The organism is Streptococcus sanguinis (genome assembly GCF_026781265.1).
GTDB lineage: Bacteria > Bacillota > Bacilli > Lactobacillales > Streptococcaceae > Streptococcus > Streptococcus sanguinis_T.
In genome coordinates this window covers 920,716-970,378 of sequence record NZ_JAKUVC010000002.1, presented here as the reverse complement: position 1 = coordinate 970,378, position 49,663 = coordinate 920,716, and the positions used below count along the sequence as shown (strand labels likewise).

The window sequence follows — 49,663 nt, the reverse complement described above, 5'->3', positions numbered from 1 at the left end:
CCCCCTGTGAGATATGGAAGTCGCTTAGCAGTTATCCGCCATAGCTCAGTTGGTAGTAGCGCATGACTGTTAATCATGATGTCGTAGGTTCGAGTCCTACTGGCGGAGTTTCAAAGAGGTTTTTACCTCTTTTTATTTTTAGTGATGGAGTATACTGGAGACAAGGTATTCTATAGTCTTATTTTAGTGTATTCTAAAGTTTGACTTTGTATTCTTTATAGTTGAATCAAAAAAGCAGAAGTTAGTCAGTGACTAGTTTCTGCTTTTTTGATTAGATTTTGTTTGATAAAAATGGTTTCTAGGTCTGGTCTTACTCCAGAGTTTGGGGTTCAAAGAAAGCTCGGTAAAGTGCACGAATGGCAGCTTTTTCTTGATTTTTTTCAACAACAAACATGATGGATACTTCGCTTGAGCCTTGGGACATCATTTGAATGTTGATGTTATTTTCGGAAAGAGATTTGGTTGCAGTGGCTGTTACACCGATATGACTTTTCATTTTTTCGCCAACAATCATGATAATGGAAAGGTCGTGTTCAATTTCTGCATGATCAACCTCAGCTTTTTGGACAAGTTGCCGAAGGATCTCTTCCTCTTTGATAGGAGTTAATTCGCGTTCCCGCAAGATAATGGAGAGGTCATCAATTCCTGTAGGCATATGCTCCCAACCAATATTCAGATCTTCAAGAATTTGAAGGACGCGTTTACCAAAGCCGATTTCTCTGTTCATCAGGTATTTGGACATATTAATGCTGACAAAGCCTGCATCTCCTGCAATTCCAACGACCGGTAAGTGTTCCTCACTGTGTTTATGAACAATTTGAGTGCCTGGATGTTCTGGGTTGTTGGTATTTTTAATAACCAGTGGAATTTTGCCGCGGTATGCTGGAAGCAGAGCTTCATCATGGAGAACAGTAAAGCCTGCGTAGGCTAATTCACGCATTTCACGATAGGTTAGCTCGGGAATGGAATGTGGTTTGTGGACAATTCCGGGATGGGCAGCAAAGATGCCATCAACATCGGTAAAGTTTTCATAAACATCTGCTTTGACTCCCGCGGCAATGATAGAACCTGTAATATCAGAACCACCACGGGAGAAAGTACAGATTTGGCCATCTTGAGTAACACCAAAGAAACCAGGGATAACAAGCACTTCGTCTGAATTATTGAGTTCTTCAATCTTATCATAGCTGGAAGGAAGAATTCTTGCATTGCCCGGTTCACTAGAAACAACGAGTCCCGCTTCTCTCGGATGTACATAGCTAGCTGGAACTCCATTTTGACTGAAATATGCTGCAATCAGTTTGGCATTGTTATTTTCTCCTGCAGCAAGAAAAGTATCATAAAGAAATGCGTTATCTTCAATTGGCAAAGTTGCAAGGCTTGTGATGCTTTTGGAAATTTTCTCCAGAACTTTTGGTTTCAAGCCTAGTTCTGCCACCATATCTGCATAGCGGTTGATAATCCACTGTTGGTTTGGTGTGACATCATTTCCTGCTATATACTCTCGGTAATATTTAATCAGGGCATCGGTTACTTTGATATCGTCGTCGTGGCGTTTTCCTGGCGCTGATACTACAACAAACCGACGTTCAGGATCAGATTTGACAATGTTCAAAACTTTTTCTAATTGAGTCGCAGAAGCCAGTGAACTTCCACCAAATTTTACAACTTTCATTGGTTCTCCTATCTTATTTTAAAAATTATAACAAAATTCTGAAAATTATTCAAACGCTGTTTTTATACTATTTTTATCCAAATTATTACTTTTACACTTCAAATTTGAAGAGCATCTAATTTTTCCCATTTTTTATTTCCTTTCTTTTATATTTTATGATAAAATATAAGTTGTGTATAATTTGAATATCAAATTATTTAAGAATAAAATAAAACGGCTGATTTGAGATCAGGTCGGGAATGGAGCTGAAATGACATTTAATGGAATTCTCTATCATGTAGCAGATGAGGTAGCAACGATTACTTTCAATCGTCCTGAAGTTTCAAATGGCTTTAATATTCCTATGTGTGAGGAAATTTTAGAGGCTATTGAACTTGCTGCTAAGGATGAGTCCGTCAAATTTTTAGTTATCAATGCGAATGGAAAGGTTTTTTCAGTGGGTGGAGACTTGGCTGAGATGCAGAGAGCAGTCAGTGATGATGATGTCCAATCCTTGGTGAAAATCGCTGAATTGGTCAATAATATTTCTTTTGCTATGAAACGTCTTCCTAAGCCTGTCATCATGAGCGTTGATGGTCCTGTTGCTGGTGCGGCTGCCAATATGGTCGTTGCAGCGGATTTCTGTATTGCGACTGAAAAATCCCGTTTCATTCAAGCATTTGTCGGAGTTGGTCTGGCGCCAGATGCTGGCGGTCTTTACTTACTGACTCGTGCTATTGGGGTGACTCGGGCGACACATCTGGTTATGACTGGGGAAGCTCTGACTGCAGAGAAAGCTCTGGATTATGGCTTGCTTTATAAAGTCTGTGAAGCAGAGAAATTAGAAAAAACAACGGAACAGTTGCTCAAGAAGCTGAAACGTGGCTCTCTGAATTCTTACAGAGCCATGAAAGAAATGGTCTGGAAGAGTTTGTTCAGCGGCTGGTCTGAGTATGCAGAACTAGAGTTGGAACTGCAGAAATCGCTCGCTTTCACAGAAGATTTCAAAGAGGGTGTTCGGGCTTATTCTGAGAAACGTCGTCCAAACTTCACTGGTAAATAATGTATTGGTTCAAGGTTGCTTATTTTGCAAGTTGTTTACAAAAATATTTGAAAATCAAATTAATTTTCAAAAAAGCTTGCAAATTACTTTTCTATCTGATAAAATTTGATTGTCAAAGTATTTTCTTAAGGAGGTCTGGTTTTGAATTTTCAGTTAGTAAATGATTACTTAACGTCTATTTTCAATAATGTCTTGGTTATTGAAGAATCGAGCCTAAGAAGCAGTCGCTTCAAAGACGTCTCCATTAAGGAAATGCATACGATAGATGTCATCGGCACAACCCCAAATGCTACTCCAAGTGATATATCACGAGAATTGATGGTTACTTTGGGAACTGTTACAACTAGTTTGAATAATCTGGAGCGTAAGGGTTATATTGAGAGGCGTCGGTCGGAAGTTGACCGTCGTGTGGTGCATCTAAATTTGACAAAGAATGGGCGGCTTTTGTATCGTCTTCACAAGCGATTCCACAACCGCATGGTCATGCAGGTAGTGGATGGGATGAGTCCAGAAGAGAGACAAGTGATGCAAAAGGGCCTGCAAAATTTATATAGTTTCCTAGAGGATTTGAAATAATGAACTATGCTAAGATTAGCCAGGTGGCTCATTATGCTCCCCGTCAGGTTGTCAGCAATGATGATCTAGCCGAGATTATGGATACCAGTGATGAGTGGATTTCAAGTCGAACTGGGATTAAAAACCGCCATTTATCGTCAGATGAAACGACCAGTGATTTAGCTACAAAAGTAGCAGAGAATTTGCTGCAAAAGTCAGGAATTTCTGCTCAAGATCTAGATTTTATCATTGTTGCCACCATTACGCCGGATTCTTTAATGCCTTCAACAGCTGCTAGAGTACAGGCAAATATCGGTGCTAAGAATGCATTTGCCTTTGATCTGACGGCGGCCTGCAGTGGCTTTATCTTCGCAATATCTACTGGGGAAAAATTTATTTCTTCAGGCCGTTATCAAAAAGGTCTAGTCATAGGAAGTGAGACGCTCTCTAAGACTGTAGATTGGTTGGATCGTTCAACAGCGGTTCTCTTTGGAGATGGTGCTGGCGGTGTCCTGTTGGAAAGTGCTTCAGAACAGCATTTTTTGGCAGAAAGTCAGTTTACTGACGGATCTCGCGGAGAGAGTTTGACCTGTGGAAAAATCGGTTTGTCTTCACCTTTTTCTAAAAAAGGTGAGAATCAGCCTTATCTGACAATGGACGGTAGAGCTATTTTTGATTTTGCTATTCGTGATGTTGCTCGTTCTATTAAGGAAACCATTGAAAGCAGTCAGCTTTCAGCAGAAGATTTGGATTTTCTGTTGCTGCATCAGGCCAATATCCGCATTTTGGATAAAATGGCTAAGAAGCTTGGTGTTGCTCAGGAGAAACTTCCGGCCAACATGATGGAATATGGCAATACTAGTGCAGCTAGCATCCCGATTTTATTATCTGAGTGTGTCGAGCAAGGACTGATCAAACTGAACGGAAATCAGATAATTTTGATGTCAGGTTTCGGTGGAGGTTTGACATGGGGCACGCTTATTGTTACAATTTAGTTAATCAAGTGGAAACACATGATAAAAAATATTTTATTTTTAAAGGAGTCTATCCATGGCAGTATTTGAAAAAGTACAAGAAATTATCGTTGAAGAACTTGGCAAAGAGCCATCAGAAGTTACTCTTGAGTCAACTTTCGATGATCTTGAAGCAGATTCATTGGACTTGTTCCAAGTGATTTCAGAAATTGAAGATGCATTTGACATCCAAATCGAAACTGAAGAAGGTTTGAACACAGTTGGTGATTTGGTTGCTTATGTAGAAGAAAAAACTAAATAAGCAAGTAACTGAGAGTATCGAAAGATATTCTCTCTTGTTTAGGTAATAGTTTGACTGTCAAAGTAAAGAAAATACATCCAGTATGTGATAGTTTGAGATCAAGCTATTACTTAAGCAATGATAAAAGGAAGGTATTATGCAAACACGTATTACAGAATTATTGAATATTGATTATCCTATTTTCCAAGGCGGGATGGCCTGGGTTGCTGACGGTGACTTGGCTGGCGCGGTTTCAAAAGCTGGCGGTCTTGGTATCATCGGTGGCGGAAATGCACCCAAGGAAGTGGTAAAGGCTAATATTGACAAGATTAAGTCTTTGACGGACCGTCCTTTTGGAGTTAACATCATGCTCCTTTCTCCTTTTGCAGACGACATTGTGGATCTCGTCATTGAAGAGGGAGTAAAAGTAGTAACAACTGGTGCGGGTAATCCAAGCAAGCACATGGCTCGTTTCCATGAAGCGGGGATTACAGTTATCCCTGTTGTGCCAAGTGTGGCTTTGGCTAAGCGAATGGAAAAAATCGGTGCGGATGCAGTCATCGCAGAAGGTATGGAAGCCGGTGGTCACATCGGAAAATTGACTACCATGTCCTTGGTTCGTCAGGTTGCAGAAGCAGTCAGCATTCCGGTTATTGCTGCAGGTGGTATTGCGGACGGTTCTGGGGCTGCGGCTGGCTTTATGCTGGGAGCGGAGGCTGTTCAGGTCGGAACTCGCTTTGTTGTTGCTAAGGAATCCAATGCCCATCAAAACTATAAGAACATGATTTTGAAGGCTCGCGATATTGATACAACTATCTCTGCCCAGCATTTTGGTCATGCGGTTCGTGCTATTAAGAATAAGCTGACGCGTGATTTCGAAAAGGCAGAAAAAGAAGCCTTCAAGCAAGAAAATCCAGATTTGACTGTTTTTGAAAATCTGGGTGCTGGTGCTTTGGCTAATGCGGTTGTTCGCGGAGATGTGGAAAATGGTTCCGTCATGTCTGGTCAAATTGCTGGTTTAATCAGTAAGGAAGAAACAGTCGAAGAAATTCTCAAAGATATCTACTATGGTGCTGCTGAGAAGATTCAGCAGGAAGCAAAACGTTGGGCAGGAGTAACTAGAAATGACTAAAAGAGCCTTTCTCTTTGCCGGTCAGGGAGCGCAGTACCTAGGAATGGGGCGCGAGCTTTATGATCAGTATGAGCTTGTGAGGTTAACTTTTGATGAGGCTAGCCAAGTTCTAGGCTATGATGTCCGAGCTTTGATTGATCAAGATGAAGAAAAGCTCAATCAAACTCGCTACACGCAACCGGCTATTTTAACGACTTCAGTAGCTATTTATCGGATCTTGGCTGATAAGGGAATAGAACCTGATATGGTAGCTGGTCTCTCGCTTGGAGAATATTCTGCTTTGGTAGCTGCTGGCGCTCTTGATTTTAAGACGGTGGTGGCCTTGGTTGCTAAGCGGGGTAGCTTCATGGAAGAGGCAGCTCCAGCTGGCTCTGGGAAAATGGTCGCAGTTTTAAATGCTGAGGTTTCTCTCATTGAAGAGGTCTGTCAAGAAGCAAGCGCTATTGGTGTAGTCTCACCAGCTAACTATAATACGCCTAGTCAGATTGTTATTGGTGGAGAAGTCGCAGCGGTAGATAAAGCTGTGGAGCTTTTGAAAGATGCCGGTGTCAAGCGCTTAATCCCGCTCAATGTATCCGGACCTTTCCATACGGCGCTTTTAAAGCCAGCCAGCCAACGATTGGCAGAAGTCTTGGAAACAGTTGAGTTTTCAGATTTTGTACGGCCATTAGTCGGAAATACAGAAGCAACTGTGATGGAAAAAGAGAGAGTCAGAGAGCTTTTGACTCGTCAGGTAATGGAGCCAGTGCGCTTTTATGACAGCATTGCTAAAATGCAGGAAGCTGGTGTGACTGAGTTTGTCGAAATTGGTCCTGGCAAAGTTCTGTCTGGTTTTATTAGGAAAATTGATAAATCTGCGGATGTACGCCAAGTTGAAGATGTAGAAAGTTTGAATTCTCTTCTAGAAAAATAATGAGGAATCATCATGGAATTACAAAACAAGAATGTGTTAATTACAGGGTCCGCTCGTGGGATTGGGCTGGCAATTGCGCATAAATTTGCCAGTGTCGGAGCCAATGTTATCTTAAACGGACTAAGCGGGATTTCTGATGATATTTTGGCTGAATTTGCCGGCTATTCTGGTAAAGTCGTAGCTGTTATTGGGGATGTGTCTAAAGCTGCGGATGCTCAGCGGATAGTGGAAGAAGCTGTTGTGGCTCTGGGGTCTGTGGATGTATTGGTCAATAACGCTGGTATTACACGTGATAAGCTGATGCTGAAAATGACGGAAGAAGATTTTGAGCAGGTGCTGAAAGTGAACTTGACTGGAACATTCAATATGACACAATCAGTCCTGAAACCGATGACAAAAGCTCGTCAGGGTGCTATTATCAACCTATCGAGTGTCGTTGGTTTGGCTGGAAATATCGGTCAGGCAAACTATGCAGCTTCCAAGTCCGGTCTGATTGGTTTTTCTAAGTCAGTAGCCCGTGAAGTGGCAGCGCGTAATATCCGTGTCAACTGTATTGCCCCTGGCTTTATCGCATCTGATATGACAGATGTACTTCCAGAAAAAGTAAAGGCGGCGTCTCTGGCACTCATTCCAATGAAGCGTTTTGGCACTCCAGAAGAAGTTGCGGATGTTGCTCTCTTCTTGGCAGGTCAAGAATATCTGACGGGTCAAGTCATCACGATTGATGGCGGCTTTACTATGCAGTAAGTCACAATTTTTGAATATTAACGAGTAGAAAATCAGTTGATTCATCTAAATAAAGGAGCTCAATATGAAACTTAATCGAGTTGTTGTAACAGGATATGGTTTAACTTCACCTATCGGGAATACTCCAGAAGAATTCTGGAATAATTTAAAAGAAGGCAATATTGGAATCGGTCCAATTACTAAATTTGATCATAGTGAATACAGTGTTCACAATGCGGCGGAAATTCAGGATTTTCCATTTGATAAATATTTTGTCAAAAAGGATACCAACCGTTATGATAATTACACTCTTTATGCGCTTTATGCCTCTCAAGAAGCGGTGAATAATGCTCACTTAGATGTAGATACGCTGGATAAGGATCGCTTTGGTGTTATTGTTGCTTCAGGTATCGGTGGGATTCAGGAAATCGAAGAGCAGGTTGTCCGCTTGCATGAAAAAGGTCCTAAACGTATCAAACCTTTGACCTTGCCAAAAGCCCTGCCAAATATGGGGGCAGGAAATGTGGCTATGCGCTTTGGAGCCAATGGTATCTGTAAGTCTGTCAATACGGCCTGTGCCTCAGCAAACGATGCGATTGGTGAAGCTTTCCGCTCAATTAAGTTCGGTTATCAAGATGTGATGCTGGTTGGTGGTTCAGAAGCTTCTATTACACCATTTGCGATTGCTGGTTTCCAAGCCCTGACTGCTCTTTCTACCACAGAAGATCCTAAGCGCGCTTCTATTCCTTTTGACAAGGACCGCAATGGTTTTGTCATGGGTGAAGGTTCTGGTATGCTGGTTCTGGAAAGTTTGGAACATGCTGAGAAACGCGGAGCTACTATCTTGGCTGAGGTAGTAGGATACGGTCATACTTGTGACGCTTACCATATGACTTCTCCGCATCCAGAAGGTTTGGGCGCTATCAAGGCGATCAAACAAGCGGTTGAAGAAGCTGAAATTGAGCCAAAAGATGTGGCTTATGTCAATGCTCACGGTACATCAACCCCTGCTAACGAAAAAGGCGAAAGCGGAGCCATTGTTTCTGTCTTTGGTAAAGATGTAGCGGTGTCTTCAACTAAATCCTTTACAGGACACCTGCTCGGAGCGGCGGGCGCAGTTGAGGCTATTGCGACGATTGAAGCAATGCGTCATAGCTATGTGCCAAAAACAGCTGGTACAACAGAGCTGCCAGACTATATTGAGGCCAACGTTATTTACGGTCAAGGTAAGGAACAGGAAATCCCCTATGCGATTTCCAATACATTTGGCTTTGGTGGCCACAATGCCGTTCTTGCCTTTAAACGCTGGGAGGCTTAAAAACCTATGAATATCAACGAAATTAAAGATTTAATGGCGCAGTTTGACCAGTCTAGTCTGCGTGAGTTTTCTTACAAAAATCAGAGCGATGAGCTGACTTTTAGTAAGAATGAAGGTCAGGCTGCAGTTCCAACAGCAAGTTCAGCTCCAATTGCTGCACCTTTGCAGGCTGCGAGTGCACCTGCTGCTGAAGGTGATGTTGTGGAAAGTCCTTTGGTTGGTGTGGCTTACTTAGCAGCTGGTCCAGACAAGCCGCCGTTTGTATCTGTTGGAGACCAAGTTAAAAAAGGTCAAACCCTGATGATTATTGAAGCGATGAAGGTCATGAATGAAGTTCCAGCACCTAAAGATGGTCTGGTTACAGAAATTCTGGTTCAGAATGAAGAAATGGTTGAATTTGGGAAAGGGCTGGTACGCATCAAATGATTGATATTAATGCAATAAAAGAAGCACTTCCGCACCGCTACCCAATGCTTTTGGTAGATCGCGTTTTGGAAGTTAGTAAAGATGAGATTGTCGCTTTGAAAAATGTTACAGTCAATGAGCCATTCTTTAAAGGACATTTCCCTCAATACCCTGTCATGCCAGGTGTTTTGATTATGGAAGCTCTGGCTCAAACAGCCGGCGTACTGGAATTGTCTAAAGAAGAAAATAAGGGCAAACTGGTCTTCTATGCTGGCATGGACAAGGTTAAGTTCAAGAAGCAAGTTGTACCAGGTGATCAACTGATTATGACAGCTAAGTTTGTCAAGCGCCGTGGAACGATTGCGGTTGTAGAGGCGAAAGCGGAAGTTGATGGAAAACTTGCAGCCAGCGGTACTCTGACCTTTGCGATTGGCCAGTAGATAAAAGGAGCTTTCACCATGTTTCGTAAAATTTTAATTGCTAACCGTGGGGAAATTGCGGTCAGAATTATCCGTGCAGCCCGCGAATTGGGAATTGATACGGTAGCTGTTTATTCAACGGCTGACAAGGAAGCACTCCATACCTTACTGGCTGATGAGGCCGTCTGCATCGGTCCAGCCAAGTCTACAGATTCTTATCTGAATATGAACGCAGTCCTGTCTGCCGCTGTTCTGACAGGTGCAGAAGCCATTCATCCTGGTTTTGGTTTTTTGAGTGAAAACTCCAAATTTGCGACCATGTGCGAAGAAGTCGGCATTAAGTTTATTGGTCCTTCTGGTGCTGTCATGGACCTGATGGGGGACAAGATTAATGCCCGAGCTCAGATGATTAAGGCTGAAGTGCCAGTTATCCCAGGCTCTGATGGAGAAGTTCATACCTCTGAAGAAGCCTTGGAAGTCGCCGAAAAGATAGGCTATCCAGTCATGCTTAAAGCTTCGGCTGGCGGCGGCGGCAAGGGCATTCGTAAGGTTGAAAAGGCTGAGGATTTAGTAGCGGCCTTTGAGTCTGCTTCTAGCGAAGCAAAAGCAGCCTTTGGTAATGGTGCTATGTATATGGAGCGAGTAATCTATCCAGCGCGCCATATTGAAGTGCAGATTCTGGCAGATCAGCAGGGGCATGTGATCCACTTGGGCGAGCGGGATTGCTCTTTGCAGCGTAATAATCAGAAAGTGCTGGAAGAAAGTCCATCTGTGGCGATTGGGAAAACCCTGCGTCAGAAGATTGGTGAAGCAGCTGTTCGGGCTGCTCAGTCTGTCGGCTATGAAAATGCCGGAACGATTGAGTTTCTGCTTGATGAAGCCAAGGGTGAATTCTACTTTATGGAGATGAACACTCGGGTGCAGGTTGAGCATCCAGTCACCGAGTTTGTTACTGGTGTGGATATTGTAAAAGAGCAAATCAAGATTGCAAACGGTCAAGAGCTGTCCTTCAGTCAGGATGATGTTGAAATCCGAGGGCATGCGATTGAGTGTCGAATCAATGCTGAAAATCCAGCCTTTAACTTTGCGCCGAGTCCTGGTAAGATTTCAAATGTTTATCTACCAAGCGGTGGAGTGGGGCTGCGCGTGGATTCAGCCGTCTATCCTGGCTATACCATCCCCCCTTACTACGATAGCATGATTGCGAAGATAATTGTTCATGGGGAAAATCGCTTCGATGCTCTGATGAAGATGCAACGTGCACTCTATGAATTAGAAATTGACGGTGTTGTGACCAACAGCGGCTTCCAACTGGACCTAATCTCAGATCCTAATGTAATTGCTGGTGATTATGACACAGCCTTTCTCATGGAGAAGTTCCTTCCGGCTTATCAAGAGAAACAATAGATGAGACATGTAAGAGCTGCTCTGTAAACTCGAAAGACAGTGGCTCTTGCTGTTTGATGTGCATGAGTATAAAATCTTGAAAAGGAGAAGACGTAAACGATGGCTTTGTTTTCAAAGAAGGATAAATATATCCGTATCAATCCTAATCGAGCGAGTCGGGAAAAGCCTCAAGCAAAGCCTGAGGTACCAGACGAACTCTTTTCGAAATGCCCAGGTTGTAAGCATACCATTTACCAAAAGGATCTTGGAAATGACAGTGTGTGCCCTAACTGTGGCTATAATTTCCGTATTTCTGCTCATGAGCGCTTAAACCTAACCGTAGATGAGAATAGTTTTGAGGAGATGTTCATTGGAATTGAAACCAAGGATCCTCTAAACTTCCCTAATTATCAAGAAAAATTGGCTCTTACCCGAGAGAAGACAGGCTTAGATGAGGCGGTTCTGACTGGGACGGCTAGCATCAAGGGGCATAAAACGGCTCTTGGAATCATGGATTCAAACTTTATCATGGCTTCTATGGGGACAGTTGTGGGTGAAAAGATTACCCGTCTCTTTGAGTATGCGACAGAGCATAAATTGCCAGTAGTGCTGTTTACGGCTTCTGGCGGTGCTCGCATGCAGGAGGGCATTATGAGCTTGATGCAGATGGCTAAGGTCTCTGCGGCTGTTCAGCGGCACTCTGCTGCAGGCCTCTTCTATTTGACTGTCTTGACAGATCCGACAACTGGTGGTGTCACAGCCTCTTTTGCTATGGAGGGCGATATTATTCTGGCTGAAACTCAGGCTCTTGTTGGGTTTGCCGGGCGTCGGGTTATTGAGTCCACAGTTCGTGAGAAGCTGCCAGATGATTTTCAAAAGGCTGAATTTCTCATGGAGCATGGTTTTGTGGATGCTATCGTCAAGCGTGGTGACATGAGAGATACACTTGCTACCTTATTAGCATTCCATGGAGGTCAAGCATGACAAAAATCACTCGGATTATTAAAGAAGCGCGTGATCAGGCTCGTTTGACTGCGCTGGATTTTGCACAAGGAATTTTTGATAACTTCGTCGAGCTGCATGGAGATCGCTCTTTTCGAGATGACGGTGCAGTGATAGGCGGTATTGGGACGCTAAACGGTCAGCCTGTAACGGTGGTCGGTATTCAAAAAGGCCGCAATTTGCAGGACAATCTGCGCCGAAACTTTGGACAGCCACATCCGGAAGGCTACCGTAAGGCCCTGCGCTTCATGAAGCAGGCGGAAAAATTTGGCCGTCCTGTGGTAACTTTCATCAATACGGCTGGTGCCTACCCTGGTGTCGGTGCTGAGGAGCGCGGTCAAGGGGAAGCCATTGCCCGTAACTTGATGGAAATGAGCAATCTCAAAGTACCGATTATTGCCATCATCATTGGTGAAGGTGGCTCTGGTGGGGCTTTGGCTTTAGCTGTAGCAGACAAGGTCTGGATGCTGGAAAACTCTATGTATGCAGTTCTCAGTCCAGAAGGCTTTGCTTCTATCCTCTGGAAAGACGGCAGCCGCGCTATGGAAGCGGCAGAGCTGATGAAAATTACTTCACACGAGCTCTTGCAGATGGAAGTGGTGGATAAGGTTATTCCTGAAAGAGGCTTTAACAACCATGAATTACTGGCTGAAGTAAAAGAAGAAATCGCAACTGAGTTGAATAGTCTGTCTCAGCTACCCTTGGAGCAGTTACTGGAAAATCGCTACCAGAGATTCAGGAAATATTAAAAAATCGAAGCCCAAAGGCTTCTTTTTCTCGTTTCGGATTCTTGTTTGAAATTGATGTGGAGCTACCTTACGAGGGAAACATATTTTAGTTTGAAAAATCGCATTATATTCTCTTTATAGGACTTATATAAAATATATATTATACAAGCTATTGGTCCTATGTTAAGATAGTTTCTAATTAAAAGAAATGAGGTTTCATATGTCAGAATTTACTATCCACACGATTGAGTCCGCACCAGCTGAGGTAAAAGAAGTCCTGGAAACTGTTCAAAAAGATAACGGTGGCTACATTCCTAATCTTATTGGTCTTTTGGCCAATGCACCAACAGCATTGGAAACTTATCGGACGGTTGGAGCTATCAATCGCCGTAACAGCCTGACACCGACTGAGCGTGAAGTAGTGCAGATAACGGCCGCAGTTACCAACGGCTGTGCTTTCTGTGTAGCGGGTCATACAGCCTTTTCAATCAAGCAGATTCAAATGAATGATGATCTTTTGAAGGCTCTGCGCAATCGTACTCCGATTGATACAGATCCGAAGTTAGATACGCTTGCTAAATTTACCATTGCAGTCATCAATACTAAGGGACGGGTCGGAGATGAGGCGTTAGCGGACTTCCTAGAAGCGGGCTATACACATGAGAATGCTCTGGATGTAGTTCTGGGTGTTAGCCTTGCGACTCTTTGCAATTATGCTAATAATCTGGCCAACACGCCAATTAATCCGGAATTGCAGCCTTATGCCTAGTCTTTGAGGAGGTGGCAAATGACATTTTTTTCAGAAGAGTTTATCAACTGGTTGGATGACCACGCCGATCAAATTGACAAAGAATCCTGTGCAGCGGGTAACCAACTGATTGAGCGTATCGCCGCTGAAGGAGCCTTTAGGGTTGGCGTTCCAGAAGAGCTGGGAGGCCGAGGTGGCAATGATACGGATGTTATTGAAGTGCTCAAGGAGCTAGCTCACCATTCCTTGACCGCTTCCTTTATCTCTTGGGGACAAAGGACCTTCATTGATAACGTCTTAAAGTCTGCTAATTCCTACTTTAGAGACCACTATTTGGAAGGTCTCTTGTCAGGGGAATATGCAGGTGCGACAGCCCTGTCCAATGCTGTCAAATTCCTGTCGGACTTAGAAGAGTTAAATGTCTCTATTGTGGAAGAAGATGGGCAGCTTTATCTGAAAGGGCGTCTGCCTTGGGTAACCAATGCTCGCGCGGATCGCTTCCTCAGCATATTTGTTGCCGGTTTCGAAGACGGGAGTCACCAGCCGCTGGTTCTGGCTGTGCCGTCTGACGCGCAGAATTTCTCCCGTTCGGCGGATTTAGCGTTTGTATCCTTGCAAGGGGGAAATACAGCTGCCCTGACCTTTAATTATGTGCCTTTGCAAGAGGAATGGATTCTTGCACAAGATGCCCAGGCCTTTTTGGCAGAAAATCGCCCAGCTTTTCTAGGTTATCAGTTTGGTCTAGCTCTTGGCCTAGCAGAGAAGTCTTTGGCAGAGGTCGAAGCTAATCTGTCAGTCCGCTCTATTTTGAGAGAGGAGTGGGAGGAGCAAGTGGCTGTTCTGACTGAAATCCAGGAACAGCTCTATAGAGGTCTTCTCCAGTCTGGCTATTTTGTTGAGCGTCCTAAGGAGCTCTTCCAGCTGCGAATTGATATAGTTGATGTGGTAGCTCAAAGTCTGCTCTTGGAGCTGCAGGCTAGTGGAGGCAGAGGATATTTGAGTAATTCGACTTCTGGCTTTATCCGCCGTTGGAACGAAGGAGCTTTTCTTCCCATTGTCTCACCGAGTGCAGTCCAGCTGCGGCATATTTTAGAAGTTTCATAGAAATGATGGCAAACAAACATCTGATTGTCATTGAAGAGGGACTTCAAGACATTACTATAAAGGAGTTGCTTCGTGAACAGCAAACGACCGCCCATTCTTTTATCTGGGTTGATTCTTGGCCTATTTGGCTTAGCTAATCTTTTACTGAACTACTATTCTATCTTTTTCTACTTCTTGAATGGTCTAGCTTTGATACTTTGGCTTTATCTGACACTGGCTTTAGTGCTGTCATTTTCGGACTATCGGCAAGATTTGCAAAAGGCTCCTTTCTTATCGAGCTTTGCGACTTATCCTATGGCCAGTATGCTCTTAGCTTCTTACCTAAGTAAGCTTGGCTTATTTTGGGTGAGCCAGCTGCTTTGGTACATGGCCTTGCTGCTGCATATTTTTCTAATAGTTAACTTTACTTGGAAGTATGTGCTTAAGGCCGAGGGATTATATTTGACCCCGAGCTGGACGGTCCTATATGTTGGCTTGGCCATGGCAAGCTTGACTCAGGGTGTAGTTCATCAGCCGTTTTTGGGATATTTGGCTTGGTTTTTTGCTCTGCTACTGAGTTTGATTCTTTATCCCTTGTTTTACAAGGTTAGGCGGTCACAAAGGCTGCCTGATGCTTTAAGGCCACAGTGGGCCATTTACTGTGCGCCTTTCTCGCTCCTGCTGGGAAGCTATATCCGTCTGGCTGGTTCTGATGCTGAAGGTTGGTTTGTTGCCTTGCTGATCCTCTTATCGCAAGCCTTTTATCTCTTGGTCCTATTCCTTTTACCTCGCATTTTCCGACTGGGACCTCAGCTTAGCTGGTCAGCCTTGACCTTTCCTCTTGTCAATACAGCTTTTGCCCTGAAACTGGGACTTGATTTTCTAGGTTGGACCTGGCTTGTTTGGCTAAGTCATGCAGAAGCTCTGCTAGCTTTCGTAATTGTCCTCTATGTTTGTTTTTACTATACAGTCTCATTGCGAGCCAGAAAGATAACAAAAAATCCGAGATGACACTCTTTGAAAATCTGTTTTTGATTTTCTCTGAGTTGATCTCGGATTTTTTTATTTTGGTTATAGCCTGCATACAAGTCATCCATTTTCAAGTGTGCTCCTGACTGTCAAAGTTTGATTAAATCAGAAATAGTTCACTCTAATCATCAAAATCCACACAGAGAGCATGAAATATCTGAGTGAAAAAACTCTTCTTAAAAGCCTTTACAAGTTAAAAAAGAATCGGTATAATAAATACAGAAAACGTTTGCACAGATGTTCTCTATAAGAAAAAATAAAGGAGTTTTCTGTTTATGAAAAATAACTATCACCTACAGTCTCGGATGGGCGAAAAGCGTCATTATTTCGGCATCCGTCGCTTAAAAGTAGGAGTAGCCTCTGTTGTCATTGCCTCAGGTTTCCTACTGGGAAATGCCCAATTAGTCCAAGCGGATGAGGCGAGCACATCGGGCAGCCCAGCAACAGAAGCAGTCTCTGATGTAAATGCGGCAGCCCAATCTAAGTCAGCTGATGAAGAAAAAACTGGAGAGGCAGATAGTTCAGGAGCGGGGGCTTCAGAGCAGGCGGCTCCAACTGGTGTAGTGGCAGATCAAGCTCCAGCTAGTGCAGGTTCAGAAGCAGCTGGTCAAGATGCTGCAAATCCAAGTGAAAAAGACAAGCAAGAACCAGTTAGTCAGCCGCAGGCTCCGGCGAAAGATGCTATTGAAGAAGGCAATATTCGCTTTCATTTCAAAACCCTACCTTCACAAAATCTAGATAGCTTGGGCTTGTGGACTTGGGATGATGTCGAGACGCCTTCTAGCCAAAAGGGTGGTTGGCCAACTGGAGCGACTAGTTTTGCGACTGCTAAAGAAGATGACTACGGCTATTATCTTGATGTTAAAATGGCTGAGAAAAGAAGCAAAATCAGCCTTCTAATCAATAATACCGCAGGGCAAAATATTACAGGTGACAAGACAGTTGAACTGCTCAGTCCTCAGATGAATGAGGTTTGGTTTGACACGGACTATCAACCTCATACTTATGAGCCTTTCAAAAAAGGCATGGTACGAATCAACTACTATCGTACAGATGGCCAGTATGATAAGAATTCGCTCTGGCTCTGGGGAGATGTCCAAAACCCGAGCAAGAATTGGCCTGACGGAGTGGATTTTGAAAATACTGGGAAATACGGTCGCTATGTAGATGTCCCCTTGAAAGATGCTGCTAAGATGATTGGCTTTTTGCTTCTAGACGAAAGCAAATCAGGAGATGATGTGAAGATTCAAAATCAGGATTATAATTTCGCTAATTTGGAGAAAAATAGCCAGATTTTCTTGCGTGATGCGGATCCGACAGTTTATACCAACCCTTATTTTGTCAATGATATTCGTATGACGGGTGCCCAGCATATAGGCTTGACCGAGATTGAAGCCAGCTTTTCTACCTTAGAAAGTGCTAAAAAAGAGGACATTTTAAAGAACTTAAAGATTACAGACAAAGATGGCAATGAAGTCGCTGTTAAAGATGTGGTTCTGGATCCTAAGACTAAAAGCGCCAAATTCATCGGTGATTTTAACCAAGCTCAGTCACCTTACCTTATCAAATATGGCAATGACCAATTCAAAACCAGCATGAACTGGCAACTGAAGGATGGTATTTATAAGTATGATGGTGAATTGGGAGCGCGTGTTTCTCAAGCGGGCAAACAAGTGGACCTAACTTTCTGGTCACCAAGTGCGGACCAAGTCGATTTGGTAGTCTATGACAAAGAAGATCAGAACAAGGTCATTGGACGCCTGGCTATGCAAAAAGGCGAAGCTGGCACATGGATCAGTAGCTTGACACCTGAGAGCGGTCTAGGAATTTCTGATTATCAAGGGTATTTCTATCATTATGAAATTACTCGCGGCGGCAAAAAAGTTCTTGTGCTGGACCCCTATGCCAAGTCTTTAGCTGCTTGGAACAGTGAAGATGCGGACAAGGGGGATGCCTACAAGATTGCCAAGGCAGCTTTTGTAGATCCAAGTGAATATGGACCGAAAGACCTGACCTATGCTACTATACCGAACTTTAAGAAGCGGGAAGATGCCTTGATTTATGAGGTGCATGTTCGTGATTTCACATCTGATCCAGCTATCTCAAAGGATTTGAAATCTCAATTTGGAACCTTCTCAGCTTTCATTGAGAAATTAGATTATTTGAAAGACTTGGGAGTGACCCACGTTCAGCTCTTGCCAGTTCTAAGTTATTACTTTGTAAATGAGCTGAAAAATGCTGAGCGCATGGACAAGTACGCTTCCAGCAACAGCAACTATAACTGGGGCTATGACCCGCAAAACTACTTCTCACTGACAGGTATGTACTCCAGTGCGCCGACAGATCCAGCCAAGCGCATTGAGGAATTCAAAAACCTTGTCAACGAAATTCATAAGCGTGGAATGGGCGTTATACTGGATGTGGTCTATAATCATACGGCTAAGACCTCTATCTTTGAAGATTTGGAGCCCAATTACTACCACTTTATGGATGCGGATGGTACACCGAGATCCAGCTTTGGCGGCGGCCGCTTGGGTACTACTCACTATATGAGCAGACGGGTCTTGGTAGATTCGATCAAGTACCTGGCAGAGCAGTACAAGGTAGATGGTTTCCGCTTTGATATGATGGGGGATCACGATGCTGAGTCCATCCAAAAAGCCTACGAAGATGCCAAGAAGCTCAACCCAAATCTCATTATGCTGGGTGAGGGCTGGAAGACTTATGCAGGTGATGAAAATAAAGCTGTCCAGCCTGCTGATCAATCTTGGATGAAGTCAACAGATACGATAGCGGTCTTCTCAGATGATATTCGCAACACCTTGAAATCGGGTTATCCAAATGAGGGAACACCAGCCTTTATCACTGGTGGCAAGCGTAGTGTGGAAAATGTCTTCAAAAACATCAAAGCGCAGCCAACTAATTTCGAGGCGGATAGCCCGGGGGATGTAATCCAATACATCGCTGCTCATGATAATCTGACACTTTTTGATATCATTGCTCAGTCAATCAAGAAAGATCCGGCACTAGCTGCCAATTATCAGGAGATTCATCGCCGCCTGCGTCTGGGAAATCTGATGATTCTGACTTCACAAGGGACACCATTTATCCACTCTGGTCAAGAATACGGCCGGACCAAGCAATTCCGTGATCCTGCCTATAAATATCCTGTCTCAGAAGACAAGGTTCCAAACAAAGCGCATTTGTTGACCAATGAAGATGGCACGCCGTTTGACTATCCGTACTTCATTCATGATTCTTATGATTCGAGCGACGCGGTCAACCACTTTGACTGGACCAAGGCGACTGATTCGGAGAAGTTCCCTGAAAATGCCAAGAGTCGTGCCTATATGAAAGGCTTGATTGCCTTGCGGAAGTCAACGGATGCCTTTACCCGCAGCTCCAAAGATGAAGTGGAGCAAAATGTAAGCCTCATCACCCAGCCTGGCAAAGATGGTGTTGAGAAAGAAGATCTTGTTCTCGGTTACCAAGTGGTTGCGTCAAATGGCGATATTTATGCAGTCTTTGTCAATGCGGACACCAAGGAACGACAATTCAACTTTGGCGAAGCCTACAAGCATCTAGCAGGTGCAGAGGTTGTGGCAGATGGCAATACCGCAGGAGTGACAGCCATTTCTGATCCAGCAGGTGTCACCAGAAACAGCAATGGTTTAGCCCTAGCTCCGCTGACAGCGACTATTTTGCGACTTCGAAAAGTTACCCCAGCTCAGGAAGAAAAATCCCAAGCTCCAGTAGCTCAAGAAGAGCAGCTGTCTGCCGCTTCTGTAGCCAAGGCTCAGCCTCAGGCTTTATCCTTGGATGCGCAAAAACCTCAGGATTCAGCAGTAAAAGAAGCGGCTAGCCAAACAGAAAAAGCCTTGCCAAAAACTGGAACAAGCACTTCTCTACTGGCACTTTTAGGTGCCTTCCTTGCTTTCCTGGCAGGTCTGTTAACCTTTAGAAAGAAAGAGTAATAATTTGATGAATGCCCTGTGAGAAATTTTTTAGACTATGGCTAAATAAAGACGACTTCTAATAATGGAGGTCAGCTGAGATTTTTATCTCGGCTTTTTTGGTGTAAGGAATCTAAAAAGAATGCAGATGAAGCTAGGAGTGAAGTAAGACAAAAGGCCGAGAGCCTTAAGGAAGTTAATCCTTCAAAAAAATAGCGGATTATTAGATGCTCAGATAAGGGTTTTTCTTGACAATCATTATGAAAGCGTTATAATTTAATTAGAATAATATTAGGAGGATGTTTTTTTTATGAAAGCAACGAAAGCTACCGTAACTATTTTTTCTGCATTGGCATCAGTTATTATTCTGACGAGCTGTGCTTCGAAACCAACAGAAAATAAGACAACAGAGAGCAGTACATCGGATAATAAGATTTCGATGACCTATGATCAGCTTCGTTCAAGAGAAAATACCATGTCTACTCTTTGGTATCAAAAGGCGGCTGAAACCAAGGCTTTGTATTTCCAAGGTTATAACGTTGCAACGAATCGTCTGAAAGAATTATTAAAAACACCGACAGAAAAACCTTATTCCATCGTATTAGACTTGGATGAGACTGTACTGGATAACAGCCCCTATCAAGTGAAAAATGTAAAGGATGGCACAGCATTTACACCTGAAAATTGGAATGTTTGGGTCCAAAAGGCGGAGGCTAAAGCCGTTCCAGGAGCAAAAGAATTCCTCCAGTTTGCCAATGAAAATGGTGTACAAATTTACTATATTTCTGACCGTGCGGCTAGTCAGGTAGATGCAACCATTAAGAACCTAGAAAAAGAAGGCATTCCTGTTCAGGGACGTGACCATTTGATGCTCTTGGAAGAAGGCGTCAATTCAAAAGAAGGACGTCGTCAAAAAGTTCAAGAAACGACAAATCTAGTTATGCTTTTTGGGGATAATTTAGTTGACTTTGCAGACTTCTCTAAAAAGTCTTCCGAAGAGCGTGACAAGAAATTGGACGAACTTCAAGAAGAATTTGGTGAAAAATTCATCATCTTCCCTAATCCAATGTATGGATCATGGGAATCCACAGTTTACAAGGGCGAAAAATTAGACGCCAAGGGCCAAGTTGAAGAACGTGAAAAAGCTTTAGAAAGCTTTGATAAATAGTATGAGAGCTTTTGAAAGATTAGACATAAAAAGAGGCTAGGACAAAAAGATTTTGATTTTAGGAATTCTTTATTATAAATTTTTAAAATCTATAGATTAGACAAAAAAGCGAACAAGACAGAATTCTGAGTGTCAGATAACTCGTTTTGTTCGCTTTTTATATTTAAGGCCGGACTTTTGTTCCAGACTCTTTTTGGGATAAAAATTAGATGCTTTTACCAGGCAAGAGACTGACTGGCAGGAAATAGCCAGTCGTTTGGACTTCTTGGCCGGCTATTTTTTTGAGGAGCAGGTCCACAGAGAGGCAGGCAATATCTTTTAGCGGCTGCTTGATAGTTGCCAGTTGTGGGTAGTAGTTCTCCACAAAGTAAGTGCCATCGTAGCCGATGATTTTCAAATCTTTGGGAATCTGAATGTCTAGCTCCTGAGCGACTTTCATAATTAAGATGGCTGTCAAATCATCTGAAGCAAAAATAGCATCGGGCTTAGTTTGACTCAGGATTTGCTTGATTTCCATTTCCTTTCGGACTGGAGAAAAATCACTGGACACATTGATAATCGGTGCGTCCGGCAGGACGGAAGCAAAGCCAGCATGGCGCAGGCCGGTCGGTGAGTTGGAATTGTCATTGCCAGTAATCATGATGATGTTTTGCGCTCCAGCCTTGACCAAGGTCTGAGCCGCCAGCACCCCGCCTCCGTAGTTGTCTGAGGAGACAACAGGGATATCCGGCGAAAGATTGCGGTCAAAGGCAATGATTGGTGCAGTCACACGATTGTAGTCCTCGATGCCTAGATTGTGGCTGCCAGAAATGATGCCGTCCACCTGATTGGCTTCCAACATCTCAAGGTATTCGCGCTCCTTGTCTGAATCATGCTCACTATTGCAGATGATGGTTTTATAGCCTTGTTTAAAGAGCTCATGCTCCAGCTTGTCAATCAATTCTGCATAAAAGACATTGCTGATATTAGGGAAAATGAGTCCAATTAGCTTGGCTGATTTTCCTTGGAGACTGCGTGCCAGATTGTTAGGCTTGTAGGCCAATTCTCGCATGGCTGCCTCAACCTTCGAAATCGTTTTTTCGGATAAGTATCCTTTTCTGTTGATGACACGGGAAACAGTTGTGGGGCTGACTCCTGCAAGTTTTGCTACATCAGTTAGCTTTGCGACCATAATCTAATTCATAGTAAGTACCGGTTGGATTGCCCTTGGTAATGGCAATGCCTGTCTGGTCTTCTCTCGGGAAGACACGGCCGGAAAATACTTTCTCTCCTTTATTTATGAAAATTTCAAAAATTGATTTATCGATGAAGATAGTAGCATTTGTAGCTTCTTTGTCAATATTGCAGTTTCGTCTGGTTCCAAAGTCCAGAGCGAATGGCTCACCCGCTTGGCTGCGATCAACTGTCACTTGCCCTTCCTTAAGATCAAAATTGATGCGTAACCCTTTGCCATCCTTGTCTGCGAAGAGGACGATTTCATGCTCGGTGTCCGCAGCAAGCTTCAGTTCTAGTTCGTAGCTGTTCTTGCTTTCTGACAAAGCAGCGAAAGGTTGTTCTTCTGCTCGCAAATTCTTGATAGCAGGCACTGGATACTGGTAGAGCTTGCCGTCTTTCAGGGTCAATTCCTTGACAAGAGAGAGGGTTCCCTGGTGGTCGAAGCGGTCAGATGGATATTCCACATCAGGCAAGCCTAGCCAGCTGACAGCCAGTGCGCGACCGTCAGGTGCATTAAAGGCTTGGGTGGCGTAGCAGTCGAAACCGTAGTCCAGATTTTGGATAGGGCTAGGATTAATCAAAGCAGCTTTGTTTGTGTCAAACGATTGACCTATTTTATACATGTTTGGATAAATGTTACCATAGTCTTGTACATCTTTAGACAAACCTTGAGGGCAATAGAGCAGGACTGGCTGGTCATTGATAAAGACTAGATTAGGACACTCCATCATATAGGCTGTCTTATCATTGGCGAAGTCCAAATCGCCAATGACTTCCCAGTTGGTATAGTCGTTATCAAGAGCCTTATAAAGCTTAACATAGCCTTGCTTGTCTAGATTTTGTCCACCGACAATGGCATAGAATTGTCCTTTGTAGTTGAAAATCTGTGGATCGCGGAAGTGGTCGGTCGCTTCCGCAGGCTGTTCAATCAAGACCTTGTCAATTTTTTCCAGCTTACCTGATTTATCTAACAAGGCACCAATCTGATAGGGGTGACGCACCCAATTCTCATCACGAACATTGCCAGTATAGAAGAGAAAGAGCTTGTCGTCAAACTGCATGGCAGAGCCAGAGTAGGCGCCGTGGCTGTCCAGAGAAGTATCTGGCAGCACCCGAAGACCAGTTTCCGTGAAGTGGACTAGGTCATCGCTTTCCAACTGTACCCAGCACTTGAGCCCGTGAGCTGCTCCGAAAGGAAAGTTTTGATAGAAAACGACCCACTTGCCGTCAAAATAAGAAAAGCCATTAGGGTCATTGAGGAGACCTGTCTGAGGCTCCACATGGTAGTTAGCCCGCCAAGGAGATTTAGCGATGTTTTCTTTGATCTGCTGTACCTCTTCCTGAGTCCAGTCTTCATAGTGTTTGTAGCGTTTTTCAGTCGTCCAAGCCAATCTTTTGTCCTCCGAATCATATTATTTCTTATTACTATAGTAAACGTTTTCTGCCGAAAAATCAACATTTAACAGTGAAAAAATATTTTTTCTGCAAAACGCTTGACATATTTTTGAATCATGGTAAAATAATATTCGTAAAGGTGATAAAATCGCTTTCAAAAAGTTAAAAATATTTATAAGGAGATTTTTGCAAATGAATAATACTGAAATTGCAAAAAAAGTCATCGAAGCCCTTGGCGGACGTGAGAATGTCAACAGTGTGGCTCACTGTGCGACTCGCTTGCGCGTCATGGTAAAAGATGAAGGTAAAATCGACAAAAATACTGTCGAAAATCTGGAAAAAGTTCAGGGTGCCTTCTTTAACTCAGGCCAGTACCAGATTATCTTTGGTACCGGTACGGTTAATAAAATCTATGACGAAGTTGTAGCCTTAGGATTGCCAACTTCATCAAAAGATGACATGAAAGCAGAAGCTGCTAAGCAAGGGAATTGGTTCCAACGTGCTATCCGTACATTTGGTGACGTATTTGTGCCAATTATCCCAGTTATCGTAGCGACTGGTCTCTTCATGGGTGTCCGTGGACTCTTGACAGCCCTTGGTATGACACTTCCAGAAGATGTGACTACCTATACTCAAATCTTAACAGATACTGCCTTCATTATCCTACCAGGTCTGGTAGTTTGGTCAACCTTCCGTGTATTCGGTGGAAATCCAGCCGTTGGTATCGTTCTTGGTATGATGCTTGTTTCAGGCTCACTTCCAAACGCTTGGGCTGTTGCGTCTGGTGGCGAAGTGACTGCTATGAAATTCTTTGGTTTTATCCCAGTTGTTGGCTTGCAAGGTTCCGTTCTTCCAGCCTTCATTATCGGGCTTGTCGGAGCTAAGTTTGAAAAAGCTCTCCGCAAGGTTGTGCCAGATGTCTTGGATCTCTTGGTGACACCATTCGTTACACTTTTTGTAATGTCTATCCTTGGACTTTTCGTCATCGGACCAGTCTTCCACGTTGTTGAGAACTACATCCTTTTTGGTACAAAGGCTATCCTTGGTTTGCCATTTGGTCTAGGTGGTTTGTTGATTGGTGGGGTTCACCAAGTTATTGTCGTATCAGGTGTACACCATGTCTTCAACTTGCTTGAAGTACAATTGCTCGCAGCTGACCATGCTAACCCATTCAACGCTATCATCACAGCTGCCATGACTGCTCAAGGTGCTGCGACTGTTGCTGTTGGTGTCAAAACTAAAAATCCAAAACTTAAAGCTTTGTCATTCTCAGCTGCCCTTTCTGCCTTTCTTGGTATTACAGAACCTGCTATCTTCGGGGTTAATTTGCGCTACCGCAAACCATTCTTCCTTTCATTGATTGGTGGTGCCATCGGTGGTGGACTAGCTTCACTTATTGGTTTAGCTGGTACAGGTAATGGTATCACGATTATTCCTGGTACACTCCTTTACATTGGTAATGGTCAATTGCTTCAATACATATTTATGGTAGCTGTATCATTTGCGATTGGTTTTGCTTTGACTTATATGTTCGGTTTTGAAGATGAAACAGATGAATGGCAAGATGAAATGACAGATGTCCTATCTAAGGCTTCAATTCCAAGTGCTGCTTTACGAGTTGCTCTTGATAAACAAAATGACACAACTGAAACTGAAAAATTAGTCGAAGAAGAAACAACTGGTAATGTGCCAGCTGCCCTCCAAGACGAAACGATTATTTCTCCAATTGTTGGTCAGGCAGTAGCTTTGAGCGATGTGAATGATCCTGTTTTCTCTAGCGGAGCGATGGGACGAGGAATTGCTATCAAGCCTAGCCAAGGTGTGGTTTATGCCCCGGCTGATGCTGAAGTGACGATTGCATTCGCGACTGGTCATGCATATGGTCTCAAAACTTCTAATGGTGCTGAAATTCTGATTCACGTCGGAATTGATACAGTATCTATGGGCGGTGAAGGTTTTGACCAAAAGGTTGCTCAAGGCGATAAGGTTAAAGCTGGTGATGTTCTGGGAACATTTGAAGCTGAGAAAATTGCAGCCGCTGGTCTGGATGATACGACTATGGTTATCGTTACCAACACAGCTGACTACGCTTCTGTGACTCCAGTAGCAGAAGGAGCTCTTGCTAAAGGCGACGCAGTAATCGAAGTCAAGGCTTAATGAAATGTAGAAAACGAACAAAAATTGATTTGTTCGTTTTTCTCATAAAATAGCTCTGTCTGTAAGAGTTTCAAGAGGATGGTTTTTAACAAAAGTCTACCAGAGATATGCTATAATGAATAGAGTAGAAATCAAATTTTAAAAGAGGATTTATAATGACAAAATTGTATGGAAGTTTGGAAGCTGGTGGCACTAAGTTTGTCTGTGCTGTAGGCGATGAACGGTTTGAAGTTGTTGAAAAGACACAGTTTCCAACGACCACGCCTATTGAAACGCTGGATAAGACGATTGAGTTCTTTTCTCGTTTTGACAATCTAGCTGGTCTAGCTGTTGGTTCTTTCGGGCCAATTGATATTGACCCTAATTCAAAGACTTACGGCTTTATCACGACGACGCCTAAGCCGCATTGGGCTAATGTGGATATTGTCGGTGCTCTGCGCCGTGCTCTCAATGTGCCTATTTACTTCACAACGGATGTTAATAGCTCAGCTTATGGTGAAGTAGTAGCCCGTAACAATGCTGGCGGCCGCATTGAAAATCTGGTCTATTATACGATTGGGACAGGAATCGGTGCTGGTGCTATCCAGCGAGGCGAATTTGTAGGGGGGACAGGTCACCCAGAGATGGGGCATTATTATGTAGCTAAGCACCCTATGGATGTGGAAAAAGAGTTCAATGGTGTTTGTCCTTTCCACAATGGCTGTTTGGAAGGATTGGCGGCTGGACCAAGCTTAGAGGCGCGGACCGGAGTTCGTGGGGAAAATATTAAACTTAATAGTTCCGTCTGGGATATTCAAGCTTATTATATCGCTCAGGCGGCTATTCAGGCGACAGTGACTTTCCGTCCAGATGTCATCGTCTTTGGTGGCGGGGTTATGGCTCAGCAGCACATGCTGGATCGGGTTCGTGAGAAATTCGCAGTTCTTCTGAATGGCTATTTGCCAGTTCCTGATGTTCGTGACTATATCGTGACACCGGCTGTGGCTGGGAATGGCTCCGCAACGCTGGGGAACTTTGTACTGGCTAAAGAAGTTAGTGAGCGCCACGCAAAATAAGTTTATAGGGTCTGATTTATCAGGCCCTTCTCTATGAGGAAAAGTAATGGAAAAAGCAATTGTCAAAGATATTTTCTTCCTGCAGCAACCATCAGAGCAAGCAAGTAGAGAAGACCTTTATCTGGCTCAAGACTTGCAGGATACTCTGCAGGCCAATCGAGAAAACTGTATAGGGCTCGCAGCCAATATGATTGGCGTCCGTAAGCGGGTCATTATCTTTCTATATGGCTTGGTGCCAGTAGTTATGTTTAATCCGGTGCTGCTCTCTAAGTCAGACTCTTATCAAACAGAAGAGGGCTGCCTGTCTTTGACTGGAAGCCGTCCCACCCAACGTTATCAGGAAATCACAGTCGATTATCTGGACAAAAATTGGCAGCAGCAGACCATGACTTTGAAAGGATTGCCTGCCCAAATCTGCCAGCATGAATTGGACCATTTGGAAGGAATCTTAATTTGATGAAGTAATTCAGCCTGAGAAGGGCTGAATTTTTTGATCAAAAAAATAGTTCTCATAGAAACTTTTTTCTTGACATCTTTCTTCTATGTGCTAAAATGGTCCTCATGAAAACTAATTGGTTCTCACGAGAACCAATCTAGGAAGGAAGTTTTGATGGAAAAGCCTTTATTAGAAATGAAGCGTTTTGGACGAAAGATTCACCTCATAGTGGAAAAGCTTGCCAAGGAGCAAGGGATTGAGTCCATGGCTGGGCCGCAGGGGCAGGTCTTGCATATTGTTGCCTGTCGTACGGAAGAGGGGAAGGACACTCTTATCAAGGATATTGAGCAGGCGTTGGATATTTCCAAATCGGTGGCCTCTAACTTAATGAAAAGGATGGAGAAGAATGGATTTATCCAGCTGGAAACGAGCAAGACAGACAAGCGGGCTAAATATATCCGTCTCACTCCGCAGTCGCGGGAAAGAATGAAAAAAATCCGTGACTTTTTTGATGAAATGAACCGTTCTATTTTGAATGGTGTTTCTGAGCAGGAACTGCTGATTTTTTCTCAAGTCATGACCAAGTTTTATCAGAATATTGAAAGTTTAGAAAATGGAGGAAAAGATGTTTAAGTTATTTAAACGCCTGACAGCAAGGGAAGTGAGCATGATTGTTCTCAGTGTGCTCTTCACCTTCCTAACGGTATATCTGGAATTAGAAGTTCCAACCTATATTTCGACGATTACAGAGCTATTGCAAACGCCGGGGACTGGTTTGGCGGATCTGTGGGAGCCAGGTCTGAAAATGATCGGCCTATCTTTTGCTAGCTTGCTGTCAGCTATTGTGGTTGGCTTTTTTGCCGCTCGTATAGCAGCTAGCTTTACTCAGAGTTTGCGGAGCGATATTTTCAACCGTGTGCTAGACTATTCACAGACGGAGATTAAGAAATTTTCAATCCCTAGTCTGCTGACTCGGACAACAAATGACATTACCCAGGTACAGACCTTAATTACCATGGGGCTTCAGGTAGTGACCAGGGGACCGATTATGGCGATTTGGGCCATGACCAAGATTATTGGCAAGTCCGAGAACTGGCTAACTGCAGTTCTTATTGCTGTTATAGTCAATATCCTGCTGACAGTAGTTTTGGTTACATTGGCCTTTCCCAAGCAGTCGGTTGCGCAGCGCTTGGTCGATAAGCTAAACAGTGTCACTAGAGAGAGTCTGACTGGGATTCGCGTGGTCCGGGCTTACAATGCTGAGGACTATCAGGATGAGAAGTTTGCGGCGGCCAATGATGAAGTAACCCGACTCAATCTTTTCATCGGTCGTCTGATGGCTATGATGAATCCAGTTATGATGGGGATTTCCAGCGGTTTGACGCTGGCTATTTACTGGATTGGTGCTTATTTGATTCAGGAGGCTGGACTGCAGGAGCGTCTCCCGCTCTTCAGTGATATGGTCGTCTTTATGTCCTATGCTATGCAGATTGTGATTGGGTTCTTGCTCATGGGTGCTCTCTTCATTGTCCTGCCTCGAACCATTGTATCGGCTGGCCGGATTAATGAAGTTCTGGACCTGCATTCTTCTATCACCAGTCCGGAACAGCCTAAGGCAGCAGCGGACAGCAAGGGAGAAGTGGTCTTTCGAGATGTGTCCTTCCACTATTCCAAGAATTCAGAAGCGGTCATTGAGCATGTGAGCTTTACAGCGCAGGCTGGTGATACCGTAGCCTTTATCGGTTCAACTGGCTCAGGGAAATCCACGCTGGTCAATCTCATTCCTCGTTTTTATGATGTGACTGAAGGAGAGATTCTGGTAGATGGTGTCAATGTTCAGGATTACCAGCTAGAAGACCTGCATAATAAGGTCGGCTACATCCCGCAAAAGGCTGTGCTTTTCTCTGGCGATATCGAGAGCAATCTGGACTTCGGTCAAAGCCAAGAAAGCCCGCTGGATGAGCAGAAAATGTGGGAGGCTCTTGACCTGGCACAAGCCAAGCCCTTTGTCCAAGAGAAGGAAAAGGGGCTGAAAGTAGAAGTGGCTCAAAGCGGAACCAACTTCTCTGGTGGCCAGCGTCAGCGCTTGGCCATTGCCAGAGCCTTGGCTCGTAAGCCAGAAATCCTCATCTTTGACGACTCCTTCTCGGCGCTAGACTATAAGACAGACCGCATTTTGCGCAAGGAACTGGCTGAGCGGACGCAGGATATGACCAAGCTAATCGTGGCGCAGCGGATTTCTACTATCATGGATGCGGATCAAATCTTGGTCTTGGATGCTGGTAAGGTGGTCGGTCAAGGTACCCACCGAGAGCTTTTGGCCAGCAACGAAGTCTATCAAGAAATTGCCTACTCACAACTATCCAAGGAGGAATTAGAAAATGGAAAATAAGAAGCCTTCATTATTTAGCCAGATACGGCCTTATCTCAAAGGCTTCCAGCTTCCTCTTGCTTTGGCATTTGTGGGAGCTGTCTTGTCAAACATTATCACGGTCTATGGGCCAAATAAACTAAAAGAAATTACCAATCTTATCTCTGAAGGTCTGGCTACCAGTATTGATTTAAAAGCTGTGTCTGAGATTGCCCTTCTACTGACCGTGCTCTATGCAGTCGGAGCTCTGCTCAACTACGGCCAGTCCTTTATCATCAGTACGGTTATCCAGTATTTCTCCAAGCGGCTGCGGACGGCCATTGCAGAGAAAATTAACAAGCTGCCGCTGGGCTATTTCGATGGTCATTCTCAGGGGGATACTCTGTCGCGCGTGACCAATGACGTAGATACGGTCGGCCAATCCCTCAACCAGAGTCTGGGGAATGTTATCTCTGCCAGCTTGCTCTTGGTGGCTGTGGTTCTGACCATGTTCTTCATGAACTGGATCTTGGCCTTGGTAACCATCTTGGCTACTATAGTCGGTTTTGTCTTTGTCGGCCTCATCATGGGCAAGTCTCAGGGCTATTTCACCGCCCAACAAAACGATCTGGCTGCGGTAAACGGTTATGTGGAGGAGATGTACTCTGGTCATAATGTTGTTACCAGCTATAATGCCATTGAGCAGTCTAAGGAGCGCTTTGCAGTTCTCAATCACAATCTCTATAACAGTATTTGGAAATCGCAATTTATCTCTGGTATGATGATGCCGCTCATGTTCTTTACTGGGAATTTTGCCTATGTGCTGGTTATTTTGGTCGGTGCTGCTCTGGCGATTAATGGCTCTATTAGTATCGGAATTATCGTCGCCTTTATGGTTTATGTGCGGACCTTCTCTCAGTCTTTGTCACAGATTGCGCAAGGAATCACTGTCTTGCAGCAGGCTGGTGCAGCACTGGTTCGTGTCCTTGAATTTCTGGCTGAGCCTGAGATAGAAGACGACCGGCATAAAGAGCAGCAGCTTACTGCTGTCAAGGGAGATGTTGCCTTTGAAGATGTCTTCTTCGGTTACAAGCCGGACCAGACCATCATTCATGATTTCTCAGCTCAGGCCAAAGCCGGACAGAAGATTGCCATTGTCGGTCCGACGGGTGCTGGTAAGACGACCATCGTTAATCTCCTTATGAAGTTCTATGAAATTGATAAGGGACGTATCAGCATTGATGGTATAGATATTAAGGATATGAAACGCTCCGAGGTTCACGATGCCTTTTCAATGGTCTTGCAGGATACCTGGCTCTTTGAGGGAACGATTCGAGAAAACTTGATTTACAATCAAGAGCATGTGACGGATGAAGCAGTTGTTGCTGCAGCGAAGGCGGTCGGTGTTCATCACTTTATCATGACTCTGCCGCAGGGCTATGATACAGTGCTTGATGACACGGTCAACTTATCGGTCGGTCAGAAGCAGCTGTTGACCATCGCTCGTGCTCTGCTGAAAGATGCGCCGCTCTTGATCTTGGATGAGGCAACTTCATCAGTGGATACGCGGACGGAGGAGCTGATTCAAAAGGCTATGGACAAACTAATGGAGGGTCGGACTTCCTTTGTTATTGCTCACCGTCTGTCCACTATCCGCAATGCGGATCTCATCTTGGTTATGCGCGATGGAAATATCATCGAGCAGGGCAACCATGATGAACTTATGAATCAGAATGGCTTCTATGCGGACCTCTATAATAGTCAATTTGTAGAGGAAGATGCAGGTTGATGCTCAAATAAAACATCAGGAATGTTCGTTTTTCTGATGTTTTTTTAAATTTAACAGAATTGTAAAAAATGCTCAATTTCCAGTGGAGACGCTCTAAAATCCTGACTTTTTTCGCAGATGCTCTAGGAAAAACTTGACAGCTTTTATGCTTTATATTAAAATAAATTTAATATAAGAACTGAAAGCGAACACAACGGGGTGTTTGCTCTACATATTAAGTGAGCAACGGTGCTACAAAAAAATAAAAATTCCTTATTTTTTTTGTAGTACTTTTTTTATCAGCAAATCTGGAGTAAAGTAATGAAGCAATTTATGCTGGCTGGTGTTTCCAGCGGTGTCGGAAAGACAACAGTTACCCTAGGGATTTTGAAAGCTCTGGTAGACAGAGGTTATCAGGTCCAGCCTTATAAGGTAGGACCTGATTATATTGATACAGCTTATCATGGTCGGATTACCAGGCGGCCTTCACGGAATGTGGACAGCTTTATGATACCGGACGATCAGAGTTTGGCTTGGTCCTACTACAAATGGCATGGAGACGCTGATGTGGCAGTGGTCGAAGGCGTCATGGGGCTCTTTGATGGTCTGGGAACGGACAAGGACTGTGCATCTTCTGCTTCTGTTGCTAAGAAGTTGGGCATTCCGGTTGTCTTGATTATCGATGGGAAGGCGACATCTACCTCGGCAGCTGCTATGGTCCATGGCTTTGCGACCTTTGATTCAGATTTGGATATTGCTGGGGTCATTATCAATCGGGTGGCTTCACAGAACCACTATGAACTCATCAAAGGTGCCATTGAGCGTTATACGGATGTTGAAGTGCTAGGCTATCTGCCTAAGAATGCGACAGCAGAACTGCCATCGCGCCATCTGGGTCTAATCCCTGATGTAGAAATGGATGATTTGGACCGTCGATTTGAGGACTTGGGAGCGGCAGCAGCCAAGCATATAAATCTAGACAGGCTGCTGGAAAAGGCAGAACTTCCCGATAAGCGGATGACCAATCCTTTTCATATCCGCAATGACCAGCCCTTAACTTTGGCTTATGCTTTGGATGATGCTTTCCACTTTTACTATGAAGACAATCTAGACTTTTTAAGAGAGCTCAATGTCCAGCTGGTGCCTTTCAGCCCCCTGAAAGATAAGGAACTGCCAGCTGCAGATGCTTATTATTTTGGCGGTGGTTTTCCAGAAGTCTACGCTCAGGAGCTGATGGCAAATGCTGACTTTCGGGCTTCGGTTAAGAAAGCTCACGAGCAGGGCCGGCCAATCTACGCAGAATGCGGTGGCCTCATGTATCTGGGAGAGCTGCTGGAAGTAGAGGGTCAGGTCTATGAAATGGTCGGCATTTTCAAGGGCAAGAGCCTGATGACCCCCGGCCTGAAAAGCTTTGGTTATTGCCAAGCAGAAACGCAGATAGACAGTCTTTTTGGTCCTAAAGGTACAGCTGTCAGGGGACATGAGTTTCACCATTCAGTCTTTGAAACGGAGGAAGATACGGTTCTCAAGCTAGAGAAGGTCAGAGACGGTCAGGTCGTAGCTGCCTGGACAGGCGGTTACCAAAAGGGTAGGACCTTCGCCAGCTACTTGCATGTTCATTTTTATCAGGACGAGCAGCTGCTAGCCAACTGGCTGGACTATATCAAAGAGGCGAACTGATATGACACTCATTGCAATTTTTCTAGCCGTCTTACTGGACTGGCTGATTGGCGACCCCTATAGCTGGCCTCATCCAGTCAAGTGGATAGGTTCCTATATTTATCTATGCATGCGCTTGCAGGAGAAAAGGCAGTTTTCGCCCTATCTATTTGGCTTTTTCCTCTGGCTGACAACAGTTGGACTGGCACTGGGAGTTGGCTACGGGCTACTCTGGCTGGCTGGTCTGGTTCATCCTGTCCTCTACTGGATCGTCTGGATCTATCTGGCCTATGCCAGTCTGGCGACTAAGAGTCTAGCTTTTGAGGCCCAAAAAGTTTACCATACGCTCAAGTTTGGTACTTTGGAAGAAGCTAGAAAGCAAGTTGGCATGATTGTCGGCCGTGAAACGTCCCAGCTGACACCAGAGGAAATCAGTAAGGCGACGATTGAGACGGTGGCTGAAAATACCAGTGACGGGGTTATCGGTCCTCTGCTCTGCCTCTTTCTAGGCGGCCCCATCTTAGCCGTGACGTATAAAGCCATCAACACCTTGGACTCTATGGTGGGCTATAAGACGGAGAAATACCGCAAAATCGGTCTCATATCTGCCAAGATGGATGATCTGGCCAATCTGATTCCTGCGCGTTTGACTTGGCTTTTCTTGATTCTCAGCAGTCAGATTTTACTGCTGGATGTCAAAGGAGCCCTGCGGATTGGCTGGCGGGATCGCTACCAGCATGCTAGTCCCAACAGTGCTTTTTCAGAGGCAGTTGTGGCTGGAGCTTTGGGCATTCAGCTGGGCGGACCGCATGTCTATCACGGAGAGCTGATTGAGAAGCCGACCATTGGAGAAGCTTCCAGACCGGTTGAGGCAGATGATATTCAGACGGCTATCTCTCTGCTTTATACAAGTACCATGACAGGTTTAATCTTGTTCACTCTTTTTTATTTAGTAAAGCAAGCATATTTCTAGGAGTATACTATGACATATATCCAAAATCCTTCCTCTATCGAGGAAAAGAGTTTTCAAATTATTCAGACTACGATTACTGAAAAAGACCCTGATTATGTCTTCCATTCGGAAATGGAAGAATCCATTATTAAGAGGGCTATCCATACGACGGGAGATTTCGATTATCTCTATACTATGCGATTTGAGCATAATGTCCTTGAAAAAATAGAAGAGGTCATTAGAGCTAAGGGGACTATTCTCTTGGACTCTAATATCTCTCTCAATGGGATTAATAAACGCGTGCTTGACCAGCTGGGTGTAAGCTACCGCTGTTTAATCAGTGATGAAGAAGTGGTTGCGCTGGCTAAGGAAAAGCAGATTACCAGAGCTATGGCAGCTGTTGAGATAGCAGCTAAGATTGAAGGTCCTAAAGTATTTGCCTTCGGTGGTGCTCCTACGGCTTTATCTTATCTGATTGAGCTGGCAGATCAGGGATTGGTAGAAGCGGATGCAGTGATTGGGGTTCCAGTCGGCTTTATCAATGTCGAAGAGTCAAAAGAAGAACTGCTTCAGTCAGGTCTTCCGGCCCTTGTCAATCTCGGCAGAAAAGGCGGCAGCACGATTGTAGTAGCCATTATCAATGCCATTATCTACCAGCTGAGAGAAGTGGTGACGGATGACTATGTCCGCTACTCTACGCCAAGCAGTAAAGAAGGAGGAAAGAACTAGATGTCCTATCTAAAAGCAGCGCACAAGATTGAAGAAGCTAGTTTCAGTAAGATTCAGGAAATTATTGACCAAGAGCATCTGGATATTCATTTTTCAGATCCTTTTGAAGAGGCAGTGCTCAAGCGGGTTGTCTTTACCAGTGCAGACTTTGACTACCTCTACAATATAAAGTTTTCCAATCAGGTTATTGAAAAAATCCTCTACGTCCTCCGAAACAAGGGTACTATTTTTACAGATACGACCATGGTCTTGGGTGGTTTTAATAAAAAACTGCTGGATGACTTAGGTGTTTCCTATCGCTGTCTGGTCAATGAGCCAGCAATCTTTAAGGAAGCTAAGGAAAAAGGAATTACTCGCTCCATGGCTGCTGTAGAATATGCAGCTAAAGTGGATGGTCCAAAACTCTTTGTCTTCGGGAATGCTCCAACGTCCATCTTTAAGGTTTTGGATATGGTCGAAGAGGGAAGCTTGCAGCCGGATGCGGTTGTCGGGGTTCCAGTTGGCTTTGTCGGAGCGGCAGAATCCAAGCTCAAACTGCATGAAAGTTCGGTGCCTTCTATCGCGGCACTGGGGCAAAAAGGCGGCAGTACCATTGCGGCGGCGGTCATCAATGCCATCCTCTACCAGCTCAAGCTAGGCACTACGGACTATGAGCGTTACAGTGTTTCAGATAGAAAGCAGACTCCGGAGAAAGGAGAGAGCTAATGATGGATGAATACGCTTATGTCAATGGAAAGAAATTAAGAAAAGGTTTTACAACTGGTACTTGTGCGACGGCGGCGACCGTTGCAGCCTTGACTATGATCTTAAATCAGGAAAGAGAAGAAAAGGTCACTGTGCATACGGCTTCAGGTGTGGAAGTGACCATGGATGTTCATAATCCATCCTTTGGACCAGAAGAGGCGACAGCTGCCATTGAAAAAGACGGAGGAGATGATGCGGATGCGACGCACGGCCTCTTGATTTATTCGACTGTGACCCTTCTGCCAGATCAGACAGAAATCGAGATTGACGGCGGTCAGGGCGTCGGGCGTGTGACCGAGAAAGGACTGGCCTGCGATGTTGGCATGGCAGCCATCAATCCGACTCCTAGACGGATGATTGAGCAGCATGTCCGTAAGATTATCGGTCCCAACTGTGGGGCGCGGGTCATCATTTCTGTTCCCGGAGGAGAAGAAACAGCCAAGTTGACCTACAATTCTAGACTAGGTATTATCGGCGGTATTTCAATCTTGGGGACGACAGGGATTGTCAATCCTATGTCTGAGGAAAGCTGGAAAGCAGCTATCACAATCGAGCTGACCATGCTCTACAATCAAGGGCACCGCTCAGTCGTCTTGGTGCCAGGGAATTACGGTGAAGATTTTGCTACTAATACTGTGGGGATTTCAGCTGGGCGCATTGTCAATATGAGTAACTTTGTTGGCCATGTCCTCAAAGAAGTGCAGCGGATCGGATTTACCAAGGTTTTGATGATCGGTCACATGGGCAAGTTTGTCAAAGTGGCGGCTGGGATTTTCTCTACCCACAGCAAGGACTCGGATGCCCGTATGGAAACTCTGGTGGCTAATCTAGCCCTGATGGGGGCGCCCATGGAGTTGCTGGAAAAGGTTGATAAGTGCTTGACGACCGAGGCAGCTGGGACAGCCATTAAAGAATTTTCTTATGAGGGTGTCTATCAGGTCTTGGCGGATAAGATTAAGGCTAGAAGTGAGCGCCTGCTTCGCTATCGTAAGCCAGAAGTCAGCATTGAAGTGGTCGTCTTTGGGACTGAGGAAGGCTATCTGGCATCAACTCAGCCTTTAGAGCAGATAAAGGAGGAATGGACATGATTTATGTTATCGGAATTGGTCCGGGAGATCCCAGCTATGGTCTCCTGGGACAGGAAGCCTATTTTGAGAAGGCAGACCGCATTTTGGGCAGCGAGCGGCATTTGGAAATTTTGCCACCAGCTTATCGGGATAAGGGCCTGGTTCCTCCTAAAAAATTAGCTGCGTTGGCAGAATTGCTGGGGAGCTTTGGTGAGGATGAAGAAATTCTATATCTGGCCTCAGGCGACCCGCTGATTTACGGCTTGGGCAAATGGCTGTCAGAGAAGTTCAAGGGGCGCGTGGTCATCTCCCCAGGTATCAGCGCCATGCAGTATCTGGCCAGCAGAATTGCCCTGCCCATGAACGATGCTTATCTGACGAGCAGCCATGCTAAGGAGCCTAACTTTGACTTGATTATGAGTTTGTCAAAAGTCTTTATGGTGACTGATCAGAAAGTTGGCCCCTACGAGATTGCTCAAGAGGCTGTTAAAAGAGGCTTAGATAAGGTGCTGGTCATCGGTGAGCAGCTGAGTTATGAAGATGAGCGCATTACTATTCTGCCTGCGAATGAGGTAGAAGATAGAGAGTATGAAATGAATGTGGTGGTGGTGTTAGATGAGGGATTCGGAATTTATCAGGGCTAAAGTCCCTATGACCAAGGAAGAAGTCAGAGCCATCAGTTTGGATAAGTTGGAGCTGCATCGGGCCAAGCGCATGTTGGATGTCGGATCTGGAACTGGCAGTGTCACGATTCAGGCAGCCCGAACCTATCCAGAACTGGAAGTGGTGGCAGTGGAACGCAATGAAGACGCGGTGGCCTTGACGCAGGAGAATATCCAGCACTTTGGCTGCCACAATGTCCGTCTCCATCAAGGCCTGGCTCCGATTGAGCTGGAAGGTAGCTTTGATGCCATTTTTGTTGGAGGAACCGGGGGCAATATGCAGGAGATTTTTGACTGGTGTGCCCAGCTCATGGAGCCGGGCGGACGGCTGGTCTTGAACTTTATCCTGCTGGAGAACGCTCTGGAAGCGGCTCAAATAGCGGAGCAGATGGACTGGGAGGATTTAGAGATTGTCTCGGTTCAGGCTAGCCGCTGGACAGCTATAGGCAAGGGGCACTATTTTAAGCCTCAGAATCCGACCATTATCGTTTCCTGTAAGAAAAAAGAAAGAGAGGCTAATTGATGTCCAAAGTACATTTTGTTGGAGCTGGCCCAGGTGATGTGGAGCTGATTACGCTCAAAGGTTACAAGCAGCTGTCTGAGGCTGATGTGGTCATTTATGCGGGCTCCTTGGTCAATCCAGACCTGCTGAACTACTGTAAGGAAGGAGCTGAGATTCATGACAGCGCCAGCATGCACTTGATGGAAATCATCGATGTCATGGAGGCTGGCGTCAAGGCTGGTAAAGATGTGGTCCGCCTGCAGACGGGAGATTTCTCCATCTACGGCTCCATTCGAGAGCAGATCGAAGAGATGAAGAAGCGGGGCATAGAGTTTGACTGTACGCCGGGCGTCAGCTCTTTTCTGGGAGCTGCTTCCAGTATTGGGGCAGAGTATACTGTACCAGAGGTTTCTCAAAGCCTCATCATCACTCGGATGGCTGGCCGGACGCCTGTGCCAGATCGGGAATCCCTGAAAAGCTATGCTCAGCACCGGACATCTATGGCTATCTTCCTGTCCGTTCAAGGCATCGAAAAGGTCGTCAGCGAGCTGATTGAGGGTGGCTATCCTCCAGAAACGCCTGTGGCTGTCATTTACAAGGCTACTTGGCCGGATGAAAAGAAGGTCTTTGGCGATTTGACAAACATTGCTGAGAAGGTCAAGGAAGCTAAGATTAGAAAGACAGCTTTGATTTTGGTCGGTGACTTTTTAGGTCAGGAATTCTACTATTCCAAACTCTACCATGCGGATTTTCAGCATGAGTTCAGACGGGGGAAGAGCAGCCATGCCAAGTAATTCTCAAGCCCGCTACGCAATCGCAACAGTGACAGCAGTCGGCAAGGACTTGGCACTAACTCTGCGCGAAAAGCTAGGCAAGGAAATCCCTATCTATACGACACCTCGCTTGGCAGATGACAGGGTCATTGCCATTGAAGGACGAGTGATTGAGGCGCTTGGTCAGCTCTTTCAGGAAGTGGATGTCCTCATTTGTATCATGGCTATCGGGGCAGTTGTGCGAGCTATTGCGCCAGTCTTGAAAGACAAGGCGACTGACCCAGCTGTGGTAGTCATGGATGAGAAAGCGACCAATGTCATCAGTCTGCTGAGCGGACATCTAGGCGGAGCCAATCAAGTGACGCTAGACATCGCAGAACTGCTCGGTTCCAATCCTGTCATCACGACAGCGACAGATGTGCAGAATGTAACAGCTCTGGACAATCTGGCTCAGTCGGTCAATGGTTGGCGGCCGGAATTGAGGGAGTTCATCAAACCTTTCAACAGCTATCTAGGCAGCGGTCGAACAGTCTATTTCTATCAGGAAAAGGTCTGGGTCACTGACCTTCGCGGCCTAACTCTTGTGAGTGAAGAAGAGCTGGTGGCTGTTCTCAAGGAAACAGACCCGCTGATTCTGCTGACTACAGAAAAAAAGGACATTCAAAGAGACAATCTGGCTCTCATCTATCCTCAACCCTATATCTTAGGAGTTGGAGCGAGAAAGGATGTGTCTCCTGCTGTCTTCCGAGAAGGCTTTGAGGAATTTTGTCAGCAGCAAGGGATTTCTGCCAGTGAGATTTCTAAAATCGTCAGCATTGATGTCAAGAAGGACGAAGCAGCTATTCTAGCCTTGTCCAAAGAATTGGGCTGTCCCTTTGAGACCTTTAGCAAGGAGGAGCTGTCTGTCGTAGCAGACCGCTATCCTCAGTCAGAATTTGTCAAAAAGACAGTCGGAGTCGGCAGTGTCTCCTTGGCCAGCGCAGATCTGGCCAGTCAGGGTCAAGTCCTGACAGAGCGCTTTGCCAAGAACGGCTGTACCTATGCGCTTGCAAAAGCAATAACCAAAAAGTAAATCAAAAAGAGCAGACGGTCTTATAAACCAACTGCCATTATAGAATTTTATCATACCCATAAAGGAGAAAAAATATATGCTATACGTTATCGGATTAGGCCCAGGTAAAGAAGAATTGATGTCACAAGAAGCATTGGCTGCTATAGCAGATTGTGAAATTATCGTCGGCTACTCGACTTATATGCGGTTGATTCTTGATTTGGTCAAGGACAAGGAGCTCGTAGCGAATGGTATGCGTCAGGAAATCGACCGTTGCCAAAAGGCCATTGATTTGGCTAGAGAGACTGGCAAAAATGTCGGCGTTGTTTCTAGTGGGGATGCCGGAGTCTATGGAATGGCTGGCTTGATTTTAGAATTGCTGGGAGATGCCAGTGATGTAGAAGTTAAGGTGGTTCCAGGTATTACAGCTAGTCTGGGTGCTGCTGCAGCGATGGGAGCTCCCCTCATGAACGACTTCTGTCACATTAGTCTGAGTGACTTGATGACGCCTTGGGAAATGATTGAGAAGCGTCTGCATGCTGCAGCTCAAGGTGACTTTGTTGTCTGCCTCTACAACCCTCGGAGTAAGGGACGTCCAGACCATTTGGCAAAAGCGCTTTCTATCATGTCTGAGTACAAATCAGAGGATACGATCGTCGGTATCGGCAAGGACATTGGCCGTAAGGATGAGGAAATCATCTTGACGACTATCAAAGACTTGGATGAGACTTTGGTAGATATGACGACAATCGTTATCGTTGGTAACAAAGAAACTTATGTTAAAAACGGACGCATGATCACACCTCGAGGATATACTTTATGATGAAATTACTGCTGGGAGGAACATCCGACAGCACCGCTATTTTAGAAGTGCTTGACCGCTTGAAAATCGATGTGACCAGCTCTGTTGTCACAGACTACGGCCGGCACTTGGCTTCAAAATACGGCCAGCCGGTCATTCAGGGCAGGCTGACAGCTGAGGACATGGTTGCCTTCATCAAAGAGAATGATGTGGATGAAATCATTGATGCAACTCATCCTTTTGCGGACATCGTTTCCAAGGAAGCCATTCGGGCGGCAGAGATGGCCGGTGTATCTTACCTGCGCTTTGAGCGTCAGGCGACCTTGGATTTGAGCGGGGCCATCGTGGTCCACTCGACCCAAGAAGCGATTGATGAGATTGCCAAGCGCGTCTACAAGACAGTCTATCTGGGAACAGGCAGCAAGACCTTGCCACTCTTTGTTAAGGGGCTGCCAGAGCAGCGGATTGTCGTTCGTGTTCTGCCGACTTCAGAGGTGCTTCTGGCTTGTGAGCAGCTGGGACTGGTAGCGGATCAGATTGATGCGATTAAAGCTCCATTTTCCAAAGAGTGTAATAAAGAGCTCTTGCTGCGCTCTGGAGCAGATGTCTTTGTTTCCAAGGAGAGCGGTACAGTTGGTGGTATTCGTGAAAAGATTGATGGCTGTCAAGAGCTGGGGATGGACTGCATTATCATCTCTCGGCCAATTGTGGCCTATCCTCAAATGGTTTCTAGCTTAGAAGAGTTAGAGGCTTATCTGACAAAATAGCTAATAAAAGGAGAAAAAATGTCCGGTTTAGTAACATTACTGGGAGCAGGTCCAGGCGATGCGGAGTTGTTGACCCTCAAAGGCAAGAGACGGCTTCAAGAAGCAGATGTCTTGGTCTTTGACCGTTTAGTCAATCAAGAGCTCTTTCAGCATCTAAAGTCTGACTGCGAAAAGATAGATGTCGGCAAAAAGCCAGGCCAGCCCTGCATCCGACAGGAAGAGATTGAAAAGATTCTTATCGAAAAAGCCCGTCAAGGTAAACGAGTAGTCCGCCTCAAGAGCGGTGATCCCTATATCTTTGGCCGAGGCGGAGAAGAAGGAGTCAAGCTGGTGGAAGCCGGTGTGGACTTTGAAGTGGTGCCAGGCATCACCTCTGCTGTGGCTGGTCTGACCTATGCAGGGATTCCTATGACTTATCGGGATGTAGCGACTAGCTTCCATGTCTTTACAGCCCATCTCAAGGATGAGACAGAAATGCTCAACTGGGAAGCCATTTCTGAGCTCAAAGGAACCTTGGTCTTCCTCATGGGCATGAAAAATCTGCCTTCCATCGTCCAAGAGCTAACGGCTAGAGGCTATGGCAAGGACAAGCCAGCCGCCATCGTTGAATGGGGAACCCATCCTCAGCAGCGTTCAGTGGATGGAACCTTGGGTAACATAGTAGAACTAGCAGAAGCTGAGGACTTTAAGGCGCCGAGTGTCATCGTGGTAGGTGATGTCGTGGCCTATAGACAGCAGCTGAATTTCCATGAGAATCTGCCGCTTTTCGGTCGGAAAATCTTCATCCAGCAGTCAGAGACTGGCAGGCTTCCTCGCTTGCTCAGGGATGCTGGGGCTGCACTGACCACTTTCCCTGCTCGAGATTTGGTTGAAGAGCTAGAATTGCAGCTGCCGGACTTGGAGCAGGTAGATGGTCTCCTCTTTGCAGATATGCAGAGCTGGCCGCTCTTCTTGAAAGCCCTCCGCAAGGCAGGCAAAGACTTGCGCAGTCTGCCGCACATTCGCTTTGCGGCTGTTGGTCATCATACGGCTAAGTCTATCGAAGCGAGCGGGATTATGCTGGATCGGATGACGCCACAGCAGTCGGATGCGGATTTTGCAGCTGCTCTGGAAAAAGAAGGCGGCAACTGGTATATTCTGACAGCTGAGCATAAGAAAGCCAGTCTGGCAGAACTCTATTCGCTGCCGATTATTGCTAGTCACAGGCTGGCCTTTGACAGTCAGATTAGCAGTGACAATTGGTCAGAGATGGAAGTTGTCTGTCTTCCGAACTCTGCTGCGGCCATGAACTTTGTAGCGGCTAGTCAAGAAGCTGGATTTGACTGGACAGATGTTCCTATTGTTGTCATGGGTGCCAGCACGCGGGCTGTTTTAGAGGAAGCAGGCTTTAGCGAGATTGTTGAGACAGATGAAGCGACGATTGCTTCCATCCTTGATAAATGTCGGGAAATTCTCTGAAAGGAGGTGAATCATGAGTAAAGCTATAGTAGTTGTCAGTTTCGGAACAACCTATCCCGAGACCAGACGCAAAACAATCGAGGCTTGTGAGCAGGCTATTCAGGAACATTTTCCAGACTATCCGGTCCACCGAGCTTTTACTTCCAATGTCGTTAGACGGCGGATTAAGAAGCAGGAAGGGCTAGATATTCCTACGGTCAAAGAGGTGTTAGAGCAGCTCTTGGAAGCGGGCACTGAAGAGGTCTATATCCAGCCTCTCCATGTCATTTTGGGCAGCGAGTATGAAAAGATTCTTGCCCAAGCCAAAGAGTTTGAATCAGCTTTTAAAAAACTAGTCGTTGCCAAGCCTCTGCTCAACAGTCAGGAAGACTATGAGGCTGTCAAGGATATTCTGCTGGAACGGTATGGCCATAAAGGTCATGATGCAGCAACCGTTCTGATGGGGCATGGCAGTCAGCATTATGCCTTTACAGCTTATGCGGCCTTGGATCATATGATGAAGGGAAACTCAGTCTATATCGGATGTGTAGAAAGCTATCCTCCGGTTGAGCTGATTGAGCAGGAACTGAAGAAAGAAGGTGTCCGAGAAGTTCATCTAGCACCCTTCATGCTGGTAGCAGGCGACCATGCGACCAATGATATGAGCTCAGATGAGGAAGGTTCTTGGTATCACTTCTTCAAGGAGCGGGGATATGAGGTCAAGGCCCATCTGGTCGGTCTGGGAGAATATCCTAAGGTTCAGCAGCTCTACATCCAGCACTTAGAAGAAATCATCGAATAGGAGGAAGGCATGGCAAAATTTTACGGAATTGGTGTGGGACCGGGTGATAGCGAGCTAGTGACTATCAAGGCCAGTCGGCTTTTGGAAGACTTAGATATTCTCTATACACCTGAGGCTAAGAAAGGGAGTAAAAGCTTTGCATTAGGCATTGCAGAGCCCTACCTGAAAGAGCATCTGGAAATCAAGCAGCGGCATTTCCCTATGGTCCGTTCCAATTCGACCAAAGAAGTCCAGTGGCAGGCCATCTCTGCTGAAATCGCAGAGGATGTCAAGTCTGGCAAGAATGTCGGCTTTATCACACTGGGTGACCCCATGGTCTATAGTACTTACAGCTATCTGCTGGCCCTGCTGGAAAAGGAAATCGACTGTCAGACCATCCCTGGTATCACCTCTTTCTGTAGCATGGCTTCTGAGCTAGGTCAGCCTCTGACCATGGATGAGGAGTCTCTGGCGGTCATGCCGGCTACGGCTTCAGCTGAGAAGATCGAGGCGGCGCTTGAGCTGCATGACTCGATTGTGCTGATGAAGGTGGCCAATCACCTAGATACTGTCCTGCCTCTGCTAGAAAAGCTAGGTCTCTTGCAGCAGACTTTTATGGTTAGCAATTCTTCGACGGATAAGCAGCAGACCCTGCTGGGCCTCGAGGGAATCACACCAGAAACCAAGCTGCCTTATTTTACTACCTTCCTCGTGAAAAAGAAGATTTTTTAATATCAGAACCCATGTTCATGGATAAACATTCATCCTTTTGAGCTTAGGTTCTTAGTAAAGGAAAAAAATATGAAACTATTGAAAAATAAAAAAGTAACTTTTGTGGCCTTGTTGGCTATTTTGGCGGTACTGAGTACCCAGTCTGTGTCAGCTATGCATATCATGGAAGGCTATCTTCCACTCTTTTGGTGTATCTTCTGGTTCGCCGTATTCCTGCCTTTCTTTGTGGTCGGCTTGATGCGCATCAAGAAAATCGTTGCAGAGGATCCAAATTCCAAGACCATGCTAGCCTTGTCCGGTGCCTTTATCTTTATCCTGTCTTCTTTGAAGATTCCGTCTGTTACAGGATCTAGCTCGCATCCGACTGGGGTTGGTCTGGGGACAGCTATGTTTGGTCCGTCCGTTATCAGCGTTTTGGGAACCATCTGTTTGCTCTTCCAAGCCCTCCTCTTGGCTCACGGCGGCTTGACTACTCTGGGTGCCAATGCATTCTCAATGGCAGTAGTTGGTCCATTTGTTGGTTATTTCGTTTATAAGTTTGCTAAATCCATCAAGCTGTCTACACCGGTATCTATCTTTATCTGTGCTGTGATTGCTGACTTGGCCACTTATGCGACAACTTCTATCCAGCTCGGTTTAGTCTTCCCAGATGCTAACAGCGGTTTTGTTGGTTCTGCATTGAAATTCATGGGTGTCTTCTTGACCACTCAAATCCCGATTGCTATCGTAGAAGGATTGCTGACAGTTGTCCTCTATAACTTGATCTCAGAAAATATCAAAGAAAGAGCAGGTCTGTTCAAATGAAAAAATATAAGAATATCATCTTAATCTTGGCTGCAGTAGCAGTCACTCTAGCTGCCTTTATCTTTGCCCCTAAGGGTGTGGAATACAGTGGAACAGATGACGCTGCTGAAAAAACCATTAGCACTATCCAAAAAGACTACGAGCCTTGGTTTTCACCGATTTTTGAGCCAGCAGGTCCGGAAGTAGAGAGTCTGCTCTTTACCCTGCAAGGCAGTATCGGAGCGGGGATCATCTTCTATGTCATTGGCTACCACAAAGGGAAAAAACAAGGCCAACAAAAGGAAGTTTCTGAACATAAATAAAAGCCTTCAACAGTAAGAGCGAGCTCTGGTTCTTGATAGCGATTCAGCTTGTCTGGGACCGGAGTTGCTCTGTGCTGGGAGGTATTGCAAAACATAGCTAGAAAGGAGAGCTACCTCATGTTTGCGATTGATAAATACGCCTATCAAAACCGGTTGAAAAATCTGCCGGTTGCTTATAAATTTGTCATCTATGTACTCTTGTTAGCTGTCAGTTTTTCTGGTGTCAGGAGTCTGCAGCTAGGGCTCATTGTCTTGGTGGCGCCTCTGACTTGCTATCTAGCTCGGCTTCCGTGGTTGCGCTATCTAAAGTGGTATCTGCACGCCAGTATTTTTATTCTGATTAGTCTCTTGACCTTTATCTTGACCTATCAGAATAATCAGGAACAGCTCTTGCTGGCCTTGCCTTTAGGTCAGGGTTATCTGGGCATCAGTCAATCCTCTGTTCAACAGACCATTTTTATCCTTTTGCGCATCTATTCATCCTTGGTTTCGACTTATTTCTTTGTCCTGACAGTGCCTTTTGCGCAGATGCTGCGGCTTTTTAAAGCCATGCACGTCCCGCGGGTACTGCTAGACTTGATTGTCCTCATGTATCGCTTCATTTTCCTGGTCTTCTATGAGTTTGTGACCATTCGGGATACCTTGGACTTAAAATTCTCCTTTTACAATAAAAGGAAGCAACACCAGGCTTGGGGTAGATTAGCCAATACTCTCTTTGTCAAACTGCTGGATGATAATCAGCAGTTAAATGAGGTGCTGACGCTAAGATTTGATGCAGAGCACAGTGAATAATGAAAGCGCATTTACAAGAAGACTGCTTTTATACTATAATGGAAAGTAGATAGGAAACTCAGATGTTACAAGTGAAGAATATTTCTTTTGCGTATGACGAAAATCCAACGCTGCACGATATTTCTATGGACTTCGAAGAAGGCCGGATTACCGGCATTCTAGGAGTTAACGGCTCAGGTAAGTCTACCATCATGAAAATTATCACCCGCCTGCTCAAACCGCAGAAGGGCAGCATTTTATATGATGGTCAGCCTGTGGGCGACTCTAAGAAGGCCTTGTTTCAGTATCGGCAGCATGTCAATATGGTCTTTCAGAATCCAGAGCAGCAGCTCTTTTATACCATTGTGAAGGACGATATTGGTATGGCCTTGGAAAACTTAGGCTATGAAGAAGACGAGATAGCAAGCAGAGTCGCGACGGCTTTAGAGATGATGGACATTTCCCATCTGCAGGACAGACCCTTGCAGTATTTGAGCTACGGCCAGAAAAAGCGGGTGGCTATTGCTGGCATGCTGGCCCTACAGCCCAAGTATCTGCTGCTGGATGAGCCTACGGCAGGACTGGATCCAAAAGGGCGGGACCAGATGGCAGCGACCATGAAAAAGCTGGTCCAGGCTGGAACCAACATTATCGTATCTAGCCATGACATGGATCTGATGTATGATTGCTGTGACTATGCCTATCTGCTGCAGAAGGGGCATTTGATAGCGGAGGGCAGCAAGTTTGATTTCTTCCAGCAGGGAGATCTGCTAGTAGAGGCAGGCTTGGCTGTACCTTGGATTGTCAAACTTCATCAGACTATCCAGACGCCGCTGGCAGAAAATGAAGCTGCTTTCTTTGAGCAGCTAGGAGGAAATGGAACATGGTCAAATCATTGATGGTACAGGGGACTGCCTCAGATGCTGGAAAAAGCATTATTGCGGCGGGCCTCTGTCGGATTTTTAAGCAGGATGGCCTAGAAGTGGTGCCTTTTAAGTCGCAGAATATGGCGCTTAATTCCTTTATTACCAAAAAAGGAGATGAAATGGGCCGGGCTCAGGTTGTTCAGGCTGAGGCAGCTGGTAAAGAGCCGGATGTCCGCATGAATCCAGTTCTGCTCAAGCCCACGTCTGACCGCAAGTCCCAGGTTGTCTTTTTAGGTCGGGTGCTGCGGGATATGGATGCTGTCGAATACCATGAATACAAGCAGCAGCTTCTGCCTAAGATTAAGGAAGTCTATGAGGAGTTAGGTGCTGAGAATGATATCATCGTCATTGAGGGCGCTGGCAGTCCAGCTGAAATCAATCTCAATGACCGAGACATTGTCAATATGGGCATGGCCAAGCTAGTTGATGCGCCAGTGATTTTAGTGGCGGATATTGATAAGGGAGGCGTCTTCGCCTCTATCTACGGAACGATTGAGCTCATGCCACCTGAGGATCGCAAGCGAATCAAGGGTGTTATTATCAATAAATTCCGTGGCGATGTGGCCCTGCTGCAGTCCGGTATTGATATGATTGAGGAGCTGACCCAGGTGCCGGTTATCGGAGTCGTGCCTTATGCCCAGCTGGATATTGACAGCGAAGACAGTGTGGCATTGGTGCAGAAGAGCCGGCGCTTTGATAGCAGAAAGAGTCTGGATATCGCAGTTGTCAGCCTCAAGCGCCTGTCCAACTTTACGGATTTTCACAGTCTGGAAATCCAGCCGGATGTTTCTGTCCGCTATGTCCAGCCTGGTGATGCGATTGGTCGACCGGACCTCTTGATTCTGCCGGGCAGTAAAAACACCATTGAAGACATGAACTATCTGCGCGACTCTGGTCTTGAAGCCGAGATTCTCGAGTGTCTGGAGCAGGGCGTGCGAATCTTTGGAATCTGCGGTGGCTATCAGCTGCTGGGGCAGAAGATTAGCGATCCGCTGCACCTTGAGTCCGATTTAGAAGAGACTAGAGGTCTGGGAATTTTAGAGACAGAGACGGTGCTTCAGCCGGTCAAGAGGACGACGCAGGTCAGAGCCCTGCATGAGGGGCAAGAACTAGAAGGCTACGAGATTCACATGGGGGAAACCCAGCTGGCGGATAGCCTTGAGCCATTTTCCATCATCAAGGAACAAAATGGTGAGGCGACCGAGCGTCTGGATGGAGCAGTGGGTTATGGCGGTCAGGTGCAAGGAACCTACCTTCATGGGGTCTTTGACAATCTAGAATGGACTCGCCAGTACCTGAATGAACTTCGTCTGGCTAAGGGCTTAGAACCGCTAGAGGACCAGCTTGTCAGTATCAAAGACTTTAAAGACAGAGAGTATGATAAGTTGGCAGACGTCCTGCGCAAGTCTTTGGACATGGAGCAGATTTATCAAATCATCAACAGAGAAGAGAAATGAGAATTTATACGAAATACGGAGACAAGGGCTTTACACGGCTCTACGGTGGGGACCGAGTATCCAAGACCCATATTCGGGTCGAAGCTTATGGAACGATGGATGAGTTATGCTCTCATCTAGGCTATGTCGTATCTGAGATGCGCGACTATCCTATCTTGGATGACCTGCGTTTGGAATGCGAGGAAATCCAGCAGCACCTCTTTGACTGTGGCAGCGACTTGGCTACGCCGCGGGAGTTACGCCCCTACAAGCAAGAGCCAGCCAATGTCAGCTGGCTGGAGGAGCGGATGGACGAGTATATGCATATTCCTCCGAAAATCGACCGCTTTATCATCCCGGGCGGCCATCGGATTGCGAGTCTCCTGCATGTGGCCCGCACCATGACCAGACGCTTAGAGCGACGCATGGTAGCTGTTATAGAGGCAGAAGAAGCGGTCAATGAGATAGGCTTGATCTATATCAACCGTCTGTCGGATTACTTTTTTGTGCTGGCTCGATTGGTCAATGACCGCCTAGAGGAGCCAGATACAGTCTACAAACGCAGCGCGAAAATCTTTCGGGAAAAGAAATAGGAGAAGCTAGCATGTATCCAGTCATGATTAATATCAGAGAGAAGAAAGTCGTGGTAGTGGGAGGCGGCAAGGTCGCAGCGCGGAAGATTAAGACCCTGCTGGCTGAGCAGGCTGCTGTGACAGTGGTCAGTCCGACTCTGCATGCTGACATTCCGCAGGCGGAGGTCCAATGGCTAGCTAGACCCTACCAGACAGGTGATTTGGAAGGCGCGAAACTGGTCTTTGCCTGTACAGATCAGGCGGAGGTCAACCGCCAGATTATGGAGGATGCGGCACCCAGTCAGCTGGTAAACAATACGGGCGATAAGACCTTTTCTGACTTCTACAATGTAGCCATTGCGAGAAAGAAGGACGTATCTGTTATGATTTCGACCAACGGCCTCTCGCCCAGCCGTTCCAAGGAGATTCGCAAGAAGATAGAAGCAATTTTAGACCAACTTTAAAAGAAGGAAAGAAGCATGCACCTATTATATGTGGGTTTGACCCATCGGGAAACGCCGCTGACAATTTTGGAAAAAGCCCATTTTTCAGATCAGGAGGGGCTCAAAGCTCTGAAGCTCCTGAAAAGAGAAAAAAGTATCTTGGAAAATATCATCTTGTCCACCTGCAATCGGACCGAGCTCTATCTGGTGGTGGACCAGCTGCACACTGGCCGCTACTATTCCAAGCATTTTTTGGCGGACTGGTTTCAGATTCCTGTCAAGGAGCTAGAAGAATATTTAGTCTTTCGTGAGGGGGATGAGGCCTTGCGGCATCTGCTGCGGGTCTCTATCGGATTGGAATCCAAGATTGTCGGTGAAAGTCAGGTCTTGGGCCAGCTCAAGCAGGCTTTCCTGACAGCGCAAGATGCTGGTACGACTGGAATTGTCCTCAATCAGGCTTTCAAGCAGGCGCTGACCTTTGCCAAGCGCATGCATGATACTTATCGAATCAATGACCGGCCCATTTCTATCGGTCTGACCGCCATCCAAGAATTGGACCGAATGGGGCTGGATTACAGCACTAAAAAGGTAGCTCTTATCGGTCTGGGAGAGATTGGTCAGTTGGTGACTAAGTATGCTCTGCAGCGGCCATTCGAATCAGTCATGCTGCTCAATCGGACAGTCAGCAAGGCCCAGCCTTTTCTGACAGAGGACAGGGTATCTGCCCATGGCTGGGATGAGTTGGAGGCAGTGCTGGCGGATGCGGATGTGGTCTTTTCAGCTGTTAAAACGGAAGAATATATTATCTTTCCCTCCATGCTTAAGGCGGATGCGGTCGT

48 protein-coding genes, 1 tRNA gene and 2 pseudogenes (1 of these 51 cut by a window edge) are annotated in these 49,663 nt (G+C 45.6%); 48 read left to right on the top strand and 3 right to left on the bottom strand.

Features of this window, described 5'->3' with window-relative positions; genetic code table 11:
- Positions 1 to 34: 34 nt before the first annotated feature.
- Positions 35 to 108 (top strand) — tRNA-Asn (locus MK370_RS05370).
- A 202-nt stretch (positions 109 to 310) separates the two neighbouring features.
- On the opposite strand, the gene MK370_RS05365 is transcribed toward MK370_RS05370, so the two are convergent.
- The gene (locus MK370_RS05365) at positions 311 to 1,675 is read right to left on the bottom strand and encodes an aspartate kinase (protein ID WP_268684455.1); all 1,365 of its coding nucleotides are present in this window, start codon (positions 1,673 to 1,675) and stop codon (positions 311 to 313) included.
- Between the two features lie 250 nt (positions 1,676 to 1,925).
- On the opposite strand from MK370_RS05365, the gene MK370_RS05360 reads away from it, so the two are divergent.
- From MK370_RS05360 to MK370_RS05275, 18 genes are all read left to right on the top strand, one after another.
- A complete protein-coding gene (locus tag MK370_RS05360) occupies positions 1,926 to 2,717 on the top strand; it encodes an enoyl-CoA hydratase (RefSeq protein WP_268684454.1) in 792 nt (263 codons plus the stop codon).
- 141 nt (positions 2,718 to 2,858) lie between these two features.
- A complete protein-coding gene (locus tag MK370_RS05355) occupies positions 2,859 to 3,293 on the top strand; it encodes a MarR family winged helix-turn-helix transcriptional regulator (RefSeq protein ID WP_268684453.1) in 435 nt (144 codons plus the stop codon).
- Positions 3,293 to 4,267 (top strand): beta-ketoacyl-ACP synthase III, encoded by a 975-nt coding sequence (locus MK370_RS05350; protein ID WP_268684452.1) that lies wholly within the window; start codon positions 3,293 to 3,295, stop codon positions 4,265 to 4,267. Before MK370_RS05355 ends, MK370_RS05350 begins: the two co-directional genes overlap by 1 nt.
- Positions 4,268 to 4,322: 55 nt before the next feature.
- Entirely contained in the window at positions 4,323 to 4,547 is a 225-nt protein-coding gene (locus MK370_RS05345; protein WP_002893611.1) for an acyl carrier protein, read from the top strand.
- Between the two features lie 136 nt (positions 4,548 to 4,683).
- Positions 4,684 to 5,658, top strand: a complete 975-nt coding sequence (fabK, locus tag MK370_RS05340; protein ID WP_002893610.1) for an enoyl-[acyl-carrier-protein] reductase FabK — start codon at positions 4,684 to 4,686, stop codon at positions 5,656 to 5,658.
- On the top strand, positions 5,651 to 6,571 hold the full coding sequence (gene fabD / locus MK370_RS05335) for an ACP S-malonyltransferase (RefSeq protein ID WP_268684451.1): 921 nt from the start codon (positions 5,651 to 5,653) through the stop codon (positions 6,569 to 6,571). Before fabK ends, fabD begins: the two co-directional genes overlap by 8 nt.
- Before the next feature lie 12 nt (positions 6,572 to 6,583).
- On the top strand, positions 6,584 to 7,318 hold the full coding sequence (gene fabG, locus MK370_RS05330; protein WP_268684450.1) for a 3-oxoacyl-[acyl-carrier-protein] reductase: 735 nt from the start codon (positions 6,584 to 6,586) through the stop codon (positions 7,316 to 7,318).
- Between the two features lie 64 nt (positions 7,319 to 7,382).
- Positions 7,383 to 8,615: a beta-ketoacyl-ACP synthase II gene (gene fabF / locus MK370_RS05325; RefSeq protein WP_002901177.1), complete on the top strand. Its 1,233-nt coding sequence runs from the start codon at positions 7,383 to 7,385 to the stop codon at positions 8,613 to 8,615.
- A gap of 6 nt (positions 8,616 to 8,621) precedes the next feature.
- Positions 8,622 to 9,041, top strand: a complete 420-nt coding sequence (gene accB, locus MK370_RS05320; RefSeq protein WP_268684449.1) for an acetyl-CoA carboxylase biotin carboxyl carrier protein — start codon at positions 8,622 to 8,624, stop codon at positions 9,039 to 9,041.
- Positions 9,038 to 9,460 (top strand): 3-hydroxyacyl-ACP dehydratase FabZ, encoded by a 423-nt coding sequence (fabZ, locus tag MK370_RS05315; RefSeq protein WP_268684448.1) that lies wholly within the window; start codon positions 9,038 to 9,040, stop codon positions 9,458 to 9,460. Before accB ends, fabZ begins: the two co-directional genes overlap by 4 nt.
- Before the next feature lie 18 nt (positions 9,461 to 9,478).
- Complete coding sequence (locus MK370_RS05310) at positions 9,479 to 10,846, top strand: acetyl-CoA carboxylase biotin carboxylase subunit (protein WP_268684447.1); 1,368 nt, start codon at positions 9,479 to 9,481, stop codon at positions 10,844 to 10,846.
- Between the two features lie 99 nt (positions 10,847 to 10,945).
- Positions 10,946 to 11,809, top strand: a complete 864-nt coding sequence (gene accD, locus MK370_RS05305; RefSeq protein WP_268684446.1) for an acetyl-CoA carboxylase, carboxyltransferase subunit beta — start codon at positions 10,946 to 10,948, stop codon at positions 11,807 to 11,809.
- Complete coding sequence (locus MK370_RS05300) at positions 11,806 to 12,576, top strand: acetyl-CoA carboxylase carboxyl transferase subunit alpha (RefSeq protein WP_268684445.1); 771 nt, start codon at positions 11,806 to 11,808, stop codon at positions 12,574 to 12,576. Before accD ends, MK370_RS05300 begins: the two co-directional genes overlap by 4 nt.
- A 199-nt stretch (positions 12,577 to 12,775) precedes the next feature.
- Positions 12,776 to 13,324 (top strand): carboxymuconolactone decarboxylase family protein, encoded by a 549-nt coding sequence (locus MK370_RS05295; protein WP_125331945.1) that lies wholly within the window; start codon positions 12,776 to 12,778, stop codon positions 13,322 to 13,324.
- 18 nt (positions 13,325 to 13,342) lie between these two features.
- Positions 13,343 to 14,407: an acyl-CoA dehydrogenase family protein gene (locus MK370_RS05290; RefSeq protein WP_268684444.1), complete on the top strand. Its 1,065-nt coding sequence runs from the start codon at positions 13,343 to 13,345 to the stop codon at positions 14,405 to 14,407.
- A 72-nt stretch (positions 14,408 to 14,479) separates the two neighbouring features.
- A complete protein-coding gene (locus MK370_RS05285; RefSeq protein WP_268684443.1) occupies positions 14,480 to 15,397 on the top strand; it encodes a TDT family transporter in 918 nt (305 codons plus the stop codon).
- A 293-nt stretch (positions 15,398 to 15,690) separates the two neighbouring features.
- Positions 15,691 to 19,389 (top strand): pullulanase, encoded by a 3,699-nt coding sequence (locus tag MK370_RS05280; protein ID WP_268684442.1) that lies wholly within the window; start codon positions 15,691 to 15,693, stop codon positions 19,387 to 19,389.
- Between the two features lie 289 nt (positions 19,390 to 19,678).
- Positions 19,679 to 20,536: a 5'-nucleotidase, lipoprotein e(P4) family gene (locus MK370_RS05275; protein WP_268684441.1), complete on the top strand. Its 858-nt coding sequence runs from the start codon at positions 19,679 to 19,681 to the stop codon at positions 20,534 to 20,536.
- Positions 20,537 to 20,741: 205 nt separating this feature from the next.
- Here the strand turns inward: MK370_RS05275 and MK370_RS05270 are convergent, their stop codons facing one another.
- Both MK370_RS05270 and MK370_RS05265 read right to left on the bottom strand, forming a co-directional pair.
- Entirely contained in the window at positions 20,742 to 21,707 is a 966-nt protein-coding gene (locus MK370_RS05270) for a LacI family DNA-binding transcriptional regulator (RefSeq protein WP_268684440.1), read from the bottom strand.
- Positions 21,688 to 23,142 carry a sucrose-6-phosphate hydrolase gene (locus MK370_RS05265; RefSeq protein WP_268684439.1) on the bottom strand — a complete coding sequence of 485 codons (1,455 nt, stop codon included), beginning with the start codon at positions 23,140 to 23,142 and terminating at the stop codon, positions 21,688 to 21,690. The genes MK370_RS05270 and MK370_RS05265 overlap by 20 nt, the downstream gene beginning before the upstream one ends.
- Positions 23,143 to 23,338: 196 nt before the next feature.
- Here MK370_RS05265 and MK370_RS05260 point away from each other — a divergent pair.
- The 29 genes and pseudogenes from MK370_RS05260 to hemA all read left to right on the top strand — a co-directional run.
- Positions 23,339 to 24,694 (top strand): annotated as a pseudogene (locus MK370_RS05260) (sucrose-specific PTS transporter subunit IIBC); the annotation flags it as partial.
- A gap of 99 nt (positions 24,695 to 24,793) precedes the next feature.
- Positions 24,794 to 25,303: pseudogene (locus MK370_RS11335) on the top strand (PTS sugar transporter subunit IIA); the annotation flags it as partial.
- 155 nt (positions 25,304 to 25,458) lie between these two features.
- Positions 25,459 to 26,358, top strand: a complete 900-nt coding sequence (scrK, locus tag MK370_RS05255; RefSeq protein WP_268684437.1) for a fructokinase ScrK — start codon at positions 25,459 to 25,461, stop codon at positions 26,356 to 26,358.
- 46 nt (positions 26,359 to 26,404) lie between these two features.
- Positions 26,405 to 26,815, top strand: a complete 411-nt coding sequence (locus tag MK370_RS05250) for a peptide deformylase (RefSeq protein WP_268684436.1) — start codon at positions 26,405 to 26,407, stop codon at positions 26,813 to 26,815.
- 153 nt (positions 26,816 to 26,968) lie between these two features.
- Entirely contained in the window at positions 26,969 to 27,427 is a 459-nt protein-coding gene (locus MK370_RS05245; RefSeq protein ID WP_268684435.1) for a MarR family winged helix-turn-helix transcriptional regulator, read from the top strand.
- Positions 27,420 to 29,186, top strand: coding sequence for an ABC transporter ATP-binding protein (locus MK370_RS05240; RefSeq protein ID WP_268684434.1), 1,767 nt, complete (start codon positions 27,420 to 27,422; stop codon positions 29,184 to 29,186). Before MK370_RS05245 ends, MK370_RS05240 begins: the two co-directional genes overlap by 8 nt.
- Positions 29,176 to 30,933: an ABC transporter ATP-binding protein gene (locus MK370_RS05235; RefSeq protein WP_268684433.1), complete on the top strand. Its 1,758-nt coding sequence runs from the start codon at positions 29,176 to 29,178 to the stop codon at positions 30,931 to 30,933. The genes MK370_RS05240 and MK370_RS05235 overlap by 11 nt, the downstream gene beginning before the upstream one ends.
- Before the next feature lie 300 nt (positions 30,934 to 31,233).
- Positions 31,234 to 32,592: a cobyrinate a,c-diamide synthase gene (locus tag MK370_RS05230; RefSeq protein WP_268684432.1), complete on the top strand. Its 1,359-nt coding sequence runs from the start codon at positions 31,234 to 31,236 to the stop codon at positions 32,590 to 32,592.
- 1 nt (position 32,593) lies between these two features.
- Positions 32,594 to 33,544, top strand: coding sequence for an adenosylcobinamide-phosphate synthase CbiB (cbiB, locus tag MK370_RS05225; RefSeq protein ID WP_268684431.1), 951 nt, complete (start codon positions 32,594 to 32,596; stop codon positions 33,542 to 33,544).
- A gap of 9 nt (positions 33,545 to 33,553) precedes the next feature.
- Positions 33,554 to 34,252, top strand: a complete 699-nt coding sequence (locus MK370_RS05220; protein WP_268684430.1) for a cobalt-precorrin-8 methylmutase — start codon at positions 33,554 to 33,556, stop codon at positions 34,250 to 34,252.
- On the top strand, positions 34,253 to 34,957 hold the full coding sequence (locus MK370_RS05215) for a cobalt-precorrin-8 methylmutase (protein WP_268684429.1): 705 nt from the start codon (positions 34,253 to 34,255) through the stop codon (positions 34,955 to 34,957). It begins immediately after the preceding gene.
- Positions 34,957 to 36,084 carry a cobalt-precorrin-5B (C(1))-methyltransferase CbiD gene (gene cbiD, locus MK370_RS05210; RefSeq protein WP_268684428.1) on the top strand — a complete coding sequence of 376 codons (1,128 nt, stop codon included), beginning with the start codon at positions 34,957 to 34,959 and terminating at the stop codon, positions 36,082 to 36,084. The genes MK370_RS05215 and cbiD overlap by 1 nt, the downstream gene beginning before the upstream one ends.
- Positions 36,075 to 36,707 (top strand): cobalt-precorrin-7 (C(5))-methyltransferase, encoded by a 633-nt coding sequence (locus MK370_RS05205; RefSeq protein ID WP_268684427.1) that lies wholly within the window; start codon positions 36,075 to 36,077, stop codon positions 36,705 to 36,707. The genes cbiD and MK370_RS05205 overlap by 10 nt, the downstream gene beginning before the upstream one ends.
- Positions 36,679 to 37,248 carry a decarboxylating cobalt-precorrin-6B (C(15))-methyltransferase gene (locus MK370_RS05200; protein WP_002896464.1) on the top strand — a complete coding sequence of 190 codons (570 nt, stop codon included), beginning with the start codon at positions 36,679 to 36,681 and terminating at the stop codon, positions 37,246 to 37,248. The genes MK370_RS05205 and MK370_RS05200 overlap by 29 nt, the downstream gene beginning before the upstream one ends.
- On the top strand, positions 37,248 to 38,021 hold the full coding sequence (locus MK370_RS05195; protein ID WP_002919595.1) for a cobalt-precorrin-4 methyltransferase: 774 nt from the start codon (positions 37,248 to 37,250) through the stop codon (positions 38,019 to 38,021). The genes MK370_RS05200 and MK370_RS05195 overlap by 1 nt, the downstream gene beginning before the upstream one ends.
- Entirely contained in the window at positions 38,011 to 39,072 is a 1,062-nt protein-coding gene (gene cbiG, locus MK370_RS05190; RefSeq protein WP_268684426.1) for a cobalt-precorrin 5A hydrolase, read from the top strand. Before MK370_RS05195 ends, cbiG begins: the two co-directional genes overlap by 11 nt.
- A gap of 76 nt (positions 39,073 to 39,148) precedes the next feature.
- A complete protein-coding gene (cobJ, locus tag MK370_RS05185; protein WP_002910545.1) occupies positions 39,149 to 39,874 on the top strand; it encodes a precorrin-3B C(17)-methyltransferase in 726 nt (241 codons plus the stop codon).
- The gene (cobK, locus tag MK370_RS05180; RefSeq protein WP_268684425.1) at positions 39,871 to 40,620 is read left to right on the top strand and encodes a precorrin-6A reductase; all 750 of its coding nucleotides are present in this window, start codon (positions 39,871 to 39,873) and stop codon (positions 40,618 to 40,620) included. Before cobJ ends, cobK begins: the two co-directional genes overlap by 4 nt.
- Before the next feature lie 18 nt (positions 40,621 to 40,638).
- Complete coding sequence (gene cobA, locus MK370_RS05175; protein WP_268684424.1) at positions 40,639 to 42,078, top strand: uroporphyrinogen-III C-methyltransferase; 1,440 nt, start codon at positions 40,639 to 40,641, stop codon at positions 42,076 to 42,078.
- Positions 42,079 to 42,091: 13 nt separating this feature from the next.
- Positions 42,092 to 42,859, top strand: a complete 768-nt coding sequence (locus MK370_RS05170; protein ID WP_126435886.1) for a sirohydrochlorin cobaltochelatase — start codon at positions 42,092 to 42,094, stop codon at positions 42,857 to 42,859.
- 9 nt (positions 42,860 to 42,868) lie between these two features.
- Positions 42,869 to 43,570: a cobalt-factor II C(20)-methyltransferase gene (locus MK370_RS05165; RefSeq protein ID WP_002901133.1), complete on the top strand. Its 702-nt coding sequence runs from the start codon at positions 42,869 to 42,871 to the stop codon at positions 43,568 to 43,570.
- Positions 43,571 to 43,639: 69 nt separating this feature from the next.
- A complete protein-coding gene (locus MK370_RS05160; protein ID WP_002898257.1) occupies positions 43,640 to 44,374 on the top strand; it encodes an energy-coupling factor ABC transporter permease in 735 nt (244 codons plus the stop codon).
- Entirely contained in the window at positions 44,371 to 44,676 is a 306-nt protein-coding gene (locus tag MK370_RS05155; RefSeq protein ID WP_002917642.1) for an energy-coupling factor ABC transporter substrate-binding protein, read from the top strand. Before MK370_RS05160 ends, MK370_RS05155 begins: the two co-directional genes overlap by 4 nt.
- 117 nt (positions 44,677 to 44,793) lie before the next feature.
- Positions 44,794 to 45,468 (top strand): CbiQ family ECF transporter T component, encoded by a 675-nt coding sequence (locus MK370_RS05150; RefSeq protein WP_268684423.1) that lies wholly within the window; start codon positions 44,794 to 44,796, stop codon positions 45,466 to 45,468.
- A 62-nt stretch (positions 45,469 to 45,530) separates the two neighbouring features.
- Positions 45,531 to 46,346, top strand: coding sequence for an energy-coupling factor ABC transporter ATP-binding protein (locus MK370_RS05145; RefSeq protein WP_125407455.1), 816 nt, complete (start codon positions 45,531 to 45,533; stop codon positions 46,344 to 46,346).
- Positions 46,331 to 47,830: a cobyric acid synthase gene (locus tag MK370_RS05140; RefSeq protein ID WP_268684422.1), complete on the top strand. Its 1,500-nt coding sequence runs from the start codon at positions 46,331 to 46,333 to the stop codon at positions 47,828 to 47,830. The genes MK370_RS05145 and MK370_RS05140 overlap by 16 nt, the downstream gene beginning before the upstream one ends.
- Positions 47,827 to 48,402 carry a cob(I)yrinic acid a,c-diamide adenosyltransferase gene (locus tag MK370_RS05135; protein WP_002898252.1) on the top strand — a complete coding sequence of 192 codons (576 nt, stop codon included), beginning with the start codon at positions 47,827 to 47,829 and terminating at the stop codon, positions 48,400 to 48,402. Before MK370_RS05140 ends, MK370_RS05135 begins: the two co-directional genes overlap by 4 nt.
- Positions 48,403 to 48,413: 11 nt before the next feature.
- Complete coding sequence (locus MK370_RS05130; protein ID WP_002903866.1) at positions 48,414 to 48,845, top strand: precorrin-2 dehydrogenase/sirohydrochlorin ferrochelatase family protein; 432 nt, start codon at positions 48,414 to 48,416, stop codon at positions 48,843 to 48,845.
- A 15-nt stretch (positions 48,846 to 48,860) separates the two neighbouring features.
- A protein-coding gene (hemA, locus tag MK370_RS05125) for a glutamyl-tRNA reductase (protein WP_125340426.1) crosses the window boundary here: on the top strand, positions 48,861 to 49,663 show its 5' portion. The gene runs 451 nt beyond the window's last position; 803 of the gene's 1,254 nt are visible here — the first part of the coding sequence; its start codon is at positions 48,861 to 48,863; its stop codon lies off the right edge, out of view.

Bases quoted from the DNA above. Each gene is read 5' to 3' on its own strand.
- MK370_RS05365 (WP_268684455.1), bottom strand. From the start codon at position 1,675: ATGAAAGTTGTAAAATTTGGTGGAAGTTCACTGGCTTCTGCGACTCAA.
- MK370_RS05360 (WP_268684454.1), top strand. From the start codon at position 1,926: ATGACATTTAATGGAATTCTCTATCATGTAGCAGATGAGGTAGCAACG.
- MK370_RS05350 (WP_268684452.1), top strand. From the start codon at position 3,293: ATGAACTATGCTAAGATTAGCCAGGTGGCTCATTATGCTCCCCGTCAG.
- MK370_RS05345 (WP_002893611.1), top strand. From the start codon at position 4,323: ATGGCAGTATTTGAAAAAGTACAAGAAATTATCGTTGAAGAACTTGGC.
- fabK (WP_002893610.1), top strand. From the start codon at position 4,684: ATGCAAACACGTATTACAGAATTATTGAATATTGATTATCCTATTTTC.
- fabD (WP_268684451.1), top strand. From the start codon at position 5,651: ATGACTAAAAGAGCCTTTCTCTTTGCCGGTCAGGGAGCGCAGTACCTA.
- fabG (WP_268684450.1), top strand. From the start codon at position 6,584: ATGGAATTACAAAACAAGAATGTGTTAATTACAGGGTCCGCTCGTGGG.
- fabF (WP_002901177.1), top strand. From the start codon at position 7,383: ATGAAACTTAATCGAGTTGTTGTAACAGGATATGGTTTAACTTCACCT.
- accB (WP_268684449.1), top strand. From the start codon at position 8,622: ATGAATATCAACGAAATTAAAGATTTAATGGCGCAGTTTGACCAGTCT.
- fabZ (WP_268684448.1), top strand. From the start codon at position 9,038: ATGATTGATATTAATGCAATAAAAGAAGCACTTCCGCACCGCTACCCA.
- MK370_RS05310 (WP_268684447.1), top strand. From the start codon at position 9,479: ATGTTTCGTAAAATTTTAATTGCTAACCGTGGGGAAATTGCGGTCAGA.
- accD (WP_268684446.1), top strand. From the start codon at position 10,946: ATGGCTTTGTTTTCAAAGAAGGATAAATATATCCGTATCAATCCTAAT.
- MK370_RS05300 (WP_268684445.1), top strand. From the start codon at position 11,806: ATGACAAAAATCACTCGGATTATTAAAGAAGCGCGTGATCAGGCTCGT.
- MK370_RS05295 (WP_125331945.1), top strand. From the start codon at position 12,776: ATGTCAGAATTTACTATCCACACGATTGAGTCCGCACCAGCTGAGGTA.
- MK370_RS05290 (WP_268684444.1), top strand. From the start codon at position 13,343: ATGACATTTTTTTCAGAAGAGTTTATCAACTGGTTGGATGACCACGCC.
- MK370_RS05280 (WP_268684442.1), top strand. From the start codon at position 15,691: ATGAAAAATAACTATCACCTACAGTCTCGGATGGGCGAAAAGCGTCAT.
- MK370_RS05275 (WP_268684441.1), top strand. From the start codon at position 19,679: ATGAAAGCAACGAAAGCTACCGTAACTATTTTTTCTGCATTGGCATCA.
- MK370_RS05270 (WP_268684440.1), bottom strand. From the start codon at position 21,707: ATGGTCGCAAAGCTAACTGATGTAGCAAAACTTGCAGGAGTCAGCCCC.
- scrK (WP_268684437.1), top strand. From the start codon at position 25,459: ATGACAAAATTGTATGGAAGTTTGGAAGCTGGTGGCACTAAGTTTGTC.
- MK370_RS05250 (WP_268684436.1), top strand. From the start codon at position 26,405: ATGGAAAAAGCAATTGTCAAAGATATTTTCTTCCTGCAGCAACCATCA.
- MK370_RS05245 (WP_268684435.1), top strand. From the start codon at position 26,969: ATGGAAAAGCCTTTATTAGAAATGAAGCGTTTTGGACGAAAGATTCAC.
- MK370_RS05240 (WP_268684434.1), top strand. From the start codon at position 27,420: ATGTTTAAGTTATTTAAACGCCTGACAGCAAGGGAAGTGAGCATGATT.
- MK370_RS05235 (WP_268684433.1), top strand. From the start codon at position 29,176: ATGGAAAATAAGAAGCCTTCATTATTTAGCCAGATACGGCCTTATCTC.
- MK370_RS05230 (WP_268684432.1), top strand. From the start codon at position 31,234: ATGAAGCAATTTATGCTGGCTGGTGTTTCCAGCGGTGTCGGAAAGACA.
- cbiB (WP_268684431.1), top strand. From the start codon at position 32,594: ATGACACTCATTGCAATTTTTCTAGCCGTCTTACTGGACTGGCTGATT.
- MK370_RS05220 (WP_268684430.1), top strand. From the start codon at position 33,554: ATGACATATATCCAAAATCCTTCCTCTATCGAGGAAAAGAGTTTTCAA.
- MK370_RS05215 (WP_268684429.1), top strand. From the start codon at position 34,253: ATGTCCTATCTAAAAGCAGCGCACAAGATTGAAGAAGCTAGTTTCAGT.
- cbiD (WP_268684428.1), top strand. From the start codon at position 34,957: ATGATGGATGAATACGCTTATGTCAATGGAAAGAAATTAAGAAAAGGT.
- MK370_RS05205 (WP_268684427.1), top strand. From the start codon at position 36,075: ATGGACATGATTTATGTTATCGGAATTGGTCCGGGAGATCCCAGCTAT.
- MK370_RS05200 (WP_002896464.1), top strand. From the start codon at position 36,679: ATGAGGGATTCGGAATTTATCAGGGCTAAAGTCCCTATGACCAAGGAA.
- MK370_RS05195 (WP_002919595.1), top strand. From the start codon at position 37,248: ATGTCCAAAGTACATTTTGTTGGAGCTGGCCCAGGTGATGTGGAGCTG.
- cbiG (WP_268684426.1), top strand. From the start codon at position 38,011: ATGCCAAGTAATTCTCAAGCCCGCTACGCAATCGCAACAGTGACAGCA.
- cobJ (WP_002910545.1), top strand. From the start codon at position 39,149: ATGCTATACGTTATCGGATTAGGCCCAGGTAAAGAAGAATTGATGTCA.
- cobK (WP_268684425.1), top strand. From the start codon at position 39,871: ATGATGAAATTACTGCTGGGAGGAACATCCGACAGCACCGCTATTTTA.
- cobA (WP_268684424.1), top strand. From the start codon at position 40,639: ATGTCCGGTTTAGTAACATTACTGGGAGCAGGTCCAGGCGATGCGGAG.
- MK370_RS05170 (WP_126435886.1), top strand. From the start codon at position 42,092: ATGAGTAAAGCTATAGTAGTTGTCAGTTTCGGAACAACCTATCCCGAG.
- MK370_RS05165 (WP_002901133.1), top strand. From the start codon at position 42,869: ATGGCAAAATTTTACGGAATTGGTGTGGGACCGGGTGATAGCGAGCTA.
- MK370_RS05160 (WP_002898257.1), top strand. From the start codon at position 43,640: ATGAAACTATTGAAAAATAAAAAAGTAACTTTTGTGGCCTTGTTGGCT.
- MK370_RS05155 (WP_002917642.1), top strand. From the start codon at position 44,371: ATGAAAAAATATAAGAATATCATCTTAATCTTGGCTGCAGTAGCAGTC.
- MK370_RS05150 (WP_268684423.1), top strand. From the start codon at position 44,794: ATGTTTGCGATTGATAAATACGCCTATCAAAACCGGTTGAAAAATCTG.
- MK370_RS05145 (WP_125407455.1), top strand. From the start codon at position 45,531: ATGTTACAAGTGAAGAATATTTCTTTTGCGTATGACGAAAATCCAACG.
- MK370_RS05140 (WP_268684422.1), top strand. From the start codon at position 46,331: ATGGTCAAATCATTGATGGTACAGGGGACTGCCTCAGATGCTGGAAAA.
- MK370_RS05135 (WP_002898252.1), top strand. From the start codon at position 47,827: ATGAGAATTTATACGAAATACGGAGACAAGGGCTTTACACGGCTCTAC.
- MK370_RS05130 (WP_002903866.1), top strand. From the start codon at position 48,414: ATGTATCCAGTCATGATTAATATCAGAGAGAAGAAAGTCGTGGTAGTG.